Genomic DNA, 40,601 nt, shown 5'->3' with positions numbered 1-40,601 from the left:
CTCGAAGGCGGCGCACAACCCAACGGCTACACCGAACCGATCCTGCACCGCCGCCGCCGCGAATACAAAGCAGCCGCGGCGCAAGCGATTCGGTAGGCAGCCAGCAGATTGGACTTACAGGTCCATTTTTCGAGGCGAACGATGGCCTCGTGAGCTTGCCGGTGCTCAGCGCGTGATGTCGGCCAGGGCCTTGACGACTTTCCTGACCAAGTGGTCATGCGCCGAGGCCGGCCACGCGGCCACCAACTCGACACCGAGGCTGCGGGGCTGCAGCGGCCGGTAGACGACACCGGCGATGTCCAGAGCGGACGTCGGCGCCGGCACCAGGGCCACCCCGAGGCCGGCCGCAACGAGGGTGACCAGGGTCGAGGTCTCCTCCACCTCGTGGCGCACCCGGGGAGTGAAGCCGGCGTCAGCGCACAGCGTGGTCACAAACGATCCCATGACGGAGCGCCCGCCGCCGACATGCGCCACAAAATCTTCGTCACGAAGATCGGACACGGCCAGGGTCTTCCGCTTGGCCAGCCGGTGGCCTTCGGGCAACGCCACCAGCAGTGAATCACGGCGGATGATCTCGGTGGTCAGGCCGGCATCGACCACCGGCGGGCGCAGCAGCGCAAGGTCGATTTCCCCGGCCGCCAATGCCGCGAGTTGCGCCGGCGCCAGCATCTCACCGCGCACGCGCACGTCGACGTCGGGAAGCAGCTCGCTCAGCGCGCGGACAAGCTGCGGCAGCACCGAATACGTGGCCGAGCCGACACACCCGATGGTCAGTCGGCCGGTGGTTCCCGCGGCCACCCGGCGGGCCAGATCCGCGGCGTCCTCTACCGCATCCAAGATCGTGACCACCCGCTCCAGGTACGCCTGGCCGGCCGGCGTCAGCTCGACGTTGCGGGTGGAGCGGATCAGCAGCGCCACACCCAATTCGCCTTCGAGCTGGCGGATCTGCTGCGACAGCGGCGGCTGGGCGATGAGCAGCCGTTGCGCCGCGCGGCCGAAGTGCAGCTCTTCGGCCACAGCCCGGAAGTAGCGCAGGTGCCGTAACTCCATTGAGACTTCCTGCCTATCAAACAAGCCAATTTAAGTATTTCAGAATATCCTCGGGGCAGCCTACCGTCGAGGGATGGATGTCGTGATCTGCAATCCCCTCCGCACCCCGGTAGGCCGGATGGGCGGCGCCCTGGCCGCGCTGACCGCAACCGACCTGGCCAACGCGGCACTGCGCGCGCTGATCGACCGCACCGGCCTGGGAGAACACGAGGTCGACGACGTTGTTCTGGGCAACGGCTATGCCAATGGTGAGGCGCCGGCCATCGGGCGCATCGCCGCCTTGGACGCCGGGTTGGGCACCGGGGTTCCCGGTCTGCAGATCGATCGACGGTGCGGGTCCGGGTTGCAGGCGGTGCTGTATGCCGCCGGGCAGGTGGCCACGGGCGCGGCCAACGTGGTGATCGCCGGCGGCGCGGAGTCGATGTCCAATGTCGAGCATTACGCCCTCGGCCTGCGGACCGGTGTCCGCCAAGGTGGTATCGCACTGTTGGATCGCCTGGACCGGGCTCGCGAAACCGCCGGCGGCAGTTCGCATCCCATTCCCGGCGGCATGATCGAGACCGCCGAGAACCTGCGCCGCGAATACGGCATCACCCGCGAAGAGCAGGATGAGCTGGCCGTACGCTCACATCACCGCGCGATTGCCGCACACGAATCCGGTCGCTTCGCCGACGAGTTGGTGCCGCTGACCGTGCCGGGCAGACGCGGTGAGCCTGACATCCTGGTCGATCGCGACGAGCACCCTCGGGCGGATATCAGTGTCGAGAAGCTGGCGGCCCTGCGACCCATCCGGGCCAAGATCGATGCCGAATCGACGGTCACCGCCGCCAACGCATCCGGCCAGAACGACGGTGCCGCACTGTGTGTGGTCACCACCTCCACCGACGCGGCCCGGCTGGGTTTGACGCCGATGCTGGCGCTGCGTTCGTGGGCGGTGACCGGCTGCGGCCCCGAAGTCATGGGCATCGGTCCCGTGAATGCCAGCGCAGCGGCGCTGCAGCGTGCCGGACTCACCCTCGACGACATCGACCTCATCGAACTCAACGAGGCCTTCGCCGCGCAGGTGCTGGCAGTGCTGGCCGAGTGGAAGGTCGATCCCCTCGATGAGCGGTTGAATCCGAACGGGTCCGGGATCTCGTTGGGGCATCCGATCGGCGCCACCGGCGCCCGCATTCTGGCGACCGCGGCCTATGAGGCCCGGCGCCGTGATGCGCGCACCGTCCTGGAAACCATGTGCATCGGCGGTGGCCAGGGCTTGGCCGCGGTGTTCGAGGTGGTCCGATGATGGCCACCATCTGTGACACCACTGCCGAGGCAGTGGCCGACATCAAAGACGGCAGCACCGTCCTGATCGGCGGCTTCGGAATGGCGGGCATGCCCGTTGCGCTCATCGACGCGCTGATCGATCATGGCGCAACAGATCTCACCGTCGTGTCGAACAACGCCGGCAACGGCGACACCGGTTTAGCTGCACTGCTTGCCGCCAAACGCGTACGCAAGGTGATCTGCTCGTTCCCCCGGCAGTCCGACTCCTGGGTCTTCGACGGCCTCTACCGCGCCGGCGACATCCAACTCGAGGTCGTACCGCAAGGCACCCTCGCCGAGCGGATGCGCGCCGCCGGCGCCGGCATCGGTGCGTTCTACTGCCCCACCGCAGTGGGGACACCCCTGGCAGAAGGCAAGGAGGAACGCGTGATCGACGGACGCACCTACATTCTGGAGTATCCCCTGGCTGGTGACGTCGCCCTGATCGGTGCCTACCGTTCCGACCGGATGGGCAACCTGGTGTACCGCAAGACCGCTCGCAACTTCGGGCCCGTGATGGCCACCGCCGCGGCCACCACCATCGTCCAGGTGAACGAAGTGGTCGACACCGGCACCCTCGATCCCGAAACCGTTGTCACTCCCAGCATCTACGTCGACAAGGTGGTGGCAGTATGAGCGCACTGACCAAAGAACAGATGGCCGCCCTCGTCGCGCGTGACATCCCGGCCGGCTCGTATGTCAACCTCGGGATCGGTCAGCCCACCACCGTGGCCGACCACCTTCCGGCCGGCGCCGGCATTGTGTTGCACACCGAAAACGGCATGCTGAACATGGGGCCGGCCGCCGTTGGCGATCAGATCGACCCCGACTTGACCAACGCCGGGAAGATCCCGGTCACCGAGCTTCCCGGAGCCGCGTACTTCCACCACGCCGACTCGTTCGCGATGATGCGCGGCGGCCATCTCGATGTCTGCGTGCTCGGTGCGTTCCAAGTGTCAGCCAAAGGAGATTTGGCCAACTGGCACACCGGCGCTGCCGACGCGATCCCCGCCGTCGGGGGCGCCATGGACCTGGCCATCGGCGCCAAGCAGGTGTTTGTGATGATGACGCTGTTCGCAAAAGATGGCTCGCCGAAGCTGGTTCCGTCGTGCACCTACCCGCTGACCGGCCTCGGCTGCGTCTCCCGCGTCTACACCGATCTGGCGGTTTTCGACATCGCGGCCGACGGCGTGACCATCCGCGACACCTTCGGCATCAGCCGGGCCGAACTCGCCGACCGTCTCGACGTGCCGTTCACCGACGCTTGACACCAGCGTGGAGTTCCACCGGTCACAGGATGTCGACGTCCCCGTCGCCGTCGGTGTCGCCGCAGCGAAGTCTGATGTCTTGCAGAGGTTTACGAATGTTCTTCAGCTCGGCGCCAACCTGTGGATTCGCGGTGAAGTACTCGTCGACCTTCGGCTGAATGGTCTCCGGCGACAACCCGTGCAGGCTGGTGAAGAAATCGTTGACCGCCGGATGGGTGAACAGATACGCCGAGGTTGCCGCCGACACACCAGAGCCCACCCCGGCAAGATCGGCAGCGCTGCAGTTCTGCGGTGGCTCGGCGATCGCCGCTGGGACGAACAACAAAGGCGTGCTGACCGCAGCGGCTCCGACGAAGCCGGCCACCACGCGACGGGCAGTGAGCAACATGGCTGTGAAGCTACACAGACTCCCTCGTTACTCACCTGGGAACGACCTGTGGGCATGCTGTCACCGGCAGTCAGTTGGTGGACGGGTGGTCGGGGTTCGAAGGGTGTGTACCTCCACCATTTGGCGCGTTCCCCCGTGGGGCCTGGGCACGGTGGAACATCGGGTGGCGGTGTGGTCGGTGGCCGGGCCAGGGATCCGGCGGTGAGGCGGCGGCCGGCGGCGTCGCTGACGACGAGTTGGTGGGCGGGGCCGGTGATGGTGATGAGACCGCGGTGATGGGCCCGGTGGTGATACGGGCACACCAGGGCCAGGTTCCACAACTCGGTCGGGCCACCGTCTTCCCAATGCTGCAGGTGGTGGGCGTCGCACGCCTGCGGTGCACTCAGGGAACTCGGCACAGCGCTGCGCCACCGTGGTGAGGGTCTTTGCGGTGCGCGGCGAGACACCGGTTCTGGCGGCCACCAACGACGCGATCTCCACGATCCGGCCGTCGAGGGCATTACGCTGCCCGGTCAACTCCGCCAACGTATCGAACAACACGTCAAGCCGCTGCGCGGGAAACATCCCGGCATCGGCCAACGGTGTTGCGGAAGAAGTGAACCCATCAAGACAGAAGGGTGTGACAAAACCGGGCCCAGAACACAACGGGCCCACACAACACAGCGGACAAGACCGAGGCTAGCGGTCATAGCGATGGTACGTACCGGTCATCGCGCCGTCCGGGTCGAGCCGGCCCAAGATGGCCTCGCTGATGGCGGCCAGTTGCGACACCTGTTCGGGCGTCAACGCGTCGATGACCATGTCCCTGACCGTCGCGGAATGCCCGGGTGCAGCTTCGCGCACTTTGCGCCAGCCCGCCGCCGTCAATCGAGCGTTGGTCACCCGGGCGTCGTCGGGAGAGGGAAACCGTTCGACCAGCCCGCGCTCCTCGAGCCGTTTCACGACGTGCGACAACCGGGGCGGTGTCGCACTGGTATGTGCGGCAAGCTCGCTCATACGCAAGGTCCGCTTCGGCGCCTCGGACAGCATCGCCAACACGAAGTACTCGAAGTGCAGGAGTTCTGCATCCCGGCGCAGCTGCGTGTCGAGAACACCGGGGAGCAACTCCAACACCGACGCCAATCGCACCCATGCCGCCAACTCAGCCTGCGTCAACTCAGCTGTCTTCACCACACCAGTGTGTCATGAAGTTGTAGCTACAACCATTTTCTGCTAGCTTTTGGTTGTAGCTACAACCAACTACGGAGTGCTGAGTCAGATGACCGTCTCACCTGTCCGCCTGAACCACGCAGTGTTGTTCGTCGCCGACGTCGACCGGGCGGTGGACTTCTACACGACGGTGTTCGGCATGGATCTTGTAGTGCGGGAACCTGGGCTCAACGGCGCGTTCCTGCGACTCCCCCGCTCGGGAAATCACCACGACCTCGGACTGTTCGGCATTCCCGGTGCGGTCCGGCCACCGCGACGGTCCGTCGGTCTCTACCACCTGGCGTGGCAACTCGACACCGTCGACGAGTTGGTCGAATTCCGCCGGGTGCTCATCGAAGCCGGTGCCTACACCGGCGAATCGAACCACGGAGCCACCAAGAGCGTCTACGGCGCCGATCCCGACGGCAATCAGTTCGAGATCATGTGGATGCTCCCACGCCAGGAGTGGGGTCAGCATGAGAACTCGGCCGTGGTCGAAATGCTGGATCTGGCAGCCGAAGTCAAGAATTGGTCAGGCGCCCGCACGGCCGGTGAACTCGTACACCAACCCGCGGGCAGCGCCGCCCGCGCCATTCCCGATTCGAAGGAGAACTGACCTGTGACCACACTCGATACCCGACTGAGCACGTACACACCCACCGCACTGGGGGTGTTCCGCATCGTCTTCGGCCTGCTGTTCCTGTGCCACGCGACGGCGCACCTGTTCGGCTGGCCGGGTGGCCAGGCCGCGGCGTTCGGTCAGTGGCCGTACTTCTACGCGGGCGTGATCGAGTTGGTGACCGGCGTGCTGATCGTCATCGGATTGTTCACCCGCGTCGCAGCGTTCATCGCCTCCGGCACCATGGCGTTCGCCTTCTTCATCGCGCATGTGTCAAAAGGCATTGTCCCAATGGTCAATGGCGGCGAAGCCGCGGTGCTGTACTGCTTTGCGTTCCTGTTCCTCGTCTTCGCCGGAGCCGGAGCATTTGCGCTCGACGCCCGCCGCGGAGCGCAGGTCTAGAACCGCCCAAGGCGGCCCCGAAGTCTGCTCCGGGGCCGCCTTTTTCAGCGCCTAGAGAGTCGCCGGCACGCGCCTACCGGCCAGCAGCGACGCATAACCGGACTGCTCGAGTTCGCGGCAGTAATGCTGGTACACCTGCCCGCCACCCATGTACACCTGGAACTCCTCGCGTTTGCCGGGCACGTTCTCACCCAGGAACCAGGCCTTGGCCTTCTTGCCTTCGGTGTACATCACCGTCGCCTTGCCGGTGCGTTCGGTCTCTTCGGCCCACCACTCCTCGGACTCCGGTGTGGCCTCGAAGGCGTCGACTTCGTTGTCGATTGCCCACTTCAGGGCCCGCTGCAGCCACTGCGCACCCAACTGGATGGGCACCACCAGGTTCGAGTACGGAGTCTGCGGCCCCAGCGACATGAAGAAGTTGGGAAAACCGTGGACGCTGATACCCAGGTTGGACCGCAGCCCGTCGCGGGCCCACCTCTCACGCAACGTGATTCCTTCACGCCCGACGATGTCGATGTTCGTCAAGGTGCCGGTCATGGCGTCGAATCCGGTGGCGAAGATCAGCACGTCCAGCTCGTACTCGGTATCACCGACACGAACTCCGGCCGGCGTGATCGCCGTGATCGGGGTGGACGCGGTGTCGATCAACTGCACATGGTCGAGGTTGAACGCGTCGTAGTAGCCGTGCCCGGTCGGGACCCGTTTGCCGTTGAACGAGTAGGTCTTCGGACTCAGCAGGTCCGCAGTGGCCGGGTCTTTCACGATCTCGCGGATCTTCGATCGGATGAACTCCGAGGCCAGCTCGCTGGCCTCGCGGTTGACGGCCAGGTCATTGAAACACTCGTTGGCGAAGTGGAATCCGCCTTCGTTCCATTTGCTTTCGAAGATTGCGCGACGCTGTTCGGGTGACACCTCCAGCGCGCTGAACTGCGCCGGTTCCATCGCCACGCCGAACGGGTGGTTGGCCGCCTTCTCGTAGATGGCGTCGTAGTTGTCCCGCAGCCACTGCATCTGCTCGTCGGTCACGGGGTCGTTGGTGGTCTCCACCACGAAGTTCGGGGTGCGCTGGAAGACCACGAATTCGTCGACCAGCGGCGCGATTTCGGGCACGATCTGAATACCGGAGGCGCCCAGGCCGATCAGGCCGACGCGCTTGCCTGCCAGGTCGACGCCCTCGCGCGGCCAGTGGGCGGTGTGGTACTTCGCGCCGGCGAAGCTGTCGATGCCGGGGATGTCCGGATAGATGGCCTGCGACAGCACCCCCATTCCGCTGATCAGGTACTTGGCCACCAGCGGTGCGCCACCGTCGATGTGAACCGTCCAGGTGTTGGTGTCCTCGTCGTAGTGGGCGGACTGCACCCGGGTGTTGAGCCGGATGTCGCGGCGCAGGTCCAATCGGTCGGCGACGAAGTTCAGGTAGGCCAGCACTTCCTGACCGGCGGGATAGCGCTGCGTCCAGGTCCACTCGTCGCGTACCTCCTTCGAGAACGAGAACGAGTAGTAGCTGTATTCACTGTCGGTGCGCACCCCGGGGTAACGGTTACCCAGCCAGGTGCCGCCCACGCCGTCCTGCGCGTCGACGACCAGGGTGTCCAGACCGATCTCGCGGAGGTGGTGCAGGATCGCCAAGCCGGAGAAGCCGGCTCCGATCACGATGGCGTCATGGGTTTCGATGGTCATCAGAACTCCTTGGAGGTTCAGGCGTTGGCGGGTTGGGCGGCGTGCAGGTGAGCACCGGCGGTACGGCGGTCCTGATACCAGGCCGCCATGGTGGCGATCGCACGATCGGCGGCGACCAGTTGACCTGCCTGCAAAGGAAATACATGCTGCTGGCCGGTCGCCACATCGAAGGTGACGTCCACGCCGTCAGCGGTTGCGCGCGTGTGGAGCCGTGTTGCGTCGGCGTACAGCGATTCGATGTCGGCGGCGGTGATGTAGAGGGGCGGGAAGCCGGTGAAGTCGGCGTAGAGCGGATTGACCAGCGGGTCGGTCGGATCTGCACCGCCGGACAGATAGCGGTCGATGTTGCCCTGCAACCCTTCCCTGGTGATCAGGAAATCGGTGGCGTCGTTGGACACCAGCGTCTCCCCGGTGTTCTCCATGTCCAGCCACGGCGAGATGGCCATGACCAGCCCCGGCTTGCGGTGTAACCGCAGCGTGGTGGCGATCGCGATGTTGGCGCCCGCACTGTCACCGACGAAACTGATGTCGGCCGGCGCGATACCCGCGGCGGTCAGACCGTCGAAGACGGCGGTGGCGTCGTCCAGTTGCGCGGGGTACGGATGTTCGGGCGCGCGGCGGAAGTCGGCGACGAAACCCACGGCGCCGCAGGCGGCGGCGACATGGCCGGCGAGTTTGCGATGGCTGGCCGATGACCCGAGCGCGAATCCGCCGCCATGCAGGAACACCAGCACCTGGGTGGGGTCCGCGGTCAGCGGGGTCACCAGAATCCCGGGCACGCCGCCGATCTCGGTGGATTTGTAGGTGACGTCCTCGGGTTCGGCGGTGGCGCGCTGCCAGTCCTCGAACACCCACCGCATCAACCGCAAGGACATCTGCGGGTTGGCGACGAACTCCTCTGTCCATTCGGCATAGATGGCGCCGAGCGGATCGGTGGGCTGACCGGTCATATGCGTCTCCTGAAATCGGTTGACAGCGGCTGTGATCCGCCGCACTGCAGCCAGTCTGTGACGCTGGGAGACACCCGCCGCGAGGTGTCGCAGATTGACACACCGCTGTCTCAGCGTGACGCAGGTCACTGCGGCGGCATCGGCGCGCGCCACGCTGTCCTCACCGCATCCCCTCGATGAGAGAAGCACCCCCATGAACCGTCTGAACGACAAAGTCGCGCTGGTCACCGGCTCGTGCCGCGGCATCGGACACGCCATCGCCGAGGCGTTCGCCCGCGAGGGCGCCACCACCATCGCCACCGGACGCTCGAAGACCGACGAATCCTTCGGGCCCCGGTCACCCGGAATCGACTACCGCCAGCTCGACGTCTCCCAGGAGGACGACTGGTCGACCGTCATCGCTGAGGTGCTGGACCGGTACGGCCGTATCGACGTGTTGGCCAACAACGCCGGCATCATCGCCTACCAGTCACTGCACGAACTCAGCGTGTCCGAGTGGGAGCGCGTCATCGCCACCAACCAGACCGGTACCTGGCTCGGTATGCGTGCCGTCATTCCCCACATGGTGAGCCGGCGCACCGGTTCGATCATCAACGTCTCCTCCATTTGGGGCAATGCCGCCGTCGCGGGCGCGCACGCCTATCACGCCACCAAGGGCGCGGTCCGCAACATGTCCAAGAGCGCGGCGATCAGTTATGCCAAGGACAACGTGCGGGTGAACTCGGTGCATCCGGGCTTCATCAAGACCCCACTGACCGACGCGCAGGAAGTCGAGATCAACGAGTTCGTCGTCGCGCAGACACCGATGGGGCGGGCCGGTCTGCCCGGGGAGATCGCCGACGGCGTGGTGTTCCTGGCTTCCGATGAGGCCAGCTTCATCACCGGGTCGGAGCTGGTGATCGACGGGGGTTACCTGGCGCAGTAGGCGCACCCGGCAGGCTCGTCACCCGGAGATGTTGTAGGTCTTGAGCTTTCGGTGGATCGTCGCGCGCGAGACACCGAGCAGCTCGGCCGCCTTCGAGCGGTTGCCACCGGCCTCCTGTAGCGCTCGCCGGATGGTCTCCATCTCGGTGCGCTCGATCATCGACCACGACCGCCGGGCCCGCAGCGAGTCGGGTAGGTGATCCAGTTGCACCAGCCCGCGGACACCCTCGGAGACCAGTTGTTCGACCAGCGTCCGTAATTCGGTGATGTTGCCCGGCCACCCCGCGGTCTCCAGAGCCCGACGTGCGTCGTCACCGAGTGCCAGGCGAAGGCCTGGGGAGCGTTGTGCCACCAGCGCATTCCACAGGCCGGAGATGTCACCGGAGCGTTCGCGCAGCGGTGGCACCCAGACCATCGCCACCCCCAGCTTGGTCGCCAACGCCTCGGCCTCGGCCTGGTCGGCGGCGGTGGCCGTCAGCAGCACCGAACCGCGGATCATGGTGCGCACTGCCGCGATAGTCTGCGAGTCGAGATGCTCCACCGCACGCACCACCACACGCGGTGCGGTCGAGAGGGTCTCGGCAAGCTGACGCAGCCAGGCCTGGTCACCGACGATCTGACGTTGTGCGGTGTGCACCACCTCGACATCGGGCTGCGCCACACCCGGTCGGTACGGGCGGCCCAGTGCCAGGGATGTCTTCCCGCTGCCGGCCTCACCGGCGATCAGCAGCGCGCTGCGCGCCGCGATGTGCCTGCTGACGTGGTGCGCGGCAGCCAGCCACGACTTCGTCTGCCCCACCAGCGCGTCGGCCGTCGTCCTGCCGTGACCGACGGACACCCGCGGCGCCGGACTCAATGTGGCCACCACCCCGGCCGCACCGTCGAGCACGGTCACATCCACAGCTGTTGTACCGATGGACAATTCGGCGGTCAGCCGGGCGTCGTGACGCATACCGGCGCACAGGTGCCCGATCAGATCGACGTCGGACTGGGTGAGTTCGCCGGCCCGCCGGCTACGCATCGTCAACCCGTCGGGCCCGAACGCCACCACCGGCCCGGTGTGTCTGCCCGAGGCGTCGAGGAACGCCGCCAACATGGCCCGTGCGCCTGGTTGCGCAACGTCGAGGACGTGTTGTTGCAGTTGCGAGGCAAGCGAATTCGTCAGCGGAAGCAGCAAGCCGCTGCGCTCGTCGATCTTCGTCGACATCGTCACCGCGGCCAGCAGCTTGCCCGTGATCGGATGCCAGACGGGCGCGCCGGTGCACAGTGCGTTCTGGTAGACGTCGGCGAAATGCTCGGCACCTTCGATCAGCACGCTCTTCCCCGAGGCCAGGGCGGTGCCCACCCCGTTGGTGCCGACGGCATCCTCGGCCAGCACCGCGCCACGGACGGTGCCCAGGCGATCGAGTTGATTCATGGCGGCGGAGTCCTGCGACCACCGCTGCACGATGCGGCCCTGGGCATCGGCGAGCAGCAGGCCCATCCCCGACCCGGCCAGATCCTCCGCGGCGCGGGCCATCGGCGCCTGGAACATCTCCAGTAAATGGTTGTCGAGCAGGTCCTCGTCGACCCGCGGCACGTCACGCACGTTGGCCGGCGCCCCGAGAGCGCTCTTGGACCGCAGCCAGGACTCCAAGAGCTCGGTGGGCACCGCCTGACCTGCATCGGAAGCAGTGAGGAACTGCGCGCGGATCTCCTCTATCCGCGATCCAGTGGGTCTCACCGACACCTATGACTCCTTGCGTCACGCCTTCGACAGCAACCCGAATGCGATCTGGGTCACACAGTACATCCTGGGCCGTCTCCCCCGGGCGATCGCCAACTGTCTCAAAAAGACGCAGTCGTCGGTGGGGTCACATCGGCGTCTTAGCGTGATGTGAGACCGCGGTGGAGTAGCCCGCGGCAGCCACTTCCTCAATCCCTGAAAGACGGAGAACCATGACGACGACTCTGGTCAGCCCTTCCGACACCGCCGCCGTCCACGGTCGCCGGGTCCCCACGGGCTTGTTCATCGACGGACTCTGGCGGCGGGGGGAGACGACGTTCGCCGTGCTCGATCCCGCCACCGGCGCCGAGATCGCGGCGGTTTCCGACGGCACCGCCGACGACGCGCTGGCCGCCCTGGATGCGGCGGCGGCGGCCCAGTCGGCGTGGCGTCACGTGGCCCCACGGGACCGTGCTGAGCTGTTCACTGCCGCCCACCGGCTGCTGCTGTCGCGGGCCGAGGCGTTCGCCGACGTGATGACGGCCGAGAGCGGGAAGCCGCTGGCCGAGTCACGCGCAGAGTTCGCCCTGTCCGCGGAGTTCTTCCTCTGGTACACCGAACAGATCGCGCACCTGCACGGCACGTTCGCACCGGCGTCGCACGGCGGTTACCGCGTGATCACCACCCATCAGCCGGTGGGCCCCGCCCTGTTGATCACGCCGTGGAACTTCCCGATGCTGATGATCGCCCGCAAGGCCGGTGCAGCGCTGGCCGCGGGCTGCCCGGTCATCGTCAAGAGCGCCAAGGAAACTCCGCTGACATGCGCTCTGTTCGTCGAAACTCTGCGCGAGGCAGGGTTTCCCGACGGGGTGGTGAACCTCGTGCACACTTCGTCGTCAGCTGCGGTGTCAACGGCACTGATGGCCGATGACCGCCTGCGCAAAGTCAGCTTCACCGGATCGACCGGCGTCGGTGCCACCCTGCTGGAGCAGGCGGCTCCTGGCATCATCAACACCTCCATGGAACTCGGCGGTGACGGGCCGTTCATCGTGCTCGACGACGCCGACGTGGAACTCGCGGCACAGCAGGCCGTCGTCTGCAAGTTCCGCAATGCCGGGCAGGCGTGCGTGGCCGCCAACCGGATCATCGTGCACAGCTCCGTCGCGCAACGGTTCACCGACCGCTTCGTCGAACTCACCGAAGCGCTGAACGTCGGCAACGGCTTCGACGACGGCACCGATGTCGGACCGATCATCTCAGCGCGGCAACGTGATTCGGTGGTCGATTTGGTGCAGACCCTACGCGGGACCGGCGCCGAGCTGCTCACCGGCGGTGCGCCACTTCCCGGCGACGGCTACTTCTTCTCCCCCACCGTGTTCCGGGTGCCGGGCCGGCCCGCAGAGCTGTGCAGTCGCGAACTGTTCGCTCCTGTCGCCACCGTCTACGAAGTGGGGTCCACCGCCGAGGCCATCGCCTTCGCCAACGACACCAGCTACGGGCTGGCAGCGTACGTATTCACCAAGGACCTGTCGCGCGCGCTGGCCGTCGGGGAGCGACTGGACTTCGGCATGGTCGGCATCAACCGCGGCATCATGGCCGACCCGGCCGCCGCGTTCGGTGGCGTCAAGGCCTCCGGTCTGGGCCGCGAGGGTGGCCACGATGCCATCTATGACTACCTCGAACCCAAGTACCTCGCCGTGACCGTCAATGAGGAAGAAGGCCTGTCATGACCACCTTCGCCGCGCCGCCCGCGCTGCACACCGCCAACGAGCTCGGCCTCGGGTTGCTTCGTCAGCCGACGATGGTGCTCTTCGGAGCAGGCCAGCGTCGCCAGATCCCGCGCGTCGTGGCGGGAATCGCGACGCGGGTGCTGATGGTGACCGACGCCCGTATGGCCGCCAGCGCCGAATTCGGGTTGCTCGTCCAGGCTTTGGTGGACCACGGGTTGTCGGTGTCGGTTTATGACGGCACCGAACCCGACCTGCCGCGCCGCAATGTCGTCGATATCGTCGAGCGATTCGGCGCCTCGACACCTGAGGCGATCGTCGGGATCGGCGGCGGATCGTGCATGGACCTGGCCAAGGTGGCCTCGGTGGTGCTCACCCACGGCGGCGATGTGCGCGACTACTACGGTCAGTTCCTGGTCCCGGGACCCGGGATCCCGGTGATCACCGTGCCCACCACCGGCGGCACCGGCGCCGAAGTCACCTGCATCTCAGTGGTTTTCGACGAAGACCAGGGCATGAAGGTGGGCGTGGCGAGCCCGCATCTGGAAGCTCACGCCGCCGTCATCGACCCCGAACTGACGCTCACCTGCCCTCCCGGCTTGACCGCGGCCTCCGGCGCGGACGCCCTGTCGCATCTGATCGAGTCGTTCACCGGCCGAGCCAAAAATCCTGACGCCGACCAGCTGGCCACCACCTTGTACGCCGGTAAGAACGTACTGGCCGACGTGTACGCACGCACCGGGCTGGCACTGCTGAACCGGTCACTGCCGGCGGTCGCCGCCGACCCCGGCGACCTTTCGGCCCGGTCGGACACGCTGTTCGGCGCGTACTGCGCCGGGATGGCGATCAATACCGCCGGCACCGCGGGAGCGCATGCCATCCAGTCTCCGATCGGCGCGCTCACCCACACCCCACACGGTTTCGGCATCAGTGCCCTGCTGCCCTACGTCATGCGGTACAACCTGCCCGCCCGGGTGCCGGAATTCGCGGAGATCGGCCGTATCCTCGGGGTGGCCGAGCCGACGGATCCCGAAGAGAGGCAGGCACGGTCGGCGATCGACCGGATCGAGGAGATCCTGTCTGCTCTCGGCGCTCCGCTGGATCTGCGGACCTTGGGTCTGGATCCCGGCGACTTCACCTACGTCGCGCAACAGAGCATGCTGGCCACCCGGCTGACGGCCAACAATCCGCGCACGCTGACGCCGGAGTCGGTGATGTCGATTCTCGAGCACGGTTACGCCGGCGACCGGGGCTGGTGACGACGTGGCTATCGCGGTGCTGGGCGCCGGTTCCATCGGGGTGGCGTTCGCAGTCTTGTTCGCCCGGCAAGGCGTGGAGGTGTCGGTCTACGATCCCGTCGATGCCGCGCTGCCGCGGGCTGCCACGGAGCTGGCAAGTCGGCTGGAACAGTTGGGTGTTGTTTCGCCGCCCTCCGTGCGCTTCACCTCGGACCTCGCGTCTGCGCTCGACCGTGCCCAGTTCGTGCAGGAGTGCGCTCCCGAGCGTCTCGACGTCAAACAGGACTTGTTTCGCCGCGCCGCCGCACTGACGTCGGCTGACGTTCCCCTGGTGAGCTCGAGTTCGGCGATCGTGCCGAGCGCGTTGGCTGCGGGTCTCAGCGCGGACGTCGCCGCGCGGGTTCTTGTCGGGCATCCGGGCAATCCGCCGTATCTGCTGCCGGTGATCGAAGTGGTGCCCTCGCCCGTTTCTTCCGAAATCGTTGTGCAGCAGACGGTCTCGCTGTACCGAGCGGCCGGGATGCGACCGGTGCTGGTGCGCCGCGAGGTGGAGGGCTTCCTGTTCAATCGGCTGCAGGGCGCCTTGTTGCGCGAGGCCTACTGCCTGGTGCGCGACGGGGTGGCGACCGTCGACGACATCGATGAGGTGGTGCGCAGCGGGCTGGGCCGGCGCTGGAGTGTCATCGGCCCGTTCGAGACCGCTGACCTCAACACCCGTGGCGGCATCGAGTCACACGCCGCCAAGATGGGTCCTGCTTATGCCCGCATGGGGTCCGAACGCGGACAACATGATCCGTGGACCCCGCAACTCGTGGCCGAGGTGACCGCACAACGACGCGCAATCCTGGACCTCGACGATTGGGACGAGCGGGTGCGGTGGCGGGACCGGAAGCTGATGGAGTTGGCCGCGGTATTGGAGGAAGGTAGCACTGTCGGCGTAGTGTGACTGCCTTGTGAACAGGTGGCTACCCAGGCCGCTGCAGGCGGTCTCGCTGGTCGCCGGTCAGTGGATTTTCGGCACCGGCGAAGCCATGCTCGTCGCGGCTCACCTGGGTAACTCACCGTGGACGGTATTCGCGCAGGGGCTCGCGAGCCTGACTCCCCTGTCGGTCGGGGTGATGACCAACATCATCGGTGCGGCCGTGCTGCTCCTGTGGATACCGCTGCGCCAGCGACCCGGACTCGGGACCGTGGCCAATGTGATCCTGGTCGGCACCGCCCTGGATGTCTCCCTGAGGTGGTTGCCTCAGCCGGATGGCTTGGTGGCCCGGTTGGCGTTGTGCATCGGCGGCATCGCGGTGGTTGCTCTGGGAAGTGGCTTGTACCTGCGATGCGGGCTGGGGCCCGGCCCGCGCGACGGGCTCATGACGGGGCTGGCCCGCGTGACCGGGTGGCCGCTGGGAGCGGCGCGAACTGCAGTCGAGGCCACCGTGCTGGTCTGCGGATGGCTTCTCGGTGGCGTCGCCGGCCTCGGCACGCTGCTGTTCGCGGTTTTCATCGGTCCCGGCGTGCACGCCGCTGTTCGTTTGCTCAGCCGCATCCCGGACGACGAGCTGTAGGTGTGGAGCACACGTGACTGGCGCGTCCGGGACTTCGCTGCGCGTCATCGGCCCCGGGACAGTGCAGTCAGATCACCGCTCCACCGTTGGGACTGATTATCTGTCCGACCATATAAGTGCCTGCGTCGCCCGCCAGAGCTTCGGCGACTGCGGCGATCTCATCAGGTGTGCCGTAGCGTCCGATCGGCAGACGTTGCGCTTCCGCGCCGGACGCGTATTCATCGACTGCCATCAACATCGCGGTGGCAACCGGTCCGGGGGCAATCGAGTTCACGAGAATTCCAGCGTGGGCGTACTCGCGCGCGAGTGCCTTCGTCAAGCCGACGATTGCCCCCTTCGACGCGCAGTAGGCCGCGGATTCGGCGGCGCCGGTGATACCCAACTCACTGGCAATCGTGATGATTCTTCCCGCTCCCCTACCGAGCATCCCGGGCAACGCGGCCTTGATCACTGCGAAACACCCATTGAGGTTCGTGTCCAGGATGTTGTCCCACACCGACCATTCGACAGTTGCCGACGGCCCGTGTTGGTGAATACCGGCACAGGGCACGACGAGGTCTATTCCACCAAAGTGTTTCTCGACTTCTTCGACGAAGGAGGTGACCGAGTCACGTTGTCTCACATCCAACCTGCGCACCAAGACCCGTGGGGTCGGGTTCGAGGTGGTGTAGATGCCACCAAAACTGAACTCATCGGAAATATCGGCCACGGCGATCCGCCAGCCCGACTCGGCGAGGCGATGAGCTATCGCCGCGCCGATACCGGTCGCTCCGCCGGTGATCAACGCTGTCTTGTCCGAACCGAATGTGCCGTCAGCGTCCACGCCAGAAACCTCCACTCACGTTCAGGACCGTGCCCGACAACCAGTTCCCTCCGGGGCCGAGCAGATAATCCACTGCATGTGCAATGGGTTCCGGACCGCCGAACCCCAATGCCTGCGCGTCCCGATAGTGCTGCGCCTGCCCTTCCGTCATCGGCTCGCCTGTTGATCCCGTGGCTCCCGGCGCTATCGCGTTGACCAAGATGCCGTTGCCTTCCAGTTCGGTCGCCAAACTCATTGTCATGCCGATTATCCCGGCTTTGGCTGCGGCGTAGGCCACCGAGACGCCAGGTGTTGGCACCACGCCGCAAATCGACGAGATGTTGACGACGCGGCCGGAGCCAGCGGCAATCATGGCCGGAAGGCAGGCTCTGGTCATGTTCCACGTGCCCGTGAGATTCACGTCGATAATCCGACGCCAATGCTGGTCGTCGATAGAAGTGGGAGCGACGAACTGGGCGTCGATACCCGCCACGTTCACCAGGAAGTCGATACCACCCAAGTCGCGGATCGCTGCAGACACAGCTGCATCCACCGACTCCGTCGACGCGATGTCGACGGCGTAAGCCTTCTTGCCCAGAGCCTTCGCAACCTGACCCACCTTGTCGAACTGGATATCGGCCAATGCGACATCAGTGCCGCTGTTGGTCACGAGGTGTCTGGTCACGGCTTCGCCGATACCCTGGGCCGCGCCGGTCACCAAGCCTTTGAGAACCGGTCGTTTCATGGGCGATCACCGACACTCGTTGCTGCCCCGGGCCGAGAGGTCAGCGGCGCTCGAACACCGCCGCTGATCGGCGGCGCGACAACATCTTTTGTCGGGACCCATCGTGGCCCCTTCGGCCCGTGAACGTACCGGGGTTCAGGGGACACCACCAGCAGCGCGTAGTACACGATGCCGGTGACGATGAAGGTGAAGAAGAAGCTGACATCAACACCGGCAAATAGGGCGTTGAGTGGGCCGACGATCATCGGCGTGTTCGCAGTCAACAGCCCGAGCACACATCCGATGAACCAGGCAGTCAGGGCGCGGACATTGAAACCGGCCACTGACCAATAAATGCCACCCCGCTGCCGCCTGGCGAACACCTGCAGATCATCACTCTGGTAGTAGGCGCGCCGTGTGATGAACCCGACGAGCATGATGGCAATCCATGGGGCGGACAAGATCAGAATCAAACTCAAGAAGCTGTTGACCGTGTCGACGAGATCGAAGACGAACCGCCCCAGGAAGACGACCACAATGGAAATGGCCCCGATGATGAAGGTTCCCTGCACCCGACTCACCGTGTGCACCAGCGACGAGAAGTCCAGGCCGGTACCGTACAGAGAGGCCACCCCGCCGGAGACTCCGCCCACGAGCCCAATCATGACGATCGCCGGAACGAACCACGATGGTGCCACCGAGATCAGACCATTCATGTAGTCCGCTGCATCGGGGACAAGGGTGGCCGTCGCCGCGCCGAAGAAGAATGGCACAAGCGAGATGACGTGGGCGAGAAAAGTCAGCAGCGCGAGTCTGGCGCCGCTGGTCTCGGACGGTAGGTAACGAGACCAGTCCCCGAGAAATGGTCCGAAGGACAACGGATTTGCCATGGCCACCAACATCGCGGCCACCCACGTCGAAGTCGCTGACCCGAATGCGTAGCCAGCCGGGTGACCTGAGTACGTGAAATCTATTTGGCCCCAGAACGCGGCGACGCCTACGGCCAGCACAACGAAGAGCGCGGGTGCGATGAAGGCGTTGACCCGCAGCACGCTCCGGTACCCCGCAATACAGATCAGGTAGATCAAAGCGGCGGTGGCGGCGTAACAGATCGCGGTCAATGCGTCTCCGGCGGCCTGCGGCGCGATGCGTGAAATCGCCGCCGCCACGGAGTCCCCGCCGACCCACACGGAAACGGTGAAGAAGGTCATGGCGATCAGCAGTGACAGCGACGTTCCGACAATCCGCCCGCGGACGCCGAAGTGCGCGCCGGATGTCACGGCGTTGTTGGTGTGTGTCTTGGAACCGAATATCGAAAGAGGAGCGAGGAAGACCGCGCCGACGAGAGTGCCGACCGTGATCGCCGTTACCGCCTGCCACAGGCTCAGTCCCATTGCTATCGGCAATGTTCCGAGAATCACCGTGGTGGTGGCCAGCGCCGCACCGACAGCGATTCTGAAGAAATCCGAGGGTCTCGATGTCTGTTGATCGGGTGGGATCGGTTCGATCCCGATGACTTCGACCAGTCGCCGGCTGTGGCCATCCGCACCGGAATGCTGACCGGCGGCGGCGTTGTGTGCCCCGCGGGGGTCCTCCGGGGGAAGTAGATGCGTCATCGAACCTCCTCGGTGCACGAGACCCCAAGGAGCCTGTGCGCTATGCGCCCTAACGGGTGCCCATCGCACACCATTGAAGTCGCACGCGTTTCCACTGTCAATACCGCGATCGTTCAATCATTCACAGCGACAACGCAGTTGCCCGCCGTCCGACGACGCGGGCGGCGGGCAACAGGTGAACTGCCAGAGACCGAGCGGAGCGATCACATCGGACGGTCCGACTCACCGTCCGCGCAGTCGTCCCCCGCTGACGTTGAGGATGGCACCGCTGACCCAGTCTCCGGACGAATCGAGGAGATAATGGGTGGCATCAACCAGCGGCTGAGGACCCCCGAACCCCAGCGGGTGGTTCTTCAGATAGGCCGGCACGTCGCTGGGATCCATCGGTGTACCGGTGTTACCGGTCGGTCCTGGCATCAGGCAGTTCACCAGGATGTTGTGCTGTTCCATCTGAGTGGCCAGCGCCACGGTGAGACCGATCAATCCTGACTTGGCGGCGCAGTAGGCCGGTGAGATGTTCTGGCCACCGATGTACACCGACGACGAACTGACATAGACAATGCGGCCGAACTCGCGTTCCACCATGCCGGGCAGGACAGCCTGTGTGCACCACCACTGGCCCGTGAGATCGATGTCGATCAGTGTGTTCCAATGTGCCCCGTCTATTTTCAGTGCATGTCCGGGCTGGGCATCGAGACCGCCGTTGTTCACCAACGCGTCGATACTGCCGAAGTCGCGTGTCACGGCGTCGACGAGTTCGCTGACGCTGGCCTGATCCGCGACATCGACCCGGTAGGCGCGCACCTTGCCACCGTCGTCGGCCAGGGATTCGCCGACTTCACTCACCTTATCGAAGTCGATGTCCGCCAGAGCAACGGTGGCGCCGCGCATCGCCAGCGATTCAGCAATCGCCTTTCCGATGCCCTGGGCGGCACCGGTGACGAGCGCGACACGTTGGAAAGTGGTCATGAAATATCTCCTGAGGATTGGGACCCTGTGGCCTGAAAGTTGTTGATTGACAAACGCTTCACGCGGTGAATTCGACCAGTGGCTCGTATCCTGGTGCCATCAGCGGCCACGGGTGAGCACGCTCCCAGGCGTCGACTACATCAACAAGCCAGAGGTCACGGCCACGGGGACCGATGATCTGCATACCGAAGGGCATACCGTTGACGAAGCCGGCTGGAACGCTGAGCCCGGGGTGCCCGGTCAGGTTCAGCGCCGCCGTATTGAACAGATCCATCGGCACCGATTCACCTGGCGCGATGTCGATCCTGCCGTCGGCGGGCAACCCCACCGTGTTCAGCGTCGGTGACAGCAGGATGTTGTTCGACAGCAGGAGATCGTCGAGCGCACGCACGTATTCGCACCGCTCCCGGCGGGCCGAAAGATACTGCTCGAGCGTTGTCGCCATCCCCTTGTCCACCCACGGAGCGATACGCGGATCCAGTAGGCCGTAGTGTTCCCTGGCAACATCCCAGCCCAGCGCAAAGGAATCCTCGGCGGCATAGATCGTGGCCCACGTCTCGTCGACGCCGCCGTCGAGGACGCCTCCATCGAGGACCTCGACCTCACGACCCAGTATCGTTCCGAAATGCTCTGCCGCGGTGAGGAATGTCTCTTCGACCTCAGCGTCTACGCCTTGGTCCCCGGCGATCCGTCGCACCGCGAAGACTCTGCCCACCGGACGGTCCAGACCTTCAGTGTCTGGTCCACCGACACACGACGGGTCGCCGTGAGCAGGCTGCAAGGTCAGCCGGGCCAGCAGCCTCAGGTCGGCCACCGTGTGCGCCAGCGGGGCCGTCGAGGACAGATCGATCGGCAGCCGTGCGGCGGCGCTTCCTGCCACGCCACTGGTCGGCTTCAATCCCAGCAATCCGCACAGCGCGGCCGGGATCCTGGTGGAGCCGCCCCCGTCGGTTCCGGTGGCGATCGCTGCCAAGCCCGCGGACAACGCCGCGGCGGAGCCGCCACTGGACCCGCCGGGCGATCTCCCATGTCTCCACGGATTGTGGGTAGCGCCGAAAACGAGGTTGTCGGTGAAGGATTCCATCGCGAACTCGGGCAGATTGGTCTTCCCGACAATCACTGCACCGGCGGCTCGCAGCTGCGCGGTCACGGTGTCGTCGCGGTCCACCACCTCGCTCTCGGCGTGCAAGAGTGAGCCGTGGGTGGTCCGCAGACCGCGCACGTCGGTGTTGTCCTTGATCAACACCGGCACCCCGGCCAGGGCGGGTAGCTCAGCGCCGGACTTCCGAAGTGCATCGATTTCACCGGCGCGCTTCATTGCGCGCTCGGCGTCGACGGCGACCACGGCGTTCAGCTCGGCCGCCGCTGCGATCCGATCCAAAGATCGTCGCGCGAGTTGGGTGGCGGTGACCTCACCACGGTCCTGTGCGGAGGTCAGTGCGCCGAGCAACCCGTGGGTCCGGGTGACACTCACACCGAGTACCACGATGTCGCACCGCCGTCTACGCGCAGCACCGACCCGGTCATGAACGACGATTGGTCAGAGGCGAGAAAGGCTGCGACCGAGGCAATTTCACTCGGTTCGCCGTTGCGGCCCAGTAGGATCAAACGGTCCTGCGCCTCGGCCAGTCCCGGGTCCTCCTGGAACAACGCCAAGCCCCGCTCGGTGGCGATGGGACCCGGAACGATGCAATTGGCTCTGATGTTCTGACCGGCGTGATCCACGGCGAGCGCACGCGTCAGGTTGATGATCCCAGCCTTGGTGGCGCAGTAACCCACCGAACGTCTGGCCCCGAGCAGTCCGTACTCCGACGCCGTCGTGATGATCACTCCGCCGCCCACCCGGCGCAAAGCCGGGATACCGTACTTGGCGAGGTAGAACACGCCGCTCAGATTCACTGCCAGGCTGGCAGCCCAGTCGTCGAGTCCTGTTTCTGTTGCGTCGCCCCAGTGGTGGATTCCGGCGTTGGCATACAGAACGTCGATTCGCCCGAAATCGCTTTCCACATCGGCGATCAACCTCTCCACTTGGCTGGGGTCCCCCACATCGACCTTGTAGGCTCGCGCCATCGGCAGTCCTGTAGCCGCGATCTCCTCGACCACGGGGGTGGCATCGGTCAGGTCGGCGATGGCGGCGCGGGCACCCGCCGCGGCGAACTTCAGCGCTCCGGCGCGCCCGATCCCGGTGGCCCCTCCGGTGATGATGGCGACCTTGCCATCGAGGTCCGGAAGGTTTCCGACAACCGTGGCGGCCGGGGATGCGTTACTCACGTTGATTCCTTGCAGTGTGTTGTAGTGATGTGGGGTGTCGCAGTCGCATGGACTGCCTAGCGTGAACCCTCGGGTGGGCTCACCACGACGCCGGACTCGGCGGCGTCGACCGATGGCACTCGACCTTGTATCCGGTCGAGCGGTTGCAGCAGCACGTACGCAATTGCAGAGACAACGAGGCCCAGGGCCCACGAGATATCGGCTCCGTGAACGAATTTGGCGAGCGGCCCTTCATAGAACCCGTGCACCACGAGGAACGGCGCCATGGAAGCGATTCCGATGGCGTAGGCCGTGAGTCCCCGTGCAGACCACATCCCATAGGAGATGCTCGGCCTCAGTAGGTCGGAGATGATGAATCGCCCCCGCTTGAGCAGGAAGTAGTCGACGAGGTTGATGGCGGTCCAGGGAACCAGCACGGCGAGGTTCAGCGTCAGCGCGTTCCCGAGTGCGGTCAATACATCCCCGGTGATCGAAGTGCCGACGGCGCCGACGAACAAGCACACCAGGATGATCGTGACGATGCGCGATCGCCCGGTGAAGATAGGCCGGCCGAAGGAACTGCGGACCGTCACCGCTGACAGCATCGCGCTGTAGGCACTGGTGGCGTTGGCTGCGATGAGCGCCATGACCGAAGTCAGTGCGGCGAGGTCGCCGAGGTGAGGGACGACGCCGTTTCCGACGTTGCGTAACCCACTCAGCGCGTCGCCCACCCCCAGATACGAAGCGAGCCAGGACCCCACGCCCATCATCCACAGCCCCGACATGGCCGCTCCACCACCGACGGCCAGGACCATCTTCTTGGAGCTGGTGCTGGACCTCATGTACCGCGTGTAGTCGGATACGTAGGGAGCCAATGTGATGTTGTAACCCGCTGCGGCGGTGGCCTGGAAGATGAAGCCGACCAGTGTGAATCCCAGTGCCGACGACGCGCCGGCGTCGCTGTGCTGGAAGGGAAGTGCGACGGTGAAGATGATGATGAACGGAAGCGAGAGGTACAACACCGTTGTGTAGATGCGGTGCAGCCAGTCGTAGCCCGACAGCGCCATCACCATGGCGACGCCGGTGATGAGCCAACCGCCGGCGAACGCGGGGATGCCGAACACTTTTTCCATGCCGTCACTGGCGATGACAACCACCATGATGCTCGATGCGACGAAGACGAACACCGCAGACAGAATGGGAACGACGACGCCACGATGGCCGAATTGCGCTCGGGATTGGATCATCTGAGGTAAGCCGAGGTGCGGCCCCTGCGAACCGTGCAAGGCCATGAACGTCGTGCCGATCACCAGTCCACTGAGCGTCGCCAGGACAGACCAGCCGAAGCCCAACCCCATCGAGGGACCGATGAAGCCGATGGACATCGCGTAGAACTGGAAGTTGCTGAGAAACCAGAAGCGGAACTGCTGCGCGATGGTGCCGTGGCGTTCTTCGGCCGGCACGTACGACACGACGCGCTCGGGATCGTTGTCGATGGGCGCCTGCTCGTCAACGATGGTTCTGTCAGCCCCGGATGTCACGCGGTGCACTCGTTGCCTCGGGGGCGCGGCCGCTGGCCTCGCCGTTGGATGCCGATCATGGGGTCTCCTTCTGACGAAGAGAAGTTTTGTGCGCAGTGCGCGTATTTCCTCGTTATGCGCACAACCAGATTCCCACAGTGCCGCGCATCACGCAACGCCTGAACTGAGACACGCCCCGGGCGCGTTCTGTCGGAGGTGTTTCACCCGCCTCCGATCTGCGAGAGACACATACCGGTACCTTCATCAGCAGACCCGCGACACTGAAGTCACGGCATGGAACGGAAAGGGCAAGGGGTGGAAGAGGACCGCGAGCGCTATTTCGTTCAGTCGTTCGCGCGCGGTTTGGAGGTACTCCACACGTTCTCTCGGACACAGGATCGCCTGACTGTCGCCGAACTGGCGGAAATCACGGGATTGCACAGTGCCGCCGCACGTCGATTCGTCCTCACGCTCAATGATCTGGGCTACTTGCGACCTGAGGGCCGTCACTACACGCTGACCACCAAAGTGCTGGAACTCGGGCACGCCTACCTCGCCTCTGACCCGTTACACACGACGGTGAAGCCGTACCTCGACCATTTGGTCGAGACCATCATCACCACGACGTCACTGCGGGTGCTCGACGCCGGCGTGGCCGTCCGCGACCGGGATGCGGTGGTGTACGTCGCCTACGCCCGAGCGGAGTCCCTGTTCGTACTCAACGTGTCGGCCGGATCCAGCTATCCCGCGTGGGTGGCCTCGACCGGCCGGGTCCTTCTGAGCGCGGACAGTCCCGGAGTACTCGACACCTATCTCGACGAAGTCGAACTGGTCCGATACACGCGCAAGACGGTGGCAACCAAGTCGGCGCTGCGGCGCAGCATCACCGCAGTCGCGGAGCAGGGTTGGGCGATGGTCGACCAGGAATTCGATGAGCGCCTGTGTTCGTACGCGGTACCCATCCTCGATGAATCGAACAACGTCGTTGCCGCGCTGAACCTTTCAGTGATGCACAACGACGACTACGGCACTGAGCACCACTTCGCGGTGGTCACCGAACTCAAGCAGGCAGCGTCCTTGATTCGAGCCGAGGTCGGTCGACACAGCGGCGCGGACGCGGCCGGATGAGTCCGCGATTTCACCGTGAGAAACGTTCTGCCCGAGTGTGTTTGTCTGCGTCCGCGGCGTCAGCCGAGAAGTGACGAGGCTCCGACGGGTGAAGCCGAACTCGCGCCAGCAGAGCTCGAGTGGCGGGCTCATCGACGTTGCCTGCGTATCCGTCAAGCCAGCGACACAACGCCGAGACCAACGCAAGCGGGACGACGTGTTCTTCCCGTATTGCCACGGAGAGCATCCTCGTGATGACGTCCCAGTACTGGCCGCAGCCGAGTTCCAGAAAGACGGCTGCGCGCTCAGCGGCCGATAGGTCTCCGGCTAGATCGTCTGCCAACCGCCAGGCCAGGTCGTCGCTACGCAACGGCGATTCCATCTTCACTTACCCCTAGCCGGATCTGTACTGCAGTAGGGACGCTGATCCGCCAGCGCGCAGACCAGCGCCCCGCCCGCGCTTACGTGTTGATCTTGCGATCGGCGATGAGAGCGACGATCTCATGCATGACCGCTGCGGCCACCATTGCGGTGACCTTGCTGGGCAGGTCACGGGTGGGCATCAAGCACACCACGTCGCCTCCGACGACGTTCTTACCCCGCATGGCCCGGAGGATCTCGGTGACCTGGTCCACGTTGAAGCCCACTGTTCCCGCTTCGATGTTCGAGACGCCTGGCGCCACGGTGGCGTCTAGGCAGTCCAGATCGAAAGTGATGTACAGCGGGGTGTCTCCGATGCGCTTCTGGATCATGTCGATGACCGCTGCCGCACCTTCCTGCTGATAGCGCTTCATCGTGACCACGTCGTAGCCGAGTTCGTACGAGCGGTCCAACCAGCCTGGGCTACGGGGATTTCCGCGCATACCTATCTGAACGCTCTTGGACGCATCCACGTTGCCCTGATGAACAAGGTAGGCCGCCCAGTTGGCCGCTGACTTCTTGGCACCGAGCCAGTGGTCGAGACTGTCGTAGGCATCGGTGTGCGCATCGAAATGCAGCAGCGCAACCTTCTCCCCGAGCGCTGAGTTCTCATCACCGGCGATACCCTGCACGATGCCGCCGGTGATGCCGTGATCACCGCCGATGGACACCGTGCGGGCTCCCGCCCGAAATACTCGGTCGTAGAACGCCGAGATCCGTTCGATGCTCTTTTCGTTGTCGGCATACTCCGGTAGCGGCACATCGCCGAGGTCGGCGACGTTCACCGCGTCCCAGGCCATGAAACCGAATGCGTCGTGGTAACGACGGGCATTGGCAGAGATGTCACGGACAGCCCGCGGGCCATGATGCTGATCGCGCAAGGTGGTGTTGTTGCCGGACGAATGCGGAACACCGACCAGCGCTATGTCGACGCCTTCCGGACTCTTGACGTGAGGGGCGCGGAACAAGGTCGGGATGCCCCACCACTCCAGCATCTCCACCATCATCGTGTCGGCCTCGTCGTTATGACTCACGGTCGGACCCTCTCTCAGAAAGTGCGTAAAGCGCACGTTTGGTCGTTATACGCCCTTAGGTTGCTTGGTTCCGCCGGATTCGTCAAGGGCGAAAGCCGTGAAACCCCTTGGCATTACTGCGCACACGCCCACGCGCGCCCGCAAGCGACCGAAGGGCGGTGTCCATCCCAGCCGGTTAAAGCTGGGTAAATTCGCCGGATGTGTCGCTTGACACACCCACGCACCGGCGCCCACACTTGTGCACCACTAGAACGCACTTTTGTGCGCAGTGCGCACACTGAAGGGATCTGCGCGATATGACCGGCAATTCAGTGATCGACGACTCACCCATACTCGGGTTCCACCGCAAGTTGCGCTGGCAGTGTTCGGGCGGCACCTTCCTCGATGGGTACCTGCTCAGTTCGATGGCTGTCGCCATCCCCGGTGTGATCAACGAGTTTTCGTTGTCGTCAATGCTGCTGAGCGTCATGGCCGTTGCCGCCCTGGTGGGCATCTTCGGCGGGAGCTTGATCTTCGGCTGGCTCAGTGACCGGGTCGGTCGGCACACGTTGTTCACCATCGACCTGGTGGCCTTCGCTGTCGCAGCGTTGCTCACCTTCTTCGTCACCGAGGCCTGGCAACTGATAGCGCTGCGGTTGATCGTGGGCCTGGCTGTCGGCGCCGACTACCCCCTGGCGATGACCATGGTCACCGAATGGATGCCCACCAAACACCGGGCCGGCGGCATCGGTCTCCTGGTCATGTCGTGGTTTGGTGGCGCCGTCACCGCCTACGTCGTCGGCTATTTCATCGTTGCGGGGGCCGGCGACGGAGCGTGGCGGTGGGTCCTGGGCAGTGCTGTCATCCCCGCGGTGATCACGTTGATCCTGCGCGTCGGAATGCCGGAGTCGCCTCGGTGGCTGCTCTCGAGAGGTCGGCGCGACGAGGCATTGCAGATCATCCGCGACGTGTACGGACCCGACGCCACCCTCTCCGGTTTGACCTCTGTTGATTCCGGTGCACAAGGGCAAGGCCGGCTCCGCGAGCTCTTCTCCCGGCGATACCTCCGCCGAACCGCCTTCGCCACTGGCCCTTACACCGCACAGACCACCGCCTTCTTCGTGATCCTCACCTTCGAACCGACGATTCTGCTGTCATTCGGGCTCGACCACGGCAACGCGAGCTACCTGGGGTCCGCCCTGACCAGTCTGCTCTTCCTCTTGGGTTGCCTACCGGTGCTGCGCTGGGCAGAGACGGTGGGACGCCGGCGCCTCTACATCTGGTCATTCGCCCTCATGACCCTGCCCCTGCTGATCCTGGGGATGGTTCCCCTCGAGGCGGCAGCGCTGGTGGTGGCGTGTTTCTGCTTCTACGCTTTCGTCTCCGGACCCACGAACGTGTTGTCGTGGTCCTACCCGAACGAGTTGTTCCCCACCCACATCCGCGCGACCGCAGTAGGATTCGCCACCGCCATGACCCGCATCGGCGCCACCGCCGGCACCTTTTTGCTCCCGATCCTGCTGGAGTCCATCGGCACCCGCCCGACCATGCTGATCGGCGCCGCCGTCGTCGGATCCGGACTGCTGATGTGCATATTGTGGGCACCAGAAACCAGCGGACGCCCACTCGACGATGTCTCGAGTGAGGGAAGCGGTGCACTCGAGGGAGCCGCCCATCATGACTGATCTCACCGGCACGTGGCCACACCTGCACGAACAGCTGGGGTCCGGACGCCCCGCCGTCCTGGCGATCGGATCATTTGAAGCACACGGACCGCATCTGCCCGCAGATACCGACACCGTGATCGCTGCGGCCATGGCACACGAACTGGCCCGCCGCGCTTCCGGTATCGCGTTGCCCGTGCTCCCCTACGGCGCCACCTCGCGACCCCGCTCCGGCGGCGGCGACGTGTTTCCCCTGCCTGCCTTGCGCATTCCCACCCTTTTCAGTGCGGTCAGCGAGATCGTCGCAGGCGTCGTCGCGGCGGGCGCCCGGAAATTGGTGGTCCTCACCGGCCACTACGAGAACGCGTCCGTGCTGTGGGATGCCGTCTACGAGGCGACACGGGAAACACCGTGTCGTTCTGTGGTTTTCGATGCACCATGGGAACTGATCGACGCCGATATCCTGTCCGCGACGTTTCCGGGCGGGGTGAACTGGGCAGCTGACCACGGCGGTCTCCTCGAGACCGCCATCATGCGCCACCTGGCACCCGATCGAGTCGGCGACGCTCCCCCGCCGTGGGATCTCACTCCTCGCAATTACGACGTTCTGCCCACCCCGAAGGACGCTGTGCCGCCCAGCGGCATCGTCAACGACGCCCGATATGTCACCGCTGATGACGGCGCCGTGCTCTTCAACGCGATGCTCGACGGTCTCGAGGCCGCCCTGCGTCGCGAACAGTTCCTCACCTGACCCCTTCTCCTTCCGGAAAGCCACGATGCCCGAACCACATTCACCGTCTGCGCAGAAACCGCTCGTCGAGTCCTACGGCGTGGAACCGATCCCGCCCGAGGCTCGCACCTCGACTCCATGGGACTTCCTGCGGATCGCCACCGGCTCGGTGCTCACCACCGCCACGGTGCTGCTCGGAACACTGCCCATCGCGTTGGGGCTGAGCTTCGCCGCGGCCACCACCGCCATCGTGGTGGGCGTGGGGATCGGCGCCCTGCTACTGGCGCCGCTGGCCTCCATCGGTCAGCGATCCCATACCAACAACGCCGTGTCCTCGGGTGCACATTTTGGTGTCACCGGCCGGGTGGTTGGGTCCATACTGTCGTTGCTGGTCGCCATCACGTTCTTCACGCTGTCGGTGTGGGTGTGTGGCGATGCCGTGGTGGCCGCGATCGGGCTGGTGGATCCGGGCCTGGCCACCAACCTCACCGCGGCCATCGCCTACGGGTTGACAGCGTTGGCCACCTTTGCCATCTGCGTCGTCGGCTACCGTTGGCTGCTGGCCGCCAACAAGTTCCTGGCCCCGGCCATGCTGATCCTGATGGCCCTGGGTTTCGTGGCGCTGGGCGGACGAATGGACTTCGGGTACAGCGGAACCGGCGAGTATCTACTCGGCGGTTTCTGGACCACCTGGGTTGCAGCCCTGCTCATCGTCATGGCCAACCCCATCTCCTACGGCCCTTTCCTGGGTGACTGGTCTCGCTATGTGCCACAACGGTTTCCGGCTCGACACCTGCGCCTCGCCGTCATCGTGGCACAGATATCGTCATTGATCCCATTTATCTTCGGTGCCGCCACCGCATCGCTGGTGCCCGACGCCGCGGCGTACATCGCCGGCCTGGTCGAGATCTCCCCCGCGTGGTACGTGGCTCCGTTGATCGTCGTCCTCATCGGCGGGAGCCTCGGCGGCAGCACCTCCTCGCTGTACGGAACGGGCCTGGATTTTTCCTCGGTGATTCCCCGGCTGAACCGGATGCAAGCCACCGTCGCGGTCGGCGCCATCTCGATCGTGCTCGTGTTCCTCGGCAGGTTCGTCTTCAATCTCGTGGACACCGTCAATGCCTTCACCACATTGATCCTCGTACTCTCCGCACCGTGGGTGTCGATCCTGCTGGTCGGCTACCTGACCCGCCGGGGTCACTACCTCGTCGAGGACCTGCAGGTGTTCAACCGCGGCCAGGAAGGCGGCGCGTACTGGTTCACCCGTGGCTTCAACGTCCGCAGCATGGTCGCCTGGTTCATCGGGGCGGCACTGGGCCTGCTGACCGCGCACACGGCGCTGATCTCCGGGCCGTTGCAGAACATCGCCGGTGGGATCGACGTCAGCTTTTTCCTGTCCTTCCTCGTCAGCGGTTCGGTTTACTACGTGGCATTGTGGCTGTTCCCGGAGCCCAGGTACGTGTTCCCAGAAGCCGGCCCTCGCCTGGCACCAGCGAACCACGATGCCGTCACGGCCCCGGAAATCGTGACTGTCGACGCCAAACTGGCACGCCGACGGCTGCCCTCCGCTCAGGAGCTCGAGGAAGAACGCCGGCAGCGCCACGGCCGATCGGAAGCGACGAACATCGCGACTCCGACGCCGGACTGAACCGCCCCCGCTGTCACCAACGGCGCGCAGTGCTCGATGCCTGCGCGCCGTTGCTTAGTGTGCTGTGACGGACCGGATTTCGAGCCGTAGCACCACCGGCGGCGGGCCCACCCGGCCGTCTCGAGAGCCCGCCTACCGCACCAGGGCGGCAGCGCACCGATCGGTCGATAACTCTGTCCGAAGCCGAATGTCGTCGGCCTTCGAAACGTCAAACCCAGCTCGGTCGACTCGTGGTTCAGCTGGATCAGCGCATCCGGGGGCCGCACACGCCGATCACGATGTCACCGATGGCCGCGACCTGCTCGTCGGTCATGGCCGTCGACAAGGCCAACAGACCGTTGGTGCCTGCCAGCACACCAGCGCGGTAGAGCTCCCACCACGCGGCACCGGGGTGATCGACGATCAGCCGGATCAATGAGCCGCTGCCGTTCGCGGTGACCCCGTGCTGATTGAGCCTGCCGCGCAGAGCATCTCCGCGCGCGTTGAGGTTGTTGATGCTCTCGGCCGTGAGTCGGCGCAGAGCCACCATGCCCGCGGCCATGGTGACGGGATTGGCGCTGAAAGTGCCTCCCCATGCCACCGGCCCGTCGGCCAACGGGCTGAAGGAGGACAAGACCTCGGCGCTACCGCCGACGGCCCCGACGGGGAATCCGCCGCCGATGACCTTTCCCAGCGAGACCAGGTCGGGCTGCAGACCATAGCGGGCATGCAGGCCACCGGGTTCGAGACGGAAGGTGATGACCTCGTCCACTGCGAGCAGGACGTCGTGCGCACGGGTGAGTTCGACCAGCCGGGCGACGTCGCGCGCATCGGCGGGGTTGAGGCCGGCGCGGTTGGGCATCAGGTCGATGAGTACGGCAGCGACGCGGCCTCGGTGATGATCCAAGGCACGCTCAACGGCATCGATGTCCGCTTGTGGCACTTCGATCACCGAGTCCCCCAGGCTGGCGGGAACCCCTTTGGCGGTGGACGAGACGGCGGCGTCGTAGGTGCCGTGGTAGCTGCCTTCGAAGCGGATGATGATGTCGCGTCCCGTATGGGCCCGTGCGGCGCGGATGAGCATCATCACCGCCTCGGTGCCGGAGTTACAGAACCGCCATTGCGCGATGCCGCCGGTCCGTTCCCGCAGCAGTTCCGCCATTTCGACCTCGTAACGGGTCGGCAGACCGAATGCAGTTCCAGCAGTCGCGACTTCACGCGCGGTGTGCAGGATCTCGGGGTCGGCGTGACCGTGGATCAACGCGGTGTAGTTGTTGTTGCAATCGATGACCACGTGCCCGTCGGCGTCGGTGACCTCCGCCCCCTCGCCGCGCACCGCATACGGTGGGTGTGGGGCGACGAACAACGTGGAGCGGGTGTTCCCGCCGGGCATGACCTCGAGTGCGCGCTGATACAGCCGTTCATCGGTGCGTGGCATAGTGCGAGTCTCTCCATGAGTGAAGGTGGTTCTTTTCAGAGCGTTGACGGACCCGCGCTACTGGTGCCGGGACCGCGCTCCAGGGGCACGCGATCCCGGCACCCGCTCAGGTCAGGCGAGTTCGCCATCTCCCGCGCCACTCAGCTCAGCCATGCACTCTTGGCTGCTCAGCACGTCACAGACGATCATCTGGCAGTTGCGCAGTGAGGCGAAGTGCATCTCTTCGGCGGTGACGTGATGCTCTTCCTTGGTGATCGGGTGCAACGTGGTGCCGCCGATCGTTCCGAGGCAGTCATGCACCATCACCGCGTTGAAATTGCGGAAGTTGGCGTCACGAGCCGTTGATTCGCAACACGATCCCGTGGCCACTCCGGTGATCAGCACCGTGTCGCGGCCGAGATCGCGAAGGAGTTGCTCGAGCCCGGTCTGGTAGAAACCGCTCATCCTCTTGCGCTCGATGAACCAGTCGCCGTACTTCTCTGCGGACAGGGGCAGCTCCGGGATCACCTTCACCCCGAATGTGCCCTCCCGCAGCCCTTTACCACCGTCGTCACGCAGCGCCGGCCGCTTGTCGAAGACCGGCCCGCCGTCGATCCGGCCCCGGCATACATACGTCAGACAGATGACCGGGATGTCATGCTCGTGGCAGAAGTCGACGAGCTCGACGGTGGGTTCGACCGTCCGTGTCATGTGTGAGATGTCGAATCCGGTGCGGGCGTATGCACCTTCGGGGTGAAACCACTCGTTCTGGAAGTCGATCAGGATCAGAGCCGTCCGCTCGGGCGACAACGTGGGTGAGATCCGAGCGATGCTGGCGGCCCCGGCGGGTGTGTTCGCCGGCCGAGGCGCATTCGCGCGTGTCTGGGTCATGGTGGTCTACAGACCGGTCTTCGCGATGACGCGGCCACGCTTGCGAAGCTCCTGGTGCAGCCACTCGTAGTGGTCGAGCACCGGGAACGGTTCGGCGTCGGAGTCTTCGAAGATCTCGACCTTGACCGGCGTGCAGTTGCCCGCATTGCAGGCGGTCGTGATGTCTTCGGGGCAGTTGGCGAAGGCGACCAACACGTCCATCTCGGCACGGAACTCGATGTAGTCGCCTGCCTTGGTGATGGGCTCGTTGATGAAAAACCCGTCACGCTCGACGTCGTAGGGGTAATTCATGAAGACGTTCATGGGATCGGGCACCTCGGAGTAGTCGACGCCGAACGGCGCGATGGCCTTGCCGATGATCTCGTGGCAGCCGTCCACATCCACCCCACCCAAGACATTCATCATGAAGCGGTTACACATCCGGTGATGCAGATCGTGCACACCCTTGCGCTCGGCCGTTTCCTTGAGGATCGTCATCAGCGGACGGCAGCTGGTCGACATCACCCAGTCACCTTCGCCGATGGTGTTGCGCGGCAGATACTCCGATCCCTGCGGCGCGAAGTAACGGGAGCGTGAGTAGCTTGCCGACAGCTTCTCTCGCCGATCGTTGTTGTTCCAGACGACGAAATCGATGACCTGCTTGCCTTCGACGTCGGTGAGGCGAATGATCTGACCCTGCTTGACGATACCGGCGTAGCCCTGTTTGGCCCCGACGACCTGCTCTTCGATCTTGGTCAGTGACATGCGATTCTCCTAGGTGATAACGGTTGTTTGAGTTACTTGCCGACCGGGAGGGTGCGGCTCTGCTCGCGCGCGAAGCCCTGCAGGTACCACGGGCCGAGGCCGCCCTTGCCCGAAGAACCGCTGGATTTCCATCCGCAGAACGTCTGGATGCCGGGCCAGGCGCCGGTGGTGGCCCCGGTGCGGCGGTTGACGTAGAGCACGCCGGCCTCGATGCGGTCTAGGAAGTCCTCGACCTCGTTCTCATCGGCGCTGAAAACCCCGGCGGCCAAGCCGTAATCAACCGCGTTGGCCTCGTCGATGGCGGCGTCGAACGAATCCACTTTGGTGACCGTGACGAACGGCAGGAACAGCTCTTTGCGGGTGAGTTCGTGCCCGACGGGCAGTTCGGAAACCACGGTGGGATTGACGAAGTAGCCTTCCCGGTCGGGCCGGTCTCCCCCCACGATGGTGGCTCCGGCGGCGCGCGCGGACGCCACCGCGTCCTCGAAACGGTCCACGGCAGCCTGGTCGATGACGGGGCCCATGAAGGCATTTGCGTCTTCGGGCGCTGATACGGTCAGCGCCCGCACTCGCTCGGCCAGCTTCGCCACGAAGTCGTCGTGCACGTCGGCCTGTACCACCACACGGGAGCAGGCCGAGCACTTCTGCCCCGACAGCCCATACGCCGACCGGGCCACCCCTTCGGCCGCGGCGTCGATGTCGGCGTTGCTCGAGACCACCGTGACGTTCTTGCCGCCCATCTCGGCCAGCACCGGCCGGCCGAACGGGCCGTCGTTGAGCGCCCGGACCATGTTCCACCCGATGTCGGCCGACCCGGTGAAGGCGATACCGTCGACCGGCGCGGCAGTCAGCGCCTTACCGGTGGCCGCGCCCCCATGGATGAGGTTGACCACGCCGGCAGGGGTGTGCCGGGCCAGGATCTCGGTCACGATCGCGCCGGAGCGCGGCGCCTTGTCGCTGGGCTTTATCACCACGGTGTTGCCCATCAAGAGTGCAGCCGTTGCCATCCCGATGTTGAGAGCGGCCGGGAAGTTGAACGGACCGATCACGGCGAACACCCCATAGGGACGCAGCAGGTCGGTGTTCTCCTCGTTGGGGTCGGCGGTGTTCATCCGCGTGCGGAAGTCACCCGACTTCTCGAACTGCGTGGTGTACGTGTCGACCAGATCGACGACTTCCTGAGCTTCCCCGAGCGCCTCCAGCCTCGACTTCCCTGTCTCGGCTGACAGGATGCCGGCGATCTCGATCAAGCGGTCCTCGAAGTCTTGCTGTGCGGCGCGCAGTGCAGCGGCGCGCTTGATCGTCGAGGTCCGGCGCCAATCCTTCTGCGCCTCCTTGGCTGCGGCCACTGCATCGGCAACCAGCGCCTCGTCGGCCGCGTGGGCCCGCGTGACAACCTCGCCGGGATGCGCCGGATTGACGCGGGTGAACACCTCGCCGGAGTCGATCGCGCGGCCGCCGATCAGATGCGCCAGTGTGCCGCCGGTGGTGCGGCCCTTCTCCAGCGCGGCTTCGAAAGCCGCCCCTGTGTCCGCGTCGGTATGCGTGCTGGCGTAATTCACGCGTGCATTCACTGTTGTGCTCCTTGCAGGTTGGCTCCGGCGACTGCCGGATCGGATGATGCGAGACGGGCGGGATCCCACTTGGATCCGGGACCCGCCAATGTCGGCGTGAGACCTTGCAGGTACTCGGTCACCGTCAGGCCGATGGCCGGGGACAGCTGAATACCGTTGCCGCCGGCACCGATTGCGCAGATCACCCGCGGGTTGGCCGGGTGCGGCCCCACGACAGGCTGCTGATCGAACGACATGGGGTACATGCCGGCCCAGCCGCGGCCGATCCCTGCGCCGTCGAGTTTCGGCAGGCGCTCTGCGAGTGCCTCGGCGATCTGCTCGGTGAACGGCTCATCGGCGTTGTAGGAGACGCTATCGGGGTCGCTGGCGTCCTGAATGGTCTCCTCGGTATGCAAACCAGCGAACAGGGAGAACTCGTTCTCGTGCCGGAAGTACAGACCGGCGCGCCCGCTACCGGGCACATAGTCCATCACCGAGGTCATGACGTACCCCAGCGGCTTGCTCAACGTCACCGTGATTGCTTGGTGACGTTGCGGATTCAGCGTCACCGGCGCACCGAGGAGGTTTCCGACCTTGCCGGCCCATCCCCCGGCGGCATTGACGACGATGTCGGCGACGACCTCGCCGCGGGTGGTCTGCAGTAGGAATTCTCCACCGCTGCCCGAGGTGGCTCCCAGCAGCTTGGCCTTCTGGAGAATCGTCGCTCCGTTGCGACGCGCGATGTCGCCCATTGCATTGGAGAACAGATGTCCGTCGACGTAACCGTCGCTGGGACCGTACAGGCCTCCGATCCGGTCGCCCATCTCCAAGTGTGGGATGAGCTTGGCGATCTCGGCTTTGTCCAGCACGCGGGCGTCATCGACCCCGTGTTTCCTCTGTAGGTCGACACTGCGGGCGTAGCTTTCGAGCGCCTGTTCCGAATCCCCCAGCCGCAGATAACCGTTGGTGTTGAAGTGCAGACCGTCGGTGACAGCCAACTTCTTGGCGAATCGAAGCCCGAACGCGCGCACCGCGATGTCGAATTCGTTCACGTACTGGGTTTCGATGATCCCTATCGACCGGCTCGACGACCCTTCGGCGATGTGTTCAGCCTCCACTACGGTCACCTCGAACTGCCCCGCCTCGGCCAGGTGCAACGCCGTCGACAGGCCAAGCGCACCGGCACCCACAATCGCCACGCGCGTCCTACTCATCTGATCCTCCATTCCCCGAGCGGTACAGGGATTTGTTCGCAATGCGCCCGTTACGTCGTTATGCGCCCGCCCTAGTGTGCCTACCGACGTTGCGGTCGTCAATAGGGGCCTGAGCTCGTGCGATCAGATAGCCATCTGCACGCAGAGCGAACACCAGCGCAGAGCGCACGTCAGCGGGCTGTCGGCCCGGTATGTTCTAAGTGGCCGACTCACACGTGGCGAGACACAGAGAAGAGAATCCGATGGAAGACGAGCGCGAACGCCACTACGTGCAATCGCTCGAACGCGGACTGGCTGTCATCCAGTCCTTCAGTGAGTCCCGGGATCGGCAGACCATCGCGGACGTCGCCGAGGCCACCGGATTGACCCGTGCCGCGGCCCGTCGATTCATCCTCACCTTGGTGGACCTGGGGTACCTGCGCGCCGATGGGCGCTACTTCGCCATGACTCCCAAGATTCTCGAGCTGGGGTACTCCTATTTGACGTCAGCTCCGCTGTCAGCGACCGTACTGCCACATCTGACCGACCTCATTTCGAAGGTGGGGGCCGACACCCCGCTTTCGATCCTCGACGCCGGCCTCACGGTGTTGCACGGTTCCGAGATCGTCTACGTCGCACACGCGCGCGCGGAGAACCTGTTCATGCTCAACGTCTCGACCGGCACCCGTTTTCCCGCCTGGATCACCTCGACCGGTCGCGTGCTCTTGAGTGCGCTGACCGACCACGAACTCGACGAATACCTCAAGGGTGTCGAGATCGCCAAGTACACCGATATGACCGTCACCTCGAAGTCACTGTTACGCAAAAGTATTCGCGAGATCAGCGCCCGTGGGTGGGCTGTGCTCGACCAGGAGTTCGACGAACGCCTCTGCGCCTACGCAGTTCCGGTATACGATCGCTCACAGCACCCGGTAGCTGCACTGAACCTCTCGGTGATGCACACATCTTCGCGTCCCGAGGAGTACGAGTCGGCGTTGATCAGCGCGATGACCAATACCGCCGCCCGTATCGAGGCCGACCTACGTTTGCGCCGCGGGCCCGCAGACCTGACCCAATCCATCTAGCGAGAAGGTTCCGGGGTGCCTACCGCCGTATGACGATGGCGATAGACCCCTCCCTCATCTCTCGTCCCGGGCCAACCTGCAAGCACGCCATGATCGCTTGGTGGTAGTCAGCTGCGACACAATCTTTTTCGTTACTCAACTCTCCCTGCACCGGGAACACCACCGGAATGTTGGCCGCTTCCCAGACGTTGACACCAGTCGTACGGAAACTCGATACGGAGGCGGCTCATGAAGATCGGAATCATCGGAGCGGGTCATATCGGCGGCACACTGGTGCGCCGACTGAGCGCACTCGGACACGACGTAGCCGTGGCGAACTCGCGCTCACCCGAGACGCTCTCCGACCTGGCGAGCGAAACCGGAGCGACGGCGGTGTGGGCCAAGGACGCCGCATCCGACGCCGACCTGGTGATCGTGAGCATCCCGCAGAAGAATGTGCCCGACCTCGCCGACGGCATCGTCGCTGCGCGCAAGCCGGGTGCCCCGGTTATCGAGACCAACAACTACTACCCGCAGCAGCGCGACGGTGAGATCGCGGCGATCGAGGACGGTCAGACCGAGAGCGCCTGGGTGGCAGAGCAGATCGGGGCGCCGGTGTACAAGGTGTTCAACGGAATCTTCTGGAAGCACCTGCTCGAACGCGGCACTCCCAGCGGGACACCCAACCGCATCGCGTTGCCGATCGCCGGTGAAGACGGAGCTGGCCGCGAATTGGTCCACGGCGTCGTCGACCAACTCGGATTCGACCCCGTCGACGCCGGGCCGATCTCGGAATCATGGCGCCAGCAACCCGGAACACCGGTGTACGGCAAGGACTTCGATGCGGATCGCACTCGCAAAGCACTTGCCGAGGCGACGCCTGAGCGAACCGCCGAATGGAGTGCGCGGACGGTATGAGTCAAAGCTAGGACCTCACGTGTCGGCGCCTGGACCCACGGTCGATTGAAGTTCGGCTTGCTCCCTCGAGAAACAGACCTACTGACCTGGGCCGTGGTCGCCTCGACCTTTTTCTGTTGCGAATAGCAGCACCAGTTCGGCGTCCATGCCTGAATCACGCGCTCGGGCCAGCGTCCGCCACCAGGATGTGGTGACCGCGGCGATCAGGGCGGCCAGTGCGCACCACATGATGAATGCCGTGATCGAGGCGTCGATGAGTGCCTGCCGCGCCGGATCCGAAGTGCGCAGATACTGGCCTTGGCGGTCGATCCAGATCGGCACCTGCTCGCCTGGGGTGACCGGGTGGTGGAGGTCGATGGTGTCGCAGCGCTGCCGGCCAAGAGCCAGCCAACAAGCATGAACATGATGGGTCGATTGATGGGTGTCCACCGGCATCGCACTGAACTCAGTTGCCTTGGCCCACACGAGAGTCCACGACGTCTTCTCGGCCCGGTAGTGCTCGACACGAGCCGAGTACACCGCAGCGCCGACGCCCGCGCTGAGCACCGCGGCGACCACGAGAAGCAGCACCGATGCGACGACCACCCAGGCCTCATACCGGTGCTGGCGACCGATCAGCGGATTGCGGCTGACCGCCACTGCGAGCCACGACCGAGCGCCCCATCCGCTGCGCGCGGCCCGTAGCCGACGTACTTGGTGTCCCAGATCGCTCATGAGGGTTCTCGCCCGAGCATGAGACTGCGGCGGTGAAACTCGTAGAGTCCGGTGAAGATCGCCGTAGCGACGGTCAGCGTGTCCTCGTCGGTGCCGGTCATCGAGAGTCCGCGCAGCACGGTGTCCAAGCCGGGGGCTTCGGGCGCGTCGTAGCGGCCGTCGTCCAGGTCGGCTTCGTGCACGATCTCGCCGATGCGCCACAGCACCGGGTCGGTCAATTCATAACGGCGCAGGATGGTCTCGAACGAACAGTCGCCGTGATGGTGGGAAAGTTCAACGCCGCGCATGTCGAAGGCGATGGCGTCGTCGGGAACCTCGGAAGGGTCACTGACGAACAGAAACTCCGCTTCAGGGTCGATGTATCGGCGGATCAACCAAGCACAAGCGGCGCGGTCGATGTGGATGCCGGCGCGGGTAGCCCATTTCATCGCCGCGCCTCCTGCTCATCGCCGCGCGGCAGCGCCTCTTCCGTCAGCGTGCGCAAGGCTTGCCGCGCCTGCTCACGCTCCGGAGGCGGAAAGAAGTCGCGGCGGGTGATCTCCCGCCAGCGCGTGCGCAGGCGCTTCACCGCGGCCGCGCCGCCGCCATCCGAGTGCGCAGCGATTGCGGCCTCGGTCAAGCTTCGGTATTCGTCCGCCCGGGCCTCGGCCATCTCAGCGGCCAGCTGTCGCTGCTGCGCCGCAGTCGTGGGGCGGGCCACCCACACCCCGGCCTGACCACCCGATTCAGTGACCTCTTCGGCAAGCCACTCGAACTGCTCACGAGTGCGGGCATCCGCCGGCAGCGCCACCACGCCGTCGGAAAGCTGTGCCACACCCAGCTTCTTGAGCTTGCGCCACACGGTGATTCGCGGCGTCGACGGCTCGCGGGGCAACCGGTAACTCAGCAGCACCCACTCACCGACCTCACCGTCCGTGCCCATGCCAGTATGTAACCACGGTTACAAACGCTCGTCCAGAGGGATTTGGGGCCGGCTAGGGCGATGGTCGGACGGCGACAGTCGAGATGATGTCTCGGAGCGTGGTATCTGCTCTGCCAAGGCGGGCCAGGTCGTCGGACCGCCTGGACCGGAGATTCAGTGAACTCGATCTGTCGCTCGTCGTCATCGTCGCGAGGATAAACAACGTAGAACGGTGGGATCCCCACGGTGGCGCTTCTACCACGCTGGGACATCCGTCGTTGTAGATGTCAGATCGATGCTGAGCGTTAGCAACGTTTGCCTCAGGCGCTGCACGTATTCCGCCGAAAGCGAGGTGTGTTGCTCTCGCGCGGTGTCACCGACCTTGGTGTACCTCAATTGAATCTCGCTAGCCATCTCAGTGACCGCCAGCGCGAGGAAGATGTCGCGCATTTCGCGGTCCGCCTTGTGCGCGAGTGCTCGATTCACATCGAAGCGTAGTGTCACTTCGGGGCGCGGGCTCGGCCGCGAACCAAGTTGAGCCACCACCTCGTGGGCTGCACGACACTGCTGCCATTCTGCCTTGGAAGTCAACAACGACAATCGCTCTCTGCGCCTCAGCCCAGCTTCCGCAGCCTCGGTTCCAGATCCCGCTGGAACAGTTCCAGGAAACGACGCTGATCGTGCCCCGGGGCGTGGAACACCAGGTGGTTGAGGCCCCAGTCCACGTAATCCTTGACCTTGGCGACGGCCTCGTCGGGATC

At 64.9% G+C, this 40,601-nt stretch carries 39 protein-coding genes and 2 pseudogenes; 17 read left to right on the top strand and 24 right to left on the bottom strand.

The window, feature by feature from the left end:
• Nucleotides 1–96 (top strand): hypothetical protein (locus tag AC3A6P_RS35250; protein ID WP_487697208.1); only part of this gene is annotated, 96 nt, incomplete at its 5' end.
• A gap of 69 nt (nt 97–165) precedes the next feature.
• On the opposite strand, the gene AC3A6P_RS35245 is transcribed toward AC3A6P_RS35250, so the two are convergent.
• On the bottom strand, nt 166–1,050 hold the full coding sequence (locus tag AC3A6P_RS35245; protein ID WP_487697205.1) for a LysR substrate-binding domain-containing protein: 885 nt from the start codon (nt 1,048–1,050) through the stop codon (nt 166–168).
• A gap of 73 nt (nt 1,051–1,123) precedes the next feature.
• Between AC3A6P_RS35245 and AC3A6P_RS35240 the strand changes: the two genes are divergently transcribed.
• The 3 genes from AC3A6P_RS35240 to AC3A6P_RS35230 are packed head-to-tail and all read left to right on the top strand — an operon-like array spanning nt 1,124 to nt 3,623.
• Nucleotides 1,124–2,335: an acetyl-CoA C-acetyltransferase gene (locus tag AC3A6P_RS35240; protein ID WP_487697203.1), complete on the top strand. Its 1,212-nt coding sequence runs from the start codon at nt 1,124–1,126 to the stop codon at nt 2,333–2,335.
• Entirely contained in the window at nt 2,332–2,991 is a 660-nt protein-coding gene (locus AC3A6P_RS35235) for a 3-oxoacid CoA-transferase subunit A (RefSeq protein WP_487697201.1), read from the top strand. Before AC3A6P_RS35240 ends, AC3A6P_RS35235 begins: the two co-directional genes overlap by 4 nt.
• Nucleotides 2,988–3,623, top strand: coding sequence for a 3-oxoacid CoA-transferase subunit B (locus tag AC3A6P_RS35230; protein ID WP_487697200.1), 636 nt, complete (start codon nt 2,988–2,990; stop codon nt 3,621–3,623). Before AC3A6P_RS35235 ends, AC3A6P_RS35230 begins: the two co-directional genes overlap by 4 nt.
• Nucleotides 3,624–3,645: 22 nt before the next feature.
• On the opposite strand, the gene AC3A6P_RS35225 is transcribed toward AC3A6P_RS35230, so the two are convergent.
• The 3 genes and pseudogenes from AC3A6P_RS35225 to AC3A6P_RS35215 all read right to left on the bottom strand — a co-directional run bounded on the left by AC3A6P_RS35225 (nt 3,646) and on the right by AC3A6P_RS35215 (nt 5,181).
• Entirely contained in the window at nt 3,646–4,011 is a 366-nt protein-coding gene (locus AC3A6P_RS35225) for a heme-binding protein (RefSeq protein WP_487697198.1), read from the bottom strand.
• An 83-nt stretch (nt 4,012–4,094) separates the two neighbouring features.
• Nucleotides 4,095–4,376, bottom strand: a pseudogene (locus tag AC3A6P_RS35220) (HNH endonuclease signature motif containing protein); the annotation flags it as partial.
• Nucleotides 4,377–4,689: 313 nt separating this feature from the next.
• Nucleotides 4,690–5,181, bottom strand: coding sequence for a MarR family winged helix-turn-helix transcriptional regulator (locus tag AC3A6P_RS35215; protein WP_487697196.1), 492 nt, complete (start codon nt 5,179–5,181; stop codon nt 4,690–4,692).
• An 88-nt stretch (nt 5,182–5,269) separates the two neighbouring features.
• On the opposite strand from AC3A6P_RS35215, the gene AC3A6P_RS35210 reads away from it, so the two are divergent.
• Nucleotides 5,270–5,815 (top strand): VOC family protein, encoded by a 546-nt coding sequence (locus tag AC3A6P_RS35210; RefSeq protein WP_487697194.1) that lies wholly within the window; start codon nt 5,270–5,272, stop codon nt 5,813–5,815.
• 3 nt (nt 5,816–5,818) lie between these two features.
• Entirely contained in the window at nt 5,819–6,220 is a 402-nt protein-coding gene (locus tag AC3A6P_RS35205) for a DoxX family protein (RefSeq protein WP_487697193.1), read from the top strand.
• Nucleotides 6,221–6,271: 51 nt separating this feature from the next.
• Here the strand turns inward: AC3A6P_RS35205 and AC3A6P_RS35200 are convergent, their stop codons facing one another.
• Together AC3A6P_RS35200 and AC3A6P_RS35195 are read right to left on the bottom strand one after the other, a co-directional pair.
• On the bottom strand, nt 6,272–7,900 hold the full coding sequence (locus AC3A6P_RS35200) for a flavin-containing monooxygenase (RefSeq protein ID WP_487697191.1): 1,629 nt from the start codon (nt 7,898–7,900) through the stop codon (nt 6,272–6,274).
• Between the two features lie 17 nt (nt 7,901–7,917).
• Nucleotides 7,918–8,850, bottom strand: coding sequence for an alpha/beta hydrolase (locus tag AC3A6P_RS35195; protein ID WP_487697189.1), 933 nt, complete (start codon nt 8,848–8,850; stop codon nt 7,918–7,920).
• Between the two features lie 115 nt (nt 8,851–8,965).
• Between AC3A6P_RS35195 and AC3A6P_RS35190 the strand changes: the two genes are divergently transcribed.
• A complete protein-coding gene (locus AC3A6P_RS35190) occupies nt 8,966–9,775 on the top strand; it encodes an SDR family NAD(P)-dependent oxidoreductase (protein WP_487697187.1) in 810 nt (269 codons plus the stop codon).
• Nucleotides 9,776–9,793: 18 nt separating this feature from the next.
• Here the strand turns inward: AC3A6P_RS35190 and AC3A6P_RS35185 are convergent, their stop codons facing one another.
• Nucleotides 9,794–11,497, bottom strand: a complete 1,704-nt coding sequence (locus tag AC3A6P_RS35185; RefSeq protein ID WP_487697185.1) for a sigma-54-dependent Fis family transcriptional regulator — start codon at nt 11,495–11,497, stop codon at nt 9,794–9,796.
• 215 nt (nt 11,498–11,712) lie between these two features.
• Between AC3A6P_RS35185 and AC3A6P_RS35180 the strand changes: the two genes are divergently transcribed.
• From AC3A6P_RS35180 to yczE, 4 genes are read left to right on the top strand one after another with little or no spacing between them, the layout of a single operon-like run.
• On the top strand, nt 11,713–13,209 hold the full coding sequence (locus AC3A6P_RS35180) for an NAD-dependent succinate-semialdehyde dehydrogenase (protein ID WP_487697183.1): 1,497 nt from the start codon (nt 11,713–11,715) through the stop codon (nt 13,207–13,209).
• Nucleotides 13,206–14,465, top strand: a complete 1,260-nt coding sequence (locus AC3A6P_RS35175) for an iron-containing alcohol dehydrogenase (RefSeq protein ID WP_487697181.1) — start codon at nt 13,206–13,208, stop codon at nt 14,463–14,465. Before AC3A6P_RS35180 ends, AC3A6P_RS35175 begins: the two co-directional genes overlap by 4 nt.
• Nucleotides 14,466–14,469: 4 nt before the next feature.
• A complete protein-coding gene (locus tag AC3A6P_RS35170; protein WP_487697180.1) occupies nt 14,470–15,390 on the top strand; it encodes a 3-hydroxyacyl-CoA dehydrogenase in 921 nt (306 codons plus the stop codon).
• A 7-nt stretch (nt 15,391–15,397) separates the two neighbouring features.
• Nucleotides 15,398–16,003 carry a membrane protein YczE gene (yczE, locus tag AC3A6P_RS35165; RefSeq protein ID WP_487697178.1) on the top strand — a complete coding sequence of 202 codons (606 nt, stop codon included), beginning with the start codon at nt 15,398–15,400 and terminating at the stop codon, nt 16,001–16,003.
• A gap of 67 nt (nt 16,004–16,070) precedes the next feature.
• On the opposite strand, the gene AC3A6P_RS35160 is transcribed toward yczE, so the two are convergent.
• The 7 genes from AC3A6P_RS35160 to AC3A6P_RS35130 all read right to left on the bottom strand — a co-directional run bounded on the left by AC3A6P_RS35160 (nt 16,071) and on the right by AC3A6P_RS35130 (nt 23,905).
• Complete coding sequence (locus tag AC3A6P_RS35160) at nt 16,071–16,826, bottom strand: SDR family NAD(P)-dependent oxidoreductase (RefSeq protein ID WP_487697176.1); 756 nt, start codon at nt 16,824–16,826, stop codon at nt 16,071–16,073.
• Complete coding sequence (locus tag AC3A6P_RS35155) at nt 16,816–17,550, bottom strand: SDR family NAD(P)-dependent oxidoreductase (RefSeq protein WP_487697175.1); 735 nt, start codon at nt 17,548–17,550, stop codon at nt 16,816–16,818. The genes AC3A6P_RS35160 and AC3A6P_RS35155 overlap by 11 nt, the downstream gene beginning before the upstream one ends.
• Nucleotides 17,547–19,145, bottom strand: coding sequence for a purine-cytosine permease family protein (locus tag AC3A6P_RS35150; RefSeq protein WP_487697173.1), 1,599 nt, complete (start codon nt 19,143–19,145; stop codon nt 17,547–17,549). Before AC3A6P_RS35150 ends, AC3A6P_RS35155 begins: the two co-directional genes overlap by 4 nt.
• Nucleotides 19,146–19,367: 222 nt before the next feature.
• A complete protein-coding gene (locus AC3A6P_RS35145) occupies nt 19,368–20,114 on the bottom strand; it encodes an SDR family NAD(P)-dependent oxidoreductase (protein ID WP_487697172.1) in 747 nt (248 codons plus the stop codon).
• Nucleotides 20,115–20,172: 58 nt separating this feature from the next.
• Nucleotides 20,173–21,588 carry an amidase gene (locus tag AC3A6P_RS35140; RefSeq protein ID WP_487697170.1) on the bottom strand — a complete coding sequence of 472 codons (1,416 nt, stop codon included), beginning with the start codon at nt 21,586–21,588 and terminating at the stop codon, nt 20,173–20,175.
• Complete coding sequence (locus AC3A6P_RS35135; RefSeq protein ID WP_487697169.1) at nt 21,585–22,385, bottom strand: SDR family NAD(P)-dependent oxidoreductase; 801 nt, start codon at nt 22,383–22,385, stop codon at nt 21,585–21,587. Before AC3A6P_RS35135 ends, AC3A6P_RS35140 begins: the two co-directional genes overlap by 4 nt.
• 56 nt (nt 22,386–22,441) lie before the next feature.
• Nucleotides 22,442–23,905 carry a purine-cytosine permease family protein gene (locus AC3A6P_RS35130; protein WP_487697167.1) on the bottom strand — a complete coding sequence of 488 codons (1,464 nt, stop codon included), beginning with the start codon at nt 23,903–23,905 and terminating at the stop codon, nt 22,442–22,444.
• A gap of 273 nt (nt 23,906–24,178) precedes the next feature.
• Between AC3A6P_RS35130 and AC3A6P_RS35125 the strand changes: the two genes are divergently transcribed.
• A complete protein-coding gene (locus AC3A6P_RS35125; RefSeq protein WP_487697165.1) occupies nt 24,179–25,012 on the top strand; it encodes an IclR family transcriptional regulator domain-containing protein in 834 nt (277 codons plus the stop codon).
• A gap of 440 nt (nt 25,013–25,452) precedes the next feature.
• On the opposite strand, the gene AC3A6P_RS35120 is transcribed toward AC3A6P_RS35125, so the two are convergent.
• Complete coding sequence (locus AC3A6P_RS35120) at nt 25,453–26,445, bottom strand: arginase family protein (RefSeq protein WP_487697163.1); 993 nt, start codon at nt 26,443–26,445, stop codon at nt 25,453–25,455.
• Nucleotides 26,446–26,741: 296 nt separating this feature from the next.
• Between AC3A6P_RS35120 and AC3A6P_RS35115 the strand changes: the two genes are divergently transcribed.
• The 3 genes from AC3A6P_RS35115 to AC3A6P_RS35105 are packed head-to-tail and all read left to right on the top strand — an operon-like array spanning nt 26,742 to nt 30,466.
• A complete protein-coding gene (locus tag AC3A6P_RS35115; RefSeq protein WP_487697162.1) occupies nt 26,742–28,109 on the top strand; it encodes an MFS transporter in 1,368 nt (455 codons plus the stop codon).
• A complete protein-coding gene (locus AC3A6P_RS35110) occupies nt 28,102–28,839 on the top strand; it encodes a creatininase family protein (RefSeq protein WP_487697160.1) in 738 nt (245 codons plus the stop codon). The genes AC3A6P_RS35115 and AC3A6P_RS35110 overlap by 8 nt, the downstream gene beginning before the upstream one ends.
• A 25-nt stretch (nt 28,840–28,864) precedes the next feature.
• Nucleotides 28,865–30,466, top strand: coding sequence for a purine-cytosine permease family protein (locus AC3A6P_RS35105; RefSeq protein WP_487697158.1), 1,602 nt, complete (start codon nt 28,865–28,867; stop codon nt 30,464–30,466).
• Between the two features lie 244 nt (nt 30,467–30,710).
• Here the strand turns inward: AC3A6P_RS35105 and AC3A6P_RS35100 are convergent, their stop codons facing one another.
• The 5 genes from AC3A6P_RS35100 to AC3A6P_RS35080 form a co-directional block, all read right to left on the bottom strand.
• The gene (locus tag AC3A6P_RS35100; RefSeq protein WP_487697157.1) at nt 30,711–31,883 is read right to left on the bottom strand and encodes an aspartate aminotransferase family protein; all 1,173 of its coding nucleotides are present in this window, start codon (nt 31,881–31,883) and stop codon (nt 30,711–30,713) included.
• A 111-nt stretch (nt 31,884–31,994) separates the two neighbouring features.
• Complete coding sequence (locus tag AC3A6P_RS35095) at nt 31,995–32,753, bottom strand: cysteine hydrolase family protein (RefSeq protein ID WP_487697155.1); 759 nt, start codon at nt 32,751–32,753, stop codon at nt 31,995–31,997.
• Nucleotides 32,754–32,759: 6 nt separating this feature from the next.
• Nucleotides 32,760–33,497 (bottom strand): DUF1989 domain-containing protein, encoded by a 738-nt coding sequence (locus tag AC3A6P_RS35090; RefSeq protein WP_487697153.1) that lies wholly within the window; start codon nt 33,495–33,497, stop codon nt 32,760–32,762.
• 32 nt (nt 33,498–33,529) lie between these two features.
• Entirely contained in the window at nt 33,530–35,071 is a 1,542-nt protein-coding gene (locus AC3A6P_RS35085; RefSeq protein ID WP_487697151.1) for an aldehyde dehydrogenase family protein, read from the bottom strand.
• Nucleotides 35,068–36,264 (bottom strand): NAD(P)/FAD-dependent oxidoreductase, encoded by a 1,197-nt coding sequence (locus tag AC3A6P_RS35080; RefSeq protein ID WP_487697150.1) that lies wholly within the window; start codon nt 36,262–36,264, stop codon nt 35,068–35,070. Before AC3A6P_RS35080 ends, AC3A6P_RS35085 begins: the two co-directional genes overlap by 4 nt.
• 242 nt (nt 36,265–36,506) lie before the next feature.
• Between AC3A6P_RS35080 and AC3A6P_RS35075 the strand changes: the two genes are divergently transcribed.
• Both AC3A6P_RS35075 and AC3A6P_RS35070 read left to right on the top strand, forming a co-directional pair.
• Entirely contained in the window at nt 36,507–37,328 is an 822-nt protein-coding gene (locus AC3A6P_RS35075) for an IclR family transcriptional regulator domain-containing protein (protein WP_487697149.1), read from the top strand.
• Nucleotides 37,329–37,541: 213 nt separating this feature from the next.
• Nucleotides 37,542–38,225, top strand: coding sequence for an NADPH-dependent F420 reductase (locus tag AC3A6P_RS35070; protein WP_487697207.1), 684 nt, complete (start codon nt 37,542–37,544; stop codon nt 38,223–38,225).
• A gap of 78 nt (nt 38,226–38,303) precedes the next feature.
• Here AC3A6P_RS35070 and AC3A6P_RS35065 read toward each other — a convergent pair whose 3' ends face one another.
• The 4 genes and pseudogenes from AC3A6P_RS35065 to AC3A6P_RS35050 all read right to left on the bottom strand — a co-directional run.
• Nucleotides 38,304–38,939 carry an Rv1733c family protein gene (locus tag AC3A6P_RS35065; protein ID WP_487697147.1) on the bottom strand — a complete coding sequence of 212 codons (636 nt, stop codon included), beginning with the start codon at nt 38,937–38,939 and terminating at the stop codon, nt 38,304–38,306.
• Complete coding sequence (locus tag AC3A6P_RS35060) at nt 38,936–39,367, bottom strand: chromate resistance protein ChrB domain-containing protein (protein ID WP_487697145.1); 432 nt, start codon at nt 39,365–39,367, stop codon at nt 38,936–38,938. Before AC3A6P_RS35060 ends, AC3A6P_RS35065 begins: the two co-directional genes overlap by 4 nt.
• Entirely contained in the window at nt 39,364–39,861 is a 498-nt protein-coding gene (locus AC3A6P_RS35055) for a Chromate resistance protein ChrB (protein WP_487697143.1), read from the bottom strand. Before AC3A6P_RS35055 ends, AC3A6P_RS35060 begins: the two co-directional genes overlap by 4 nt.
• Before the next feature lie 593 nt (nt 39,862–40,454).
• A pseudogene (locus AC3A6P_RS35050) lies at nt 40,455–40,601 on the bottom strand (glucose-6-phosphate dehydrogenase (coenzyme-F420)); the annotation flags it as partial.

Source organism: Mycobacterium sp. Soil_C_30 (genome assembly GCF_057656995.1).
Note: the sequence above shows the minus strand (reverse complement) of the source record. Positions and strands in the feature narration are given on the sequence as shown.

Coding starts and splice junctions, on each gene's coding strand:
- AC3A6P_RS35245 (WP_487697205.1), bottom strand. CDS start 1,050: ATGGAGTTACGGCACCTGCGCTACTTCCGGGCTGTGGCCGAAGAGCTG.
- AC3A6P_RS35240 (WP_487697203.1), top strand. CDS start 1,124: ATGGATGTCGTGATCTGCAATCCCCTCCGCACCCCGGTAGGCCGGATG.
- AC3A6P_RS35235 (WP_487697201.1), top strand. CDS start 2,332: ATGATGGCCACCATCTGTGACACCACTGCCGAGGCAGTGGCCGACATC.
- AC3A6P_RS35230 (WP_487697200.1), top strand. CDS start 2,988: ATGAGCGCACTGACCAAAGAACAGATGGCCGCCCTCGTCGCGCGTGAC.
- AC3A6P_RS35225 (WP_487697198.1), bottom strand. CDS start 4,011: ATGTTGCTCACTGCCCGTCGCGTGGTGGCCGGCTTCGTCGGAGCCGCT.
- AC3A6P_RS35210 (WP_487697194.1), top strand. CDS start 5,270: ATGACCGTCTCACCTGTCCGCCTGAACCACGCAGTGTTGTTCGTCGCC.
- AC3A6P_RS35200 (WP_487697191.1), bottom strand. CDS start 7,900: ATGACCATCGAAACCCATGACGCCATCGTGATCGGAGCCGGCTTCTCC.
- AC3A6P_RS35195 (WP_487697189.1), bottom strand. CDS start 8,850: ATGACCGGTCAGCCCACCGATCCGCTCGGCGCCATCTATGCCGAATGG.
- AC3A6P_RS35180 (WP_487697183.1), top strand. CDS start 11,713: ATGACGACGACTCTGGTCAGCCCTTCCGACACCGCCGCCGTCCACGGT.
- AC3A6P_RS35175 (WP_487697181.1), top strand. CDS start 13,206: ATGACCACCTTCGCCGCGCCGCCCGCGCTGCACACCGCCAACGAGCTC.
- AC3A6P_RS35155 (WP_487697175.1), bottom strand. CDS start 17,550: ATGAAACGACCGGTTCTCAAAGGCTTGGTGACCGGCGCGGCCCAGGGT.
- AC3A6P_RS35150 (WP_487697173.1), bottom strand. CDS start 19,145: ATGACGCATCTACTTCCCCCGGAGGACCCCCGCGGGGCACACAACGCC.
- AC3A6P_RS35145 (WP_487697172.1), bottom strand. CDS start 20,114: ATGACCACTTTCCAACGTGTCGCGCTCGTCACCGGTGCCGCCCAGGGC.
- AC3A6P_RS35125 (WP_487697165.1), top strand. CDS start 24,179: ATGGAACGGAAAGGGCAAGGGGTGGAAGAGGACCGCGAGCGCTATTTC.
- AC3A6P_RS35115 (WP_487697162.1), top strand. CDS start 26,742: ATGACCGGCAATTCAGTGATCGACGACTCACCCATACTCGGGTTCCAC.
- AC3A6P_RS35110 (WP_487697160.1), top strand. CDS start 28,102: ATGACTGATCTCACCGGCACGTGGCCACACCTGCACGAACAGCTGGGG.
- AC3A6P_RS35105 (WP_487697158.1), top strand. CDS start 28,865: ATGCCCGAACCACATTCACCGTCTGCGCAGAAACCGCTCGTCGAGTCC.
- AC3A6P_RS35100 (WP_487697157.1), bottom strand. CDS start 31,883: ATGCCACGCACCGATGAACGGCTGTATCAGCGCGCACTCGAGGTCATG.
- AC3A6P_RS35095 (WP_487697155.1), bottom strand. CDS start 32,753: ATGACCCAGACACGCGCGAATGCGCCTCGGCCGGCGAACACACCCGCC.
- AC3A6P_RS35090 (WP_487697153.1), bottom strand. CDS start 33,497: ATGTCACTGACCAAGATCGAAGAGCAGGTCGTCGGGGCCAAACAGGGC.
- AC3A6P_RS35080 (WP_487697150.1), bottom strand. CDS start 36,264: ATGAGTAGGACGCGCGTGGCGATTGTGGGTGCCGGTGCGCTTGGCCTG.
- AC3A6P_RS35075 (WP_487697149.1), top strand. CDS start 36,507: ATGGAAGACGAGCGCGAACGCCACTACGTGCAATCGCTCGAACGCGGA.
- AC3A6P_RS35065 (WP_487697147.1), bottom strand. CDS start 38,939: ATGAGCGATCTGGGACACCAAGTACGTCGGCTACGGGCCGCGCGCAGC.
- AC3A6P_RS35060 (WP_487697145.1), bottom strand. CDS start 39,367: ATGAAATGGGCTACCCGCGCCGGCATCCACATCGACCGCGCCGCTTGT.
- AC3A6P_RS35055 (WP_487697143.1), bottom strand. CDS start 39,861: ATGGGCACGGACGGTGAGGTCGGTGAGTGGGTGCTGCTGAGTTACCGG.